This window comes from Streptacidiphilus albus JL83, from assembly GCF_000744705.1.
Taxonomy (GTDB): domain Bacteria; phylum Actinomycetota; class Actinomycetes; order Streptomycetales; family Streptomycetaceae; genus Streptacidiphilus; species Streptacidiphilus albus.
In genome coordinates, this window is sequence record NZ_JQML01000001.1 from 2004589 (window position 1) to 2060796 (window position 56208).

The following is a 56208-nucleotide window of genomic DNA, read 5'->3' on the forward strand; positions in this document are numbered from 1 at the left end:
TAGCCCTGGAGCCGTGGCAGCAGACCATCGCCGACGAGCATCCGTGGCCACTGGTGCGTGGCCTCATCCACTCCGACGGCTCCAGGGTCATCAACTGGACCACTCGTCAACTGACCACCGGCCCCAGACGCTACGAGTACGCGCGCTACTTCTTCACCAACAAGTCGGCGGACATCAGGAACATCTTCACGGACGCCCTGGACCAGGTCACCGTCGAATGGAAGCAGGCGAACGCCTGGAACATCTCCGTCGCCCGCAAGGCGTCGGTCGCGCTCATGGACGAGCACGTCGGGCCGAAGTACTGACGTCGGGTCGGCCGTTTCGTGCAGTGATGGTCATTCAATAGTCCAGCCCGTTGCCGGGATCGGCCCCAGCGTGCGGGCCCAGCGGTCGGAGCTGGGGCGATGCGTACGGCCGTGCGGGCGCGCCCGTGCTGGTGAATCTGCGGGTGCGGCCGCATGAAGCGGCTGCCGGGGGCGCATGGATTCGGCGTCGGCAGCTTTTGGCGAGGGTTATCCGCTCCGTTTCCCGGGCGGCTCTCGGTTCTGCCCTGAGATTCTCGAGAGGCGCTTCCCATGGCACCAACTGGTCAGTTGTCCCCACCGAGCTCGTCCGGTCGGAGCCTGCGGCGGGAGATCGGCCTCATCGGGTTGATGTGGGCGTCGGTCGGTTCGATCATCGGCTCGGGGTGGTTGTTCGGGGCGCAGAAGGCCGTGGTGGTGGCCGGGCCGGCCGCCCTGATCTCCTGGGGGATCGGGGCGGTGGCGATCATCCTGCTGGCCCTGGTCCATGCGGAGCTGGGCGGGATGTTCCCGGTGGCGGGTGGGACGGCGCGGTATCCGCACTACACCTTCGGCGGTCTGGCGGGGATGTCGTTCGGCTGGTTCTCCTGGCTGCAGGCGGCGACGGTGGCGCCGATCGAGGTGCAGGCGATGATCGGGTACGCGCGGCACTGGTCGTGGGCGGACGGGTTCCAGAGTGCGGACGGGACGCTGACCGGCTCGGGCCTCGTGGTCGCGGTGATCCTGATGGTGGTGTTCGTGGCGGTGAACTTCCTGGGGGTGCGGCTGCTGGCGCGGACCAACAGCGCGGCGACCTGGTGGAAGATCGCGATCCCGCTGTTGACGATCTTCGTCCTGGCGCTCACCCACTTCCACGGCAGCAACTTCTCGTCGAAGGGGTTCGCGCCGTTCGGGGCGAAGGGCATCCTGGCGGCGATCAGCACCAGCGGCATCATCTTCGCGCTGCTGGGCTTCGAGCAGGCGATCCAGCTGTCGGGCGAGAGCCGGAACCCGAAGCGGGACATCCCGTTGGCGGTGCTGGGCTCGGTCGGCATCGGTTCGACGATCTACATCGCGCTGCAGGTGGTCTACATCGCGGCGATGCCCCAGGCAGCGTTCGCGCACGGCTGGGGGAATCTGACGTACAAGGGGATCAGCGGGCCGTTCGCGGGGCTGGCGACCGTCATCGGTCTGGGCTGGCTGGCGTGGATCCTGTACCTGGACGCGATCATCTCGCCGGCCGGGACCGGGCTGATCTACACGACCTCGACCTCGCGCATCTCGTACGGGCTGAGCCGGAACGGCTACGCGCCGCAGCTGTTCGAGCAGACGGACCGGCGCGGGGTGCCGTGGTTCGGTCTGATCATCTCGTTCGTGACCGGGGTGCTGTGCTTCCTGCCGTTCCCGAGCTGGCAGCAGCTGGTCAGCTTCATCACCTCGGCGAGCGTGCTGATGTACGCGGGTGCGCCGCTGGCGTACGGGGTGCTGCGGCTCCGGCTGCCGGAGCGTGAGCGGCCGTACCGGCTGCCGGCCGGGGGGGTCATCTCCCCGCTGTCGTTCGTGGTGGCGAGCCTGATCATCTACTGGGCCGGCTGGGACACGCTGTGGCGGCTGGGGGTCGCGATCGTCATCGGCTACGTCCTGCTGGGGTCGTACGCCTGGTACGCCAAGGCGAAGGGGCAGTCGAACGCCCCGGACCTGAACTGGCGGGCGGCGCAGTGGCTGCCGGTGTACCTGGTCGGCATGGGGGTCATCTCCTGGCAGGGCGACTTCTGTGCGACGGCGGGCTGCGGGGCGACCGGGCGGCTGCCGTTGTGGTGGGACATCGGGGTGATCTCGGTGTTCGCGCTGGCGGTCTACTACTGGGCGCTGGCGGTGGGTCTGCGGGCGGAGGAGATCGAGCGGAACATCGAGGACGTCGAGGTCGTCGACGAGGGCGGCCACTGACCCCGCCGGTGCGGCGGCGCAGCGGTTGACCGCAGGTCAGTTGGGTTGGGGTGGACCGTCGGTGACGGTCGGGTCCGGCCGGTGGCGGGTGCACCGGCCGGACTTCCGTGTGCAACGGGGCCGGGGAATGGGTACGGCGCGTGCCACCCCGCGCCTGCGGACAGGTGGGTGCAGGTCGGTCCAGGTGGCGGGGAAACGCCTGATAGGGAGCATTCCCGCGCGCTATACCCGGTCGTGCGGCGGCGTCAATACTCGTGCGCCCGGAATAAAAGCTCAAATTATCCTCAAGTAACGAATTGAGTACGACCAGGACACTGAACGTGCAGCCAGCGGCCTTGTGCGGTCCGGGGTATGGCGTCAAGGCGGCGTCAGGAGGTGTGCGGGAGATTTCGCTGTGTTACGGGAGTGAAAAGCCTGCGCTGATACGAACCTATTCAGCTTCAGCATCTATGCATGAGGCTTATCTGCCCCTAACCTGGGGCAACTCTCAACCTCCTGTCCCCACATTTCGAGAGGTACTACCTCCATGGCTTCCACAGGACAGCTGTCTCCACCCGGAACTCCGAGCCGGAGCCTCAAGCGTCAGATCGGCATCATCGGTCTCACCTGGGCCTCAGTCGGTTCCATCATCGGCTCCGGCTGGCTGTACGGCGCGAAGAACGCCCTGGTGGCGGCAGGCCCCGCCGCGATCATCTCCTGGGGCATCGGCGCGGTCGCGATCATCCTGCTCGCGCTGGTCCACGCCGAGCTCGGCGGCATGTTCCCGGTCTCCGGCGGCACCGCCCGCTACCCGCACTACGCCTTCGGCGGCATAGCCGGCATGTCCTTCGGCTGGTTCTCCTGGCTGCAGGCAGCTTCGGTCGCGCCGATCGAGGTCGAGGCGATGATCGGCTACGCGGGCCACTGGTCCTTCGCCACCAGTTGGGAGAAGGCCAACGGCACCCTGACGACGACCGGCATCATCGTCGCGGTCCTGCTGATGGCGGTCTTCGTGGCGGTGAACTTCCTCGGCGTGCGGATGCTGGCCCATACGAACAGCGCCGCTACCTGGTGGAAGATCGGCGTTCCGCTCTTCGCGATCTTCGTCCTGGCCGTGACCCACTTCCACGGCGGCAACTTCACGGCCGGTGGCGGCTTCGCGCCGTTCGGCGCCAAGGGCATCCTGGCGGCGGTCAGCACCAGCGGCATCATCTTCGCGCTGCTGGGCTTCGAGCAGGCCATCCAGCTGTCCGGTGAGAGCTCGAACCCGAAGAAGGACATCCCCCGCGCGGTCATCGGCTCGGTGCTCATCGGTGCCGTCATCTACATGCTGCTGCAGGTCGTCTACATCGGCGCGCTGCCGACCGCCTCCTTCGCGCACGGCTGGGCGAACCTGGCGTACAAGGGCATCAACGGTCCGTTCGCCGGCCTCGCCACCGTGATCGGCCTCGGCTGGCTGGCGGCCATCCTGTACATCGACGCGGTGATCTCCCCCGGTGGCACCGGCCTGATCTACGTCACCTCCACCTCCCGCATCTCCTACGGGCTGAGCCGCAACGGCTACACCCCGCAGGCGCTGGAGCGCACCAATGACCGCGGCGTGCCGTGGGTCGGCCTGATCGTCGCCTTCGTGACCGGCATCCTCTGCTTCCTGCCGTTCCCGAGCTGGCAGCAGCTGGTGGGCTTCATCACCTCCGCCAGTGTGCTGATGTACGCGGGCGCTCCGCTCGCCTACGGGGTGCTGAGCAAGCAGCTTCCGGACCGCGAGCGTCCGTACCGCCTGCCCTTCGGCCAGGTCCTCTCCCCGCTGTCCTTCGTCGTCGCCGGTCTGATCATCTACTGGTCCGGCTGGGAGACCGTGTGGCGCCTCGGCGCGGCGATCGTCCTCGGCTACGTGCTGCTCGGCTCCTACGCCTGGTACGCGACCGCGAAGAACCTGCCGAACGCGCCTCGCCTGGAATGGAAGGCCGCGCAGTGGCTGCCGGTCTACCTCATCGGCATGGGCGTCATCTCCTGGCAGGGCGGTTTCGGCCACGGCGAGGGCAACATCGGCCTGTGGTACGACATCGGCCTCATCGCCGTCTTCTCGCTGGTCATCTACTACTGGGCCGTCGCGGTCGGCCTGCCGGCCGAGGCGATCGAGGCGAGCATCGCGGACGTCGAGGTCGTGGACGAGGCCGCGCACTGACGCCGGCCACCCCTGCCTGACCCGTTGAGCCCGACCGGTTCCCTCACCGGTCGGGCTCAGCTGTCTGCTGCGGCTCGGGCGCTGGGGTCAGCGGTCGGGGGTGGGGTCGGGGGTGGAGTCGGGAGCGGGGGGCGTGGTCGGGGAGTCGTCCTGGCCCACGTGGTGGACCCGGACCAGGTTGGTGGAGCCCTCGCGTCCGGGCGGGGAGCCGGCCGTGATCACCACCCGGTCCCCCGGCTCGCAGCGGCCGATGTCCAGCAGGGCGGCGTCGACCTGGGCGATCATCTCGTCGGTGGTGTCGACCAGCGGGCCGAGGAAGGTCTCCACCCCCCAGCTGAGCGACAACTGGCTGCGGACGGCCGGTTCGTAGGTGAAGGCCAGCACCGGGATCGGCGAGCGGTAGCGGGACAGCCGCCGCGCGGTGTCGCCGGACTGGGTGAAGGCGACCAGGTACTTGGCGTCCAGGAAGTCGCCGATCTCGGCGGCCGCCCTGGCGACCGCGCCGCCCTGGGTCCGGGGCTTGCTGCTCTCGGTGAGCGGCGGCAGGCCCCCCTCGATGATGCCCTCCTCGGCGGCGCAGACGATGCGGGCCATGGTGCGGACGGTCTCGACGGGGTACTTGCCGACGCTGGTCTCGCCGGAGAGCATGACCGCGTCCGCGCCGTCGAGGACGGCGTTGGCGACGTCGGAGGCCTCGGCCCGGGTGGGGCGCGAGGCGTTGATCATGGATTCCAGCATCTGGGTCGCCACGATCACCGGCTTGGCGTTGCGGCGGCAGAGCTTGATGGCCCGCTTCTGCACCAACGGGACCTGCTCCAGCGGCATTTCGACGCCGAGGTCGCCGCGGGCGACCATGACGCCGTCGAAGGCGTCGACGATGCTCTCCAGGGCGTCGACCGCCTGCGGCTTCTCGACCTTGGCGAGGACCGGGACGAAACGTCCCTCCTCCTCCATGATCCGGTGGACGTCCTTGATGTCCGCACCGCTGCGGACGAAGGAGAGCGCGACCATGTCGGCTCCGATGCGGAGTCCCCAGCGCAGGTCGGCGACGTCCTTGTCGCTGAGCGCGGGGACACTGACGGCCACTCCGGGAAGGTTGAGGCCCTTGTGGTCGGAGACCATGCCGCCTTCGATGACGGTGCAGGTGACGCGGTGGCCCTCGACGGCGGTGACCTCCAGGGTGACCTTGCCGTCGTCGACCAGGATGCGTTCTCCGGGGGCGACGTCCCCGCACAGTCCCTTGTAGGTGGTGCCGCAGCAGTGGCGGTCGCCGGGGACGTCCTCGGTGGAGATGGTGAACTCGTCACCGCGCTCCAGCAGGACGGGTCCCTCGGCGAAGGTCTCCAGACGGATCTTGGGGCCCTGCAGGTCGACGAGGACGCCGACACTGCGGCCTGTCTCGTCGGCGGCCTTGCGGACCCGGCGGTAGCGTTCCTCGTGCTCGGCGTAGGAGCCGTGGCTGAGGTTGAAGCGGGCCACGTCCATACCGGCGTCGACCAGGTTCTTGATCTGGTCGTACGAGTCGGTGGCGGGGCCTAGCGTACAGACGATTTTTGCTCGGCGCATGTGTCCGAGCGTAGGTCTTACCGATGAGTAGTGACGAGGCCCCCATGGGAGCCCCGATGTACAGCGGAAGAAGGGTTGTTGAACATATCGGCACAGTTCACCGGAGACCGTACAGATGAACTCCCGGCGAACTCAAGGGAATCGTGGGGCTCCTGGGTTCCTGGGCTGGTGAGGGCTGCCTAACATCAGTGGCTGACACGCTCGACGGAACAGCAGCAGGGGTGCGGAGTGACGGCAGAATCCGAGGAAGCCGAGCAGCACGAGGCGCCGGGGACGGCGGCGGTGGCGGCGGCGGAAGCGGAGCCGCAGGAGGTTCGTGACCTGCCGGATCCGCCGCTGCGCCCCGGTCGGCGGCGTCGGCCCTGGCTGCTGGCCGGCGCGGCGGTGGCCCTGGTCGCGCTCGGCGCGGGCGGACTGGCCCTTGCGCAGACGCGGCACTCCGGCGCCGCCGCCGCGCCGGTCGACGACTACACCGGCCTTCCGCACACCACGGTCCACATCTCGGCCGACGACTGCGGCGCCGGCTGGACCTCCCCGCACACCGGTCTCCAGGTCTTCGACTTCAGCAACGACGGCGCCCTGCCCGTCGACGCGTACATCGAGACCCGGCCGGCCGGCGCGGTGCTGGGCGAGGTCGAGAGCCTGGGCGTCGCCACGACCCGGCCGGTCGTGGTGCGGCTCGCGGCGGGCAGCTACGCCTTCCAGTGCCTGCCGGAGGACGGTGACGCGGTGCTCGGCCCGACGGTCAGGGTCGTCGGCAGCGGCGGCGGCAGTCCGGCGGTCGTGCCGGTGACCCAGCAGGACCTGATCCCGCCGACGATCGCCTACCAGAAGTGGGTGGCGGCGCAGCTGCCCACGCTGGTGGCGGATGTGGGGACGTTGCAGGCCGCGGTGGACCGGGGCGACCTGGGCGGTGCGCGGGCGGCCTGGCTGCCGGCGCACCTCGACTACGAGCGGCTGGGCGCGGCGTACGGGACGTTCGGGGATCTGGACGGCAGCATCAACGGCACCACCCAGGGGCTGGTGGACGGGCTGACCGATCCGGGCTTCACCGGGTTCCACCGGCTGGAGTACGGGTTGTGGAACGGCCAGTCGGCGGCCGTGCTCAAGCCGGTCGCGGCGAGGCTGGCGGCGGATGTCGCGTCGCTGCAGTCGCAGTGGCGGACCGCGCAGATGGATCCGCTGATGCTGGGGCTGCGGGCGCACGAGATCGTGGAGAACGCGATCCAGTTCGAGCTGACGGGTCGTACCGACTACGGGAGCCATTCGAACCTGGCGACGGTGCGGGCGAATCTGCAGGGGACGGCGGAGGCGTTGTCGCTGCTGCGCCCGGTCCTGGTGGGCCGGATGCCCTCGCTGCCGCAGATCGATGCGGAGATGACGGCGGCCGGCACTGAGTTGGCCTCGCTGGGTGAGGTGCCGCTGGCGTCGTTGACGATCACGCAGCGGGAGCAGTTGAACGCGGTGTTCGGTGAGCTGGTCGAGGACTTGGCGCCGGTCGCGGCGGTGTGTGATGTGCGGAGGACGTCGTGAGCGGAGTGGTCGGGGTGAACGGCGTGGAGGGCATGGCGGGCGTGGAGGGCGTGGGCCGGCGGTCGGTGCTGCGCGGGGCGTTGGCGGCGGGTGCGGTCGGGGCGGGGGCGCTGGCGTCGATGGGCGCCGCCGAGACCTCGGGTTCCCCGTCGCCCGGGGACGGCTCGGGTTCGGCGCCGTCGTACCCGTTCCACGGGGTGCACCAGTCCGGGGTGGTGACGCCCAAGCAGCGGTGTGCGGCGTTCGTGGCCTTCGATGTGACGGCCGCCGACCGGGCCGGTCTGACCGGGCTGTTCCGGACGCTGACCGAGCGGTTGCGGTTCCTGACGACGGGCGGGGTGCCGGAGCCGCTGGGGATCAGCGCGCCGCCGTCGGACTCGGGGGTGCTGGGTCCGGTGGTGGTGCCGGACGGGCTGACCGCGACGCTGGGGGTGGGCTCGTCGCTGTTCGACGGCCGGTTCGGGCTGGCGGCGCGGAAGCCGCTGCGGCTGCGGGAGATGACCTCGTTCCCGGACGACGACCTGGACCCGGACTGGTGCCAGGGCGACCTGGTGCTGCAGCTGGGGGCGGAGAACGCGGACACGGTGGCGCATGCGCTGCGTGACCTCGCCCAGCACACCCGGGGGGCGATGCAGGTGCGGTGGCGGATGGACGGCTTCTCCTCGCCGCCGCGGCCGGTGGGAACGCCGCGGAACCTGCTGGGCTTCCGGGACGGCACGGCCAACCCGGATGTGACGGACGCCCGGACCATGGACCAGGTGGTGTGGGTGGGCGCCGGTCAGGGCGAGCCGGCCTGGACGGTCGACGGTTCGTACCTGGCGCTGCGGTTGATCCGGATGCGGGTGGAGTTCTGGGACCGGGTGTCGCTGAACGAGCAGCAGCGGATGATCGGCCGTCAGCGGGACTCGGGTGCGCCGCTGGACGGCCAGGCGGAGACGGACCCGCCGAAGTACGCCCAGGATCCGTCGGGTGATGTGATTCCGCTGGACAGCCACATGCGGTTGGCGAATCCGCGGACGGCGTCGTCGGACGGGCTGCGGATGCTGCGGCGCGGGTTCAACTACGACCAGGGGACGGACAGCAACGGGAACCTGAACATGGGCCTGGTGTTCTGTGCGTTCCAGCAGGACCTGGACCGGCAGTTCGTGGCGGTCCAGAACCGGTTGGCGGGTGAGCCGCTGGTGGACTACGTCTCGCCGTACGGCGGCGGCTACTTCTTCGTGCTGCCGGGGGTGCGGGACTCGGCGGACTGGCTGGGGAGCTCGCTGCTGGCCTGAGCCGCCGACCTCGGCGGCTCCGACCTCGGCGGCTCCGGCGTGCGCGGCTCCGGCGTGCGCGGCTCCGGCGTGCCGCAGGGTGCGTTGTGCGGTGGTTTGTGAGCGGGAGTATGAGAATGTCGGCCCGGTGTTCTCATTCTCCGTTCATGCTTCCTTCATCACCCTGCGGTGCCCCGGTTGCGGCAGTGCCGGAGGATTCGGCCGTGACCCACGGGGCTGTCAGGTCCGGTGGGAGGTACGAATTCTGATCGGTCCTGCGGAGGGCTCGAATGGCTATGTTTACTGGCGTGACGCGTCGGGGGCAGCGCGTTGCCGCGCTCGTGGGGGCGGCTGCGATGATCGCGGTGGCGAGCACCTCGCCGGCCTGGGCGGGCGACCGTCCCGGACACGGCGGACACGGGCACGCAGGGCGCACCAGCACCGCGACCCCGATCAAGCACCTTGTGGTGATCTACGACGAGAACGCGTCGTTCGACCACTACTTCGGGACCTACCCGAAGGCGGCCAACACCGACGGAACGCCGTTCACGGCCGCGAAGAACACGCCGAAGAAGATCAACACCGAGGCCAACGCGGGTCTGCTGACGTCGAACCCGAACGAGTACGCGCCGAAGCGGCTGTCGGGCGCGCAGGCGATGACCTGCAGCCAGAACCACAACTACGGCCCCGAGCAGCAGGCGTACGACGGCGGCAAGGCCGACCTGTTCGTGCAGGACACCTCGCGCGACACCTGTTCGGGCGGCCTGTACGAGCAGCCGGGTCTGGCTATGGACTACTACGACGGCAACACGGTCACCGCGCTGTGGAACTACGCGCAGAACTACACGCTGGAGGACAACTCCTTCAGCGCGAACTACGGTCCGTCGACGCCGGGTGCGCTGAACCTGATCTCGGCCGACACCCACGGTGTGATCTCGGTGTCGGGCACGGGCAGCACGACCGACCCGGTGCAGACCACGACGCCGGTCAGCTCGGTCGTGAAGTCCCCGAACGCGGCCGGTGTCGGCACGATCAACGGCGACACCGACCCGGCCTTCGACGACTGCTCCAACAGCGACCACACCAGCAACGGCGCGCTGGCCGAGATGACCGGCCTGAACATCGGCGACCTGCTGAACCAGAAGAACGTCTCCTGGGGCTGGTTCCAGGGCGGCTTCACCCCGAGCACCGCCTACGCGGGTGCGGGCACGTACGCGAAGTGCGGCGGTGACACCCACGCGAACGTCGGCGGCACCCAGGAGGAGGACTACGTCCCCCACCACGACCCGTTCGAGTACTACAAGTCGACGGCCAACCCGCACCACACGCTGCCGGCCAGCCTGGCCGAGGTCGGCTACAACGGGCAGGCGAACCACCAGTACGACCTGTCGTACTTCGACCAGGCGGTCGCCGCGAACGACCTGCCGGCCGTGAGCTTCCTGAAGGCCGCCTCGTACGAGGACGGCCACCCGGGCAGCTCGGACCCGATCGACGAGCAGAACTTCCTGGTCCACGAGATCAACCAGCTGCAGAAGTCGGCGGAGTGGTCCTCGACCGCGGTCATCATCGCGTACGACGACTCGGACGGCTGGTACGACCACGTCTACCACACGCCGACCAACGGCTCGACGGACACCACCCAGGACTACGCGGCCTGCCTCGCGGCGGGTGCGTCGACCAAGACCGCCGCGGTCGACGGCTACCAGGACCGCTGCGGCCCGGGCACCCGCCAGCCGCTGCTGGTGATCTCGCCCTACTCGAAGAGCAACTACATCGACGACAAGTTCACCACCCAGGCGTCGATCACCCAGTTCATCGAGAGCAACTGGCGTACCCGCAGCATCGGTGACGGTTCGTTCGACCGCAGTGCCGGCTCGCTGTTCTCGGCCTTCGACTTCCAGCGCCCGAACGACAAGCAGGTGCTGCTGAACTCGAACGGCTCGGTGGCCTCGGTCAGCCCGATCACCCGGTTCGACAACCAGGACACGGTGCAGAGCCTGCCGGTCCAGCAGACCGCGGCGTCCTCGTCGACCTCGGACTCGCTGGCGCTCTCGGGCGCGCTGGGCGCGGGTGTGCTGGCCACGCTGGGCACCGGCTACGCGATGGCGCGCCGCAACCGCCGCCGCTTCGCGCAGGTCTGACCGCCCGGCTGCTGACGACGGCGCCGCCCGGACCCCCCTTCGCGGGGGTCCGGGCGGCGCCGTCGGCGGTTCCGGAGCCGTCGGCCGTGCGATCGGGATGCCGATGGGCTGCGGAGTTGCACCTGCGGCCGGCAGCCGCTGGAATCGGCGGATGACCGGCGACGAGACCAACCGCGTTCTGTACATCATCACCTGTGCCGCAGGGCCGGCCCCGGGGGTGGGCACGCTGATCGACCTGGCCCGGGCCGAGGGCTGGCGGGTCCACCTGATCGCGACGCCCTCGGCGGTGGCGTTCCTCGACCTCGACGCGATCGAGGCCCGGCTCGGCGGCCCGGTGTTCAGCGAGTACCGGCGGCCGGACGAAGTCAAGCGGCAGCCTCCGGCGGACGCGGCCGTCGTCGCGCCCGGCACCTACAACACCATCAACAAGTGGGCGGCGGGCATCGCCGACAACTACGCGCTGGGCACCCTCGCCGAGCTCACCGGCCAGGGCGTGCCGATCGCGCTGCTCCCCTGCGTCAACGACAACCTCGCCGCCAACCGCGTCTACGCCCGCAGCCTCGACGAACTCCGCGAGGCCGGGGTCCGCGTGCTCCGCAGCCCGCGCCAGGCCGGGGAGGGCGGCCCGCTGCTCGACGGCTTCCCCTGGCAGTCGGCACTGGACGCGGTGCGCTGAGGCCGGGCCCGGAAACGAAGCAGCACCTGCCTCTCACCTTGGTCGGGGACGAGAGGCAGGTGCCATTGTTCTCCGCGTGCGATCCGGCGGCGCTGGCGGGGACGCGGTTGTGCAGCCTTTCGGACTGCTCGCTCTACTGTGTCACACGTTCGTCACACGGTGAGCGGGCGGTCCGTCGGGCGGATCGGGGCGGGCAGCGTGGAGGCGCGCCCGGAGAGGAAGCTGTCGACCGCCTTGGCCGCGGAGCGGCCCTCGGCGATGGCCCAGACGATGAGCGACTGGCCGCGGCCGGCGTCGCCGGCCACGAAGATGCCGTCGACGTTGGTGGTGAACCGGTTGTCGCGGGCGACGTTGCCGCGCGGGTCGAGGTCCACGCCGAGCTGCTCGACCAGGCCGTTGCGGGTGTCGGTGCCGGTGAAGCCCATGGCGAGGGTGACCAGCTGGGCCGGGATGGCCCGCTCGGTGCCCGCCACCGGCTCGAACCGGCCGTCCTTGAACTCGACCTCGACCAGGTGGAGTTCCTGGACGTTGCCGTCCTCGTCGCCGGTGAAGCGGGTGGTGTTGACCGCGTAGACGCGTCCCTCCTTGCCCGCCTTCGGCGAGGAGGTTCCCTCTGCCACCTGGGCGCCGTTGCCGGCCTGCTGGAGGTAGATGGCCTCCTCGTGCGCGGAGGTGACCTTGTAGGTCATCGGCATGGTCGGCCAGGGCTGGTGGCCGGGGCGCTCGTCGCTCGGCCGGGGCATGATCTCCAGCTGGGTGACCGAGGCCGCGCCCTGGCGCAGCGCGGTGCCGAGGCAGTCGGCGCCGGTGTCGCCGCCGCCGATGACGATGACGTGCTTGCCGGCGGCGCTGATCGGCGACTCGACGTAGTCGCCCTCCTGCACCTTGTTGGACAGCGGCAGGTACTCCATCGCCTGGTGGATGCCCTTGAGCTCGCGCCCGGGGACGGGCAGGTCGCGGGCGGTGGTGGCGCCGGCGGCGATGACGACGGCGTCGAAGCGCTCGCGCAGCTGGCGGCCGGAGATGTCGACGCCGACCTCGACCCCGGTGCGGAACCGGGTGCCCTCGGCGCGCATCTGCTCGACGCGCCGGTTGACGTGGCGCTTCTCCATCTTGAACTCGGGGATCCCGTAGCGCAGCAGGCCGCCGATGCGGTCGGCGCGCTCGTAGACGACCACGGTGTGGCCGGCCCGGGTGAGCTGCTGGGCGGCGGCGAGCCCGGCCGGTCCCGAGCCGACGACGGCGACGGTCTTGCCGGAGAGGCGGTCCGGGGGCTGGGGGGCGACGCCGCCGTTGTCCCAGGCCTTGTCGATGATGGTGACCTCGACGTTCTTGATGGTCACCGGGTCCTGGTTGATGCCGAGGACGCAGGCCGACTCGCAGGGCGCGGGGCACAGCCGCCCGGTGAACTCCGGGAAGTTGTTGGTGGCGTGGAGGCGCTCGATGGCGCCTCGCCAGTCGTCCCGGTAGGCGAGGTCGTTCCACTCGGGGATGAGGTTCCCGAGCGGGCAGCCGTTGTGGCAGAACGGGATGCCGCAGTCCATGCAGCGGCCGGCCTGCTTGGTGATGATCGGCAGGAGGCTGCGTTCGACGTAGACCTCGTTCCAGTCCTTGATCCGGACCTCGACGGGGCGGCGTTCGGCGAGCTGCTTGGGCGTGCTGAGGAAGCCCTTGGGGTCAGCCATGGTTGGCAGCCTCCATCATCTTCGCGGTGGTCTCGGACTCGGAGAGCCCGTCTCGCTCGGCGGCGTCCTTGGCGGCGAGCACGGCCTTGTAGTCACGGGGCATGATCTTGGAGAAGCGGGAGAGCCCGGTTCCCCAGTCGGCGAGGAGTTCGGCGGCCACGGTGGACCCGGTCTCCTCGTAGTGCTGCTGGACGGTGTCCCGCAGCCAGCCGCGGTCGCCCGCGTCGGGGGCTTCGATGCCCACCATGCCGGTGTTGACGTTGTTGGGTCGCAGGTCGAGCACGTAGGCGATGCCGCCCGACATGCCGGCCGCGAGGTTGCGGCCGGTGGCGCCGAGGATGACGACCCGTCCGCCGGTCATGTACTCCAGGCCGTGGTCGCCCACGCCCTCGACCACCAGGGTGGCGCCGGAGTTGCGGACGGCGAAGCGCTCGCCGGCCTTGCCGCGCAGGTGGATCCGGCCCGCGGTGGCGCCGTAGCCGATGGTGTTGCCGGCGATGACGTGGTTCTGGGCGTCGGCGCCGATCGCGGCGGCCTCCCGGGAGGGACGGACCACCAGCACGCCGCCGGAGAGGCCCTTGCCGACGTAGTCGTTGGCGTCGCCCTCAAGTCGGAGGGTGATGCCGCTGGGCAGGAAGGCGCCGAAGGACTGGCCGGCGGAGCCGGTGAGGGTCACGTCGATGGTGCCCTCGGGCAGACCCGCGCCCTTGTAGCGCTTGGTGACCTCGTGGCCGAGCATGGTGCCGACGGTGCGGTTGACGTTGCGCACCGGCAGCTGGATCCGGACCGCCTCGCCGTGTTCGAGGGCCTCGGCGCTCAGCTCGATCAGCTGGTTGTCGAGGGCCTTGTCGAGCCCGTGGTCCTGCTCGGTGGTGCGGTGCAGCGACGCGCCCTCGGGCAGTTCGGGCACGTAGAGCAGCGGGGCGATGTCGAGCCCGTCGGCCTTCCAGTGCTCGACGGCCTTGGTGGCGTCGATCAGCTCGGCGTGGCCGACGGCCTCCTCGATGGTGCGGAAGCCGAGCTCGGCGAGGATCTCGCGGACCTCCTCGGCGATGAACTCGAAGAAGTTGACCACGAATTCGGGCTTGCCGCTGAAGCGCTCGCGCAGCACCGGGTTCTGGGTGGCGACGCCGACCGGGCAGGTGTCGAGGTGGCAGACCCGCATCATGATGCAGCCGGAGACGACCAGCGGCGCGGTGGCGAAGCCGAACTCCTCGGCGCCGAGCAGCGCGGCGATGACGACGTCGCGGCCGGTCTTGAGCTGGCCGTCGGTCTGCACCACGATCCGGTCGCGCAGCCCGTTGAGCAGCAGGGTCTGCTGGGTCTCGGCGAGGCCGAGCTCCCAGGGTCCGCCGGCGTGCTTGAGGCTGGTGAGCGGCGAGGCGCCGGTGCCGCCGTCGTGGCCGGAGACCAGGACCACGTCGGCGTGGGCCTTGCTGACGCCGGCCGCGACCGTGCCGACGCCGACCTCGGAGACCAGCTTCACGTGGATGCGGGCGGCCGGGTTGGCGTTCTTGAGGTCGTGGATCAGCTGGGCGAGGTCTTCGATGGAGTAGATGTCGTGGTGCGGCGGGGGCGAGATGAGGCCGACGCCGGGGGTGGAGTGGCGGGTCCTGGCGACCCAGGGGTAGACCTTGTGGCCGGGCAGCTGGCCGCCCTCGCCGGGCTTGGCGCCCTGGGCCATCTTGATCTGGATGTCGTCGGCGTTGACCAGGTACTCGCTGGTGACGCCGAAGCGGCCGGAGGCGACCTGCTTGATCGCGGAGCGGCGCTCGGGGTCGTGCAGCCGCTCGGGGTCCTCACCGCCCTCGCCGGTGTTGGACTTGCCGCCGATGCGGTTCATCGCGATGGCGAGGGTCTCGTGGGCCTCCATGGAGATGGAGCCGTAGGACATCGCGCCGGTGGAGAAGCGCTTGATGATGTCACCGACCGACTCGACCTCGTCGATGGAGATCGGGCTGCGCGCCTCGGTGTTGAACTGGAACAACCCGCGCAGCGTCATCAGCCGCTCGGACTGCTCGTTCACCCGGGCGGTGTACTGCTTGAAGATGTCGTACCGGCGGGTGCGGGTGGAGTGCTGCAGCCGGAAGACGGTGTCCGGATCGAAGAGGTGCGGCTCGCCCTCGCGGCGCCACTGGTACTCGCCGCCGATCTCCAGCCGGCGGTGGGCCGGGGAGATGCCGGAGACCGGGTAGGCCTGGGCGTGGCGGGCGGCGGTCTCCTGGGCGATCTGGTCCAGGCTGATGCCGCCGAGCTTGGTGGTGGTGCCGGTGAAGTAGCTGTCGACCAGCTCCTGCGAGAGGCCGATCGCCTCGAACACCTGCGCGCCCCGGTAGGAGGCGACGGTGGAGATGCCCATCTTCGACATGACCTTGAGCACGCCCTTGCCCAGGGCGTAGATCAGGTTGCGGATGGCCTTCTCCGGCTCGATGCCGGAGATGAAGGTGTTCTGGGTGGCCAGGTCCTCGACCGACTCCATGGCGAGGTAGGGGTTGACCGCGCCGGCGCCGTAGCCGACCAGCAGCGCGACGTGGTGGACCTCGCGGACGTCCCCGGCCTCGACGATCAGGCCGACGTGGGTGCGCTGCTTGGTGCGGATCAGGTGGTGGTGCACGGCGGCGGTGAGCAGCAGCGACGGCACCGGCGCGTGCTCGGCGTCGGAGTGCCGGTCGGAGAGGACGATGATCCGGGCGCCGTCGGCGATCGCGGCGTCGGCCTCGGCGGCGATCTCGCGCAGTCGGGCGGCGAGGGCCGCGCCGCCGCCGGAGACCTTGTAGAGGCCGGAGAGGGTGACCGCCTTGAGGCCGGGCAGGTCGCCGTCCTCGTTGATGTGGACCAGCTTGGCGAGCTCGTCGTTGTCTATCACCGGGAACGGGATGGTGACGGAGCGGCAGGACGCCGCCTCGGCCTGGAGCAGGTTGCCCTCGGGGCCGAGGTTGCTGGAGAGCGAGGTGATCAGTTCCTCGCGGATGGCGTCCAGCGGCGGGTTGGTGACCTGCGCGAAGAGCTGGGTGAAGTAGTCGAACAGCAGCCGGGGCTTCTCGGAGAGCGCGGCGATGGGCGAGTCGGTGCCCATCGAGCCGAGCGGCTCGCCGCCGCTGCGGGCCATCGGCGCGAGGATGACCCGGAGCTCCTCCTCGGTGTAGCCGAAGGTCTGCTGACGGCGGGTGACCGAGGCGTGGGTGTGGGCGATGTGCTCACGCTCGGGCAGGGCGTCGAGGGTGATCGAGCCGGCGTGCAGCCACTCCTGGTAGGGGTGTTCGGCGGCGAGCGCGGACTTGATCTCGTCGTCCTCGACGATCCGGCCCTCGGCGGTGTCGACCAGGAACATCCGGCCGGGCTGGAGCCGGCCCTTGCGGATCACCTGGTCCTGCGGGATGTCGAGGACGCCGACCTCGGAGGCGAGCACGACCAGGCCGTCCTGGGTGATCCAGTAGCGGGCCGGGCGCAGGCCGTTGCGGTCGAGGACCGCGCCGATCTGGGTGCCGTCGGAGAAGGTGACGCAGGCCGGGCCGTCCCAGGGCTCCATCAGGTTGGAGTGGAACTGGTAGAAGGCGCGGCGGGCCGGGTCCATGGTGGTGTGGTTCTCCCACGCCTCCGGGATCATCATCAGCACCGCGTGCGGCAGGCTGCGTCCGCCCAGGTGGAGCAGTTCCAGGACCTCGTCGAAGGACGCGGTGTCGGAGTGGTCCGGCGTACAGATCGGGAAGATCCGGTCCAGCCCCTCCCCCTTGCTGTTGACCGGGATCGCCTCGGTGGCCAGCCGCGACTCGCGGGCGGTCATCCAGTTGCGGTTGCCCTTGACGGTGTTGATCTCGCCGTTGTGGGCGATGAACCGGTAGGGGTGCGCCAGCGGCCAGCTGGGGAAGGTGTTGGTGGAGAAGCGGGAGTGGACCAGGCCGATCGCGGAGGTGTAGCTGCGGTCGGAGAGGTCGGGGAAGAACGGCTCCAGCTGCCCGGTGGTCAGCATCCCCTTGTAGACCAGGGTGCGTGCGGACAGCGAGGGGAAGTAGACGCCGCTCTCGCGCTCGGCGCGCTTGCGCAGCACGAACGCGACCCGGTCGAGTTCCAGGCCGGTGCGGCGGCCGGCGGCGTCGCTGACGAAGAGCTGGCGGAACCGGGGCATGACCGAGCGGGCGGTGTCGCCGAGCAGGTCGGGCGAGACCGGGACGTCGCGCCAGCCGTGGACGGTGAGGCCCTCCTCGGCGGCGATGGCCTCGATGGTGGCGACGGCGGTCGCGTCGGCGGCGTCCTCGTCCGGGAGGAAGGCGATGCCGACCGCGTAGGAGCCGACGGCGGGGAGCTCGAAGCCGACCTTGGCGCGGAGGAAGGCGTCGGGGATCTGGGTGAGGATGCCGGCGCCGTCACCGGAGTCGGGCTCGGCTCCGGTCGCGCCCCGGTGCTCCAGGTTGCGCAGGACCGTCAGCGCCTGCTCGACGATGCGGTGCTCGGCGTTGCCGGTGAGGGTGGCGACGAACCCGACACCGCAGGCGTCGTGCTCCTCGGCGGGGTTGTAGAGGCCCTGAGCAGCGGGGCGTCCGTCGGCCAGGGCCTGGTAGGGCCGGGGGGCCCGGTGAGGCTGAGCAGCAGAGTGCGGGGACGCAGGCAGCATCGGCTCTCCCGTCGTGTCGTCGTGTTCGGCATGGTCACAATTCACATGCGCATCCGGGACGACGTTGGCCCTCTGCGGTGTCGTGCAGGTTACATGATGCCCGAGATTCCACAAAGTGGATTCCTGAGTCCACCATATGGACTTAGCCCGCAGGTCAGGCCGTGTTCAGGGCCATGCTCGGCAATCCAGAAGTGCACTGCCCCGAGGTGGTCGGGCGCCGGTGCGTTGTCGCAAGTGTGCCCGAACGCACGTACTGCGAAACAGTGGCTTTACGTGACCGCACCGGCCCGAAACACAACACATACCGCCGAATAGGGGTACGAACCGGACTGTGACCCCAGGCACAGCACGGTCCCTGACACGAACCAGGACGCGAAACAGACCGACGGCGGCTGCTAGCCGAGGTGGGCGCCGATCAGGTGGCCGAGCAGGAAGGTGACGCCGGCGGCGGCGGAGCCCAGGACCAGCTGGCGCAGTCCGCTGAACCACCAGCTGCGGGCGGTGACCCGGCTGACGACCGCGCCGCAGCCGAACAGCCCGACCAGGGCCAGCAGCAGGGCGGGCAGCAGGTCGGTCGCGCCCAGCAGGTAGGGCGCAAGCGGCAGCAGCGCGCCCAGCGCGAAGGCCACGAACGAGGACCCGGCGGCGACCAGCGGCGAGGGCAGGTCGTCCGGGTCGATGCCCAGTTCCTCGCGGGCGTGGACCTCCAGCGCGCGGTCGGGGTCGGCGGTGAGCTGCTGCGCGACCTCGAAGGCGAGCTTCGGCTCGACACCGCGCTCGACGTACAGCTGCGCCAGCTCGGCGAGCTCCTCGTGCGGGTGGCGGCGCAGCTCCAGCCGCTCGGTCTCCAGCTCGGCCTGGACCACCTCGCGCTGCGAGGCGACCGAGGTGTACTCGCCCGCCGCCATCGAGCAGGCGCCGGCCACCAGCCCGGCCAGCCCGGTCAGCACGATGGTGCCGTGGCTCGCGTCGCCGCCCGCGACCCCGGCCATCAGCGCGAAGTTCGAGACCAGGCCGTCCATCGCGCCGAACACCGCCGGACGCAGCCAGCCGCCGTTGACGTCCCGGTGGGTGTGCGCGTACGCCTCGGCGGCAGCGGCTATCGAGTCGGCGGTCACGGTGTCGGAGGAGAGCGAGGCAGCGGTTGCGGCGGGCGTGGCGGAAGGCGAAGTCAGGGTCACCCGGGTGACGCTAACGGGTTCGAACGGCGCCCGCCAGCAAGCCAGTACTGCCTTACCCACCCCATCTGACCTGCAAGGTTAGCCTTGCCTTCACGCAACGTCACGCGATTCGGAGGCTCAGCCGTTCAGGTCCAGGACAGGGACGCCTGCGTCCTTGTACGCCTCCGGGGTCATGGTGGCGATCACCGCGCCGTCAGGTCGCTCCAGACTCGGTCGGGCCGCGTGCACAGCTGCGCACATCGCGGCGGAGAGCTTCCCACCGCGTAGCTCGCAGATCGCCAGCGCGGCTTCGAAGTCCAGGGGAACCGGGTGCAGCATCTCCAAAGCGCCTACGTAGGCCGCGAGAGTGGGACCGCGCTCGTCGGCGTCCAGGATGCACAGGGTCGGCATCCACAACCGGAGATCACCGCGCCGCTCAGCCTCGACCAACAGCGTGGATGCCTTCCAGTTACCTGCGGCCAGGACGAGGAGCGCCGTACCGTCGAGGACCACATGCGCATCACTCACGCGGCAGCCTCCCTGCCCTCCCTCGCAGGAAAGAGCGCGTCGAGCTCGGCACTCAGTCTGACCTGATCGGCTTCCGTGACCAGGTACCCGAACTGCTCCGCCAATTGGATTCGGGTCCGCTCGGCCCGCTCGGCCCGCTCGGCCTCGGTGAGCGTGGTGCGCGCCAGCTCGGTGACGAGTTCGCCGATGGTGGTGCCCCGGGACTCAGCGAGCACCGCGAGGCGGTCACGCACTGTCATCGGCACTTTGATCGTGGTAACAGGCTGCTTCTCCATGATGCCGAGTATACCATCGGTATACCCGCCTTCAGATGTAGAAAGCTCGGCGGACGCGGCGCAGCCAGGCGTCGGCGGCGGCGGTGTCGGGGGCCGACGGGAGCACCCCCGGGCGTTCGAACAGGGCCTGGGCGCGGGTGAGCAGGGACTCGCCGTGGGCCGGGTCGGCCGCGATCCGCTCGCCCAGGCTGCGGACCTGGTCCGGGTCGGGCAGCCGGATCGTCAGCCGGCCGGTGGTGTGCAGCTCCTCGGCCTGCCGCAGCAGCCGGACCAGGTGCCGGGCGTGCTTCGCGGCGCGGCCGGGCATCGTGGCCGGGTCGCGGGTCTGCAGCTTCCGGAGCTGCTGGACCGCGTAGCCGAGGTAGGCGTCGCGGACGCCGCGCTCGGACAGCAGCGAGCCGCGCAGGGCTATCAGCTCGTCCGCGAGCGGGGTCCGGACGTCGTAGGACTCCAGCCAGAGCAGCTCGCTCGCGGTCGGGTTGCTGCTCAGCATCAGCCGCACCGCCTTGCCCGCCTCGTGGAAGGTGCGGTCCGGGGCGGTGCTGACCTGCGACTCCTTGGGCGGGTGCAGGCCGTGCAGCTCCTCCGTCGGCACGGCGAACATGCCGAGCACGTCGATGTCGGAGCCCTCGTGGGCGAGGCCGTAGGCGGTCGAGCCGACGACGCCGGCCAGGAGCACGTTCATGGTCGGACGGTAGCCAGGCCGGGCGCTCGGCGGCCACGGGTTTTCGGTCCGGCGACACGCCCGGGTGCGTTGTTGTCCCGCTCAGCGGGACAAGTGCCGATTGCGCTCGGCCTCGCCGAGCCGGCCGTCAACCATCTCCAGGACCGCGTCGGCGTGGTGCAGCAGCTCCCGGTCATGGGTGACCAGCAGCGTCGCCGTGGCGTGGGCCCGGGTGGCGTCCGCCAGCAGCGACATGATCTGTGCGCCGCGCTCGTGGTCGAGGGCGGAGGTGGGCTCGTCGACCAGCAGCACCGACGGCCTCGGGAACAGCGCCCGGGCGATGTTGACGCGCTGGCGCTCGCCGCCGGAGAGCTGGTGCGGACGGCGCTGCTGCTTGCTGCCGCTCAGCCCGACCGAGTCCAGCAGCGCCGCCGCGCGGGGCCGCTCGGCCCGGACGCTGCCGCCGGACAGGTGGGTGACCACCAGCAGCTGTTCCAGCGCGGTGAGCGAGGCGGGGAGGTTGGACTGCTGGAAGACGATGCCGATCCGCTCCCGGCGCAGCGCGGTGGCCCGGCGTCCGCCGAGCCCGGAGGCGTCCTGGCCGTCGACGACGACCCGGCCGGAGTCGGGGCGCAGCAGCGTCGCGGCCACGGCGAGGAGGCTGGACTTGCCGGATCCCGAGGGCCCGACGACCGCGGTGAGCTCGCCGGGGGCGACGGTCAGGCTGACCGAGTCGAGCGCGGTGAGCCGGCGGTCGCCGTCGGGGTAGGTGAGGACGATGTCGCGCAGGTCGAGACCGGCGGCAGGGGTGGCGGTGCTCATCGGTTGGCTCCCAGGGCGGTCAGCGGGTCGACGGAGGTGATGCGGCGGACCGCGAGGGCCGCGCCGGCCAGCCCGAGCACGACGATGGCGAGGACCGGGACGGCGACGGTGCCGGCCCCGAGCGCGAAGGGCACGCCCGATCCGGCCGCGCCACCGCCCCCTCCGCCGCCGCCGGCGATCGCGCCGCCGGCCAGGCCGAGGGCCGCGCCGGTGAGGGTGCCGAGCAGCAGCAGGATCAGCGCCTGGCCGAGGGCGTCCCGCACCAGGTAGCCGCTGGACGCGCCGACGGCTTTGAGCAGCGCGATGTCGGGGCGGCGCTGCACCGTCCAGACGGTGAAGAAGGCGCCGATGACCAGCGCGCTGACCGCGAACAGGAAGCCCTGGATGAGTTGGAGGCTGCCCTGCTCGGCGGAGTAGCCGTCGATGCCGGCCAGGGCGGCGGAACGGGACACCGCGTCGGTGTTCTGGGCCCGGTCGAGCGCCGCGACACCGCTCGGGCTGCCGCTGACGGCGAGGACGTTGGGCCGGCTCGCGCCGCTGACCTGCTGCCAGGTGGCGAGGCCGGTCCAGACGGCGGGCGCGTGGCCGTAGGAGCGGTCGGCGGTGAGGCCGGAGACGGTGAGGGTGACCGTGCCGAGGGTGACCGTGCTGCCGAGGGTCAGCCCGTCGGCGGCGGCGGTGCCGCGGCCGACGGCGACCTGGCCCGCCCCGGGCGCGCTGCCGGAGGCCAGCGGCGGCAGCAGCGCGGCCGGGCCGCCGAGGACGCTGACCGAGGTCGCGCCGCCGCCGGAGGTGAGCCTGGACATGGCGACGCCCAGCGGCGAGACCGTGCCCGCGCCCGGCGCCGCCGCCCAGGCGGCCTGCTGCTGCGGGTCGATCCCGCTGTTGCCGAAGGAGACCTCCGGGGTCGCGCCCCGGGGCGCGCCGAAGACGATCGTCTGCGCCGGCAGGCCGGTCACCGCCGAGGAGGCGTCGGCGGCGAGGCCGCCGGTGAGGCCGTAGAGGAACACGACGAGAGTGGTGATGAGCGTGACGACCGCCCCCATCAGGGCGAAGCGCCCACGGGCGAAGCGGATGTCACGCAGGGCGACGAACAAGGGGTTCCTCCGACGGGACTGCAGCGGACCGGACTGTCCTCCACCCTCCGCGTTGCGCGGCCCGCCGCCATCAGGGAGATGAGTGGTCCCGAATCCATCGAAAGGTTGATGCCGCTCGGCATCCGGTTCCGGCCCCCACGCCCGTAGGCTCGACGGTTGTGACCAGCACCGACGTCCCGCCCGACCCCGCCGCCCCCGACCCGGCGCCCGGCCACCGCCCCGCGCTGCGGCTGATGCGCTGGGCCCTGCACGCCATGTTCTACGCGCTGCTCGGCGCCGCGCTGCTCGGCGGCGTCGGCGCGGCCGCCGTCGGGCTCGGGGTGCTGCTCGGGCTCGGGTACGCGGCGGGCGGGCTGCCGCTGCTCCGCTCGCACCGGGGCTGGACGTACGGGTGGCTGGCCCTGGTGACCGTGCTGTGGGTGGCGCTGACGGCGCTCGACCCGGCGGCCGGATATGTGGCCTTCCCGCTGTTCCTGCTGGTGCTGCACCTGCTGCCGCCGCGCTGGTCGCTGCCGGTGGTGGTGCTGCTGACCGCCGTGGTGGTGGCCGCGCAGGCGACCACTCCGGGCGGTCTCGACTCGGCCAAGGTGATCGGGCCGAGCGTCGGCGCGGTGGTCGCGGTGCTCACCGCCTACGGCTACGCGGCGCTGTACCGGGAGAGCGCGACCCGGCAGCGGCTGATAGACGACCTGGTGCGCACCCGGGACGAACTGGCCGCGACCCAGCGCGAGGCCGGCCGGCTGGCCGAGCGGCAGCGGCTGGCCCGGGAGATCCACGACACCCTCGCCCAGGGGCTGTCCAGCATCGTGCTGCTGGCCCGTGCGGCGGAGTCGGCGCTGCCCGCCGCCGCGCTGCCGGAGGCGTCGGCGGCCCGGGAGCGCATCCGCGAGATCGGCGCGACCGCCTCGGACAACCTGGCCGAGGCCCGGCGCTTCGTCGTCGACCTCACTCCCCCGTCGCTGCAGGACTCGACGCTGCCCGAGGCGCTGCGCCGGGCGGCCGGCGGCGGAGCCGCGAACGGCGGGAGGGCGAACGGCCGGACCGGACCGGAGGTCGCCTTCCAGGTCGACGGCGACCCGGTGCCGCTGCCGGTGGAGGCGGAGGTGGCGCTGCTCCGGCTGACCCAGGAGGCGCTGGCCAACGTCCGCCGCCACGCCGGGGCCGAGCGGGTCGCGGTCACCCTCTCCTACCTGGACGACCAGGTGACACTGGACGTCTACGACGACGGCCGGGGCTTCGACCCGGACGGCCCGGAGCGGTCGGAGCGCGGCCCGGGCTCCGGTTTCGGACTGCACGGGATGCGGGAGCGGATAGCGGACCTCGGCGGCGACTTCGCCATCGAGTCCGCGCCCGGCGAGGGCACCGCCGTCGCCGCCTCGCTGCCGCTGCCGGCGGCACCGCTCAGGGAGGACCGACGATGATCCGGGTGCTGCTGGTGGACGACCACCCGGTGGTGCGGCGCGGGCTGCGCGCGCTGCTGGAGGAACTGCCCGGGCTGGAGCCGGTCGGCGAGGCCGCCGACGGCGCGGAGGCCCTCGCGCTGCTCGACCGGTTCGCCCGGGACGGGCAGCCGGGCCCGGACGTGGTGCTGATGGACCTGCAGATGGGCGCCGGGATGAACGGCGTGGAGGCGACCCGGCGGATCACCGCCCTGCCCGACCCGCCGCGGGTGCTGATCCTCACCACCTACAGCACCGACGCGGACATCCTCGCCGCGGTCGAGGCCGGGGCCACCGGCTACCTGCTGAAGGACGCCCCGTCGGAGGACCTGGCGGGCGCGGTGCGGGCGGCGGCACGCGGCGAGACGGTGCTGGCGCCGCCGGTCGCGGCCCGGCTGATGGGCAGGGTCCGGGCCGGCCGGCCGACGCTGTCGCCGCGCGAGAGCGAGATCCTGGGCCTGCTGGCCGAGGGGCTGGCGAACCGCCAGATCTCCAAGCGGCTGTTCATCAGCGAGGCCACGGTCAAGACCCACCTGGTGCACGTCTACGACAAGCTCGGAGTGGACAGCAGGACCGCGGCCATCGCCGCGGCCCTGCAGAACGGCCTGCTGCGCCCGCCCTGAGGGGTGGGGCCGAGCGGGCGCAGCGTGCCGGTCAGCTGTTGGGCGAGGCCAGCGCCGAGGCGGAGGCGGGCGTCAGCGTCCCCAGCGGCTTGCCCTTGTTGGCCGCGTCCACGGCCGCGATCAGGCTCTGCGGCGAGATGCTGACGCCGTTGTAGGTCGGGTACGCGCTGGTGCCGTTGAGCAGGATGGTCGGTGTGGAGTTGTAGCCGGACTTGTCGAAGTCGGTCTCCACCGCCGTCACCCACGCGCCGAAGGTGTTGTTGTTGACGCAGGACTCGAACGTGGGGGTGTCGAGTCCCTTCACCTGCTTGGCCAGGGTGATCAGCTTGCCCTTGTCGGCCCAGGCGTCGTCGGTCTCGTCCGGCTGGTTGGCGTACAGGACGTCGTGGTACGGGTGGAACAGCCCGACGTTCTGGGCGCAGCCGAGGGCGTTGGCGGCGTTCTTGGAGCCGGTGTCGCCGGGGTTGTGCCGGTCGATGAAGGACACGACGTGGTACCGGATCTGGATCTTGCCCTGACCCAGCAGCTGGTTGACGGTGGCGTGGAAGGACTTCTCGAACTCGCCGCAGGCCGGGCAGCGCGGGTCCTCGTAGATCGTGAGCGTGGACGGCGCATTGGCGGCACCGACCGGAACCTGCAGGTTGTTGCTGCCGGTGGTGCCGGCCGGCGCCTGGGCGGCGCTGTAGGAGGTGGTCTTGCTGTTCATCACCAGGATGCCGACGACCACGGCCACGACCAGCACCGCCAGCACGGTGCCCGCCACGGCGAGTTTGCGCAGCCGGCGGGCCTTGGCCTGCTCGGCCGCCCGCTCCTCCTGCATCCGTTCCCGGGCACTGCGCTTGCCGTCGTTCTTCTGACTCATTGTGCTCATATCAACCAACTGCGAGGGGACAGGGTCTGCCGGCGGGACCGCCGGCGACGCTCACTCGGCGGCTAGCCACCGGTCGAGCGACAACTTGGCGGCCGGCCGCCAGAGCAGCCAGGCCGTGAGGATCAGGAACCCGGTGTCCCGGAGGATCTCCTGGAGGTACTCGGTCTTGGACGCGGCCACGGCCCCGCCGCCGCCGAAGCAGCCGCAGTCGATGGCGATGCCCCGGGCCCACACCGAGGCGATGCTCGCGATGTAGACCAGCAGCAGCACCCCGGAGACGAAGGCCGCGATCCGGGTGCCGAGGCCGATCAGCAGCAGCAGCGCCACGGCGAGCTCCAGGAACGGCAGTCCGTAGCCGAACGGCCGGACCAGCGACTCGGGCAGGATCCGGTAGGCGCGGACGGCCTGGGCGGCGGTCTCCGGGTCGGAGACCTTGGCCAGTCCGGCCCAGGCCCAGACCACGGCCAGGGCCAGCCGCGCGGCTGTGCCGATCCAGTCCAGGACGTCGGCCGGCACCCGGCGCAGCGGTCCGCGCGCCACCGCCCCTCGGGCCACCGGTGCCTCCGCCTCCCCCTGCTGACTCGTGATCATGTGAGGTCCCCTCCCTGCGTGGTGTCAGCTCCGCCGGGCCGCGGAACTGCGGACGAACGACTCTAGCGCCGCCGGGTCGCTGAGCAGGTCGTGATGGACCCCGAGGTCGACCTCCTGCCCGTCGAGCGCCATCGACGGCGTACCGAAGTGCACCTGGGCGGCGGTGTAGGCCTGTTGGGCCCGGTCGACGAAGTCGCGGTGGGCGACCTCGCGGACCTCGCGGTCGAAGTCGGGGCCGCGCAGCCCGGGGACGGCGGAGGCGATGTCGAGCAGCCGGTCGGCGGTGAAGCCGTCGACGCCCTCGGCGGGCTGGTTGGCGAAGAGCAGGGCGTGGTAGAGCGGGAAGCCGCCGTGGTCCAGGGCGGCGCGGGCGGCGTTGGTCGCCAGCACCGCGCCCGGTCCTGGCAGCCGCTCGTCCAGCGAGGACTCCAGCACGTAGCGGATCAGCACCTCGTGGGCGGCGGCCATCCGGGCCAGCGTCGCGCCCTGGGCCCGCTCGAAGTCACGGGTGGTGCTGCAGCGGAAGTCCTCGAACAGCGTGAGCGTGGAGGGCGAGTCCCGGTAGCCGACCTCGATCGCGGCGCCGTCGGCGCTGAGCGCGGCCGGCAGCCCGAGCAGCACCGCCTGCTGGGCGACGCCCTCGACGGTGTCGGCACCGGCCAGGTCGGAGCTCTGGGCGGGCCGGACCGGGCGCGGGGCGGGGCGAGCGGGACGCGGGGCGGGGCGGAGCGGACGCGGGGCAGGGTGCAGGTGGGGGCGCGGCGCGGCCGGACGCTCCGGGGCGAAGCGCTCCGCGGTGTCCGCGAGCGGGATCGTCGCCGGCGCGCTCGCCGCCGCCCGCTCGATGCCGCTCCGGTTCAGCGCCTGGCCGACGCTGGACTCACCGCCGACGGCGACGGCGAGCGCGGCCACGGCGACGGCGATACGGGCCACCTGGGCGCGGTGAGACACGGCCACGGGGGGACCTCCTCAGATCGCGTTGGTGCGCACGGGCTGCGTGGGCGCACAAGCGGCGTCGTACTGACGCCACCTGCCGGATCATCAACGAGGAGGGAACGGACCGGGACACGCGCCACGCGGCAACTCACCCGAAGGAGTTACCGCGTGGCGGATTCGGAGCAGTCGACCGGAGCACGCTCCGGCGCGGGCGGGGGCCGGCGGCTGCGTCAGCGGCTGCGTCAGCGGCGGCGGACGCCCCCGGCCAGCTCGGCGGCCAGCTCGCGCACGGCCGCGTAGCCGGCCTCCGGGTCCGGCGCGTCCAGCAGCCGCTGGACGAAGGCCGAGCCCACGATGACGCCGTCGGCGAAGGCCGCGACCTCGGCCGCCTGAGCGGCGGTGGAGACGCCGAGGCCGACGCAGACCGGGGTGTCGGTGGTCGCCCGGGTCCGCTTGACCAGGTTCTCGGCCAGCTCGCCGACCTGGGTGCGGGTGCCGGTGACGCCCATGACGGCGGCGGCGTAGACGAAGCCGGTGCCCTTGGCGGTGATGGTGGCGAGCCGCTCGTCACGGCTGGACGGGGCGACCACGAAGACCGTGGCGAGCCCGTGCAGCTCGGCGGCGGCGAGCCAGTCCTCCGCCTCCTCGACCGGGAGGTCCGGCAGGATGCAGCCGGCTCCCCCGGCGGCGGCCAGGTCGGCGGCGAAGCGGGCGACGCCGTAGTGGTCGACCGGGTTCCAGTAGGTCATCACCAGCACCGGCACCGCCGGGTTGGCCGAGGTGACCTCGCCGACGGTGGCCAGCACGTCGCTGATCCGGACGCCGTTGCGCAGCGCGATGTCGTCGGCGGTCTGGATGGTCGGGCCGTCCAGGACCGGGTCGCTGTGCGGCAGGCCGATCTCGACCACGTCGCAGCCGCCGTCGATCAGCGCCTGGACGGCCTTGCCCGCGCCGGGGATGGTCGGGAAGCCGGCCGGGAGGTAGCCGACCAGGGCGGCCCGCTGCTCCGCCTTGGCGGCGGCCAGAGTGGTGTTCAGCTGCTCGTTCATCAGTGCTGCCCCGCCTCGTCGAGCAGGCCGAAGTACTCGGCGGCCGTGTGCATGTCCTTGTCGCCGCGTCCGGAGAGGTTGACCAGGATGGTCGCCTCCGGGCCGAGCTCGCGGCCGAGCTCCAGCGCCCCGGCGAGGGCGTGGGAGCTCTCGATGGCCGGGATGATCCCCTCGGTGCGGGACAGCAGCCGCAGCGCCTGCATGGCGGCGTCGTCGGTGCAGGGCCGGTACTCGGCCCGGCCGGTGTCCTTGAGGTAGGAGTGCTCGGGGCCGACGCCGGGGTAGTCGAGCCCGGCCGAGATCGAGTGGCTCTCGATGGTCTGGCCGTCCTCGTCCTGGAGGACGTAGGTGCGCGAGCCGTGCAGCACGCCCGGGTCGCCCTTGGTCAGGGTCGCGGCGTGGCGGGGGGTCTCCACGCCCTCGCCGGCAGCCTCGATGCCGACCAGCCGGACGCCGGCGTCCGGGATGAAGTCGTAGAAGATCCCCATGGCGTTGGAGCCGCCGCCGACGCAGGCGACGACCGCGTCCGGCAGCCGGCCGGTCCGGTCCAGCACCTGGGCGCGGGCCTCGATGCCGATCACCCGGTGGAAGTCGCGGACCATCATCGGGAACGGGTGCGGCCCGGCGACCGTGCCGAAGAGGTAGTGGGTGGAGTCGACGTTGGCGACCCAGTCGCGGAACGCCTCGTTGATGGCGTCCTTCAGGGTGCGGCTGCCGGAGGTCACCGGGACGACCTCGGCGCCGAGCATCCGCATCCGGGCGACGTTCAGCGCCTGCCGGACGGTGTCGACCTCGCCCATGTAGATGGTGCAGTCGAAGCCGAACAGCGCCGCGGCGGTGGCCGTGGCCACGCCGTGCTGGCCGGCGCCGGTCTCCGCGATCAGCCGGGTCTTGCCCATCCGCCGGGCCAGCAGGGCCTGGCCGAGGACGTTGTTGATCTTGTGCGAGCCGGTGTGGTTCAGGTCCTCGCGCTTCAGTAGGATCCGGGCGCCGCCGGCCTCCTCGGAGAAGCGGCGGACATCGGTCAGCGGGCTGGGGCGCCCGGTGTAGTCCTTCAGCAGGGCGGCGAGCTCCGCGCCGAAGGCCGGGTCGGCCTTGGCCTTCTCGTACTCGTCGGCGACCTGCTCGACGGCGGCGACCAGCGCCTCCGGAATGAAACGGCCGCCGTAGGCGCCGAAGTATCCGCGCGCGTCAGGAGTGCTCCCGAACACGGCCGGGGTGATGTCGTCGGACGACATGTGATGGTCCCTCAGGTAATGGGTTCCGATGGGGTGGTGGGTCCGCGCGGCAGCGACCGGCGTCCGGAATCCCCACGCAGTGGTTCCACCGCGTGTGGGTTCCCGGAGACTGGGTCAGCTGCCGTCGGCGCCACGCCATCGACGTCCCGGCACCTGACCGGGCTCGGCACCGATCACGTACCGTACCCGGCGGCCCAGCACTCGGCGTGCGGGCGCGCGGCAGCCGCGTTGGAGGACGTAGCCGATGCGTACCGGAGGGTGCGGGGTGGGCGCGAGGTACGAGTGCCCACCCCGCGCCCGGAGGGGAGCAGCGGCTGCGTCCGACCGTCGGAACAGCTTGCAACCGGGCTGGAGGCGGGCGGAGAGGGCCATCGGGGCGGGGTCAGCCCCGTCCGTGCCGGATCGCGGGGTGCGCGCCGGCGGCGACCAGGTCGGCAACGGCGGCCCGCGGGTCGCGGCCGGTCACCAGCGACTCGCCGACCAGCACGGCGTCCGCGCCCTCGTTGGCGTAGGCGATCAGGTCGTGCGGCCCGCGCACGCCGGACTCGGCGACCTTGACGATGTGGTCCGGGATCGACGGCGCGACATTGGCGAAGGTGTCCCGGTCGACCTTGAGGTCCTTCAGGTTCCGCGCGTTGACGCCGATGATCCGGGCGCCGGCGTCGACCGCCCGCGCCACCTCCTCCTCGTCGTGCACCTCGACCAGCGGGGTCAGCCCGATCGACTGGGCCCGCTCGATCAGCGACTCCAGCGCGGGCTGCTCCAGCGCGGCGACGATCAGCAGCGCGAGGTCCGCGCCGGCCGCGCGGGCCTCCCACAGCTGGTAGGCGGTGACGATGAAGTCCTTGCGCAGCACCGGCGTGTCGACGGCGGCGCGGACCGCGCGCAGGTCGTCGAGGGAGCCGCCGAAGCGGCGCTGCTCGGTGAGCACGGAGATCGCGGCGGCGCCGCCCGCGGCGTAGTCCGCCGCCAGCGCGGCGGGGTCGGCGATCGCGGCCAGCGCGCCCTTGGACGGGCTGGAGCGCTTCACCTCGCAGATCACCCGGACGCCGTCGCCGCGCAGCGCCGCGACTCCGTCCTTGGCCAGCGGGGCCTTGGCCGCCTGCTGCTTGAGCTCGTCCAGCGACACCCGGCTCTGGCGCTCCGCCAGGTCCTCCAGGACCCCGGCGATGATCTCGTCGAGCACGCTCACGGGGCGCCCCCTTCTCGGGTGTACGGAGCGGCCGTCCGTTGACGGCCCGCAGTCGATGCTATCCGCCGTGCGGACCACCGCCCGCATCGAGCATCGCGGAGTCTCGCCAACCGGACAGCGGCGGGGCCCGCCCACTGGCCGCTCGGAGGTCACCCAGAAGCCACTCCCGGGCCGCTCAGGAGCCGCTCAGGACCCACTCGGCAGCCGCTCAGGGGTGCCCGGAGGCCGCTCAGGGGGCCAGGAAGGCGCCGAACGGCAGGTTCCGCAGGACGCTGAAGGCGAGCACCGCGATGATCAGCGCGGCCACCGCCGTCGGCCCCGGCGACCGGGGCACGGTGCGCAGTCCGCGCGCCGAGCGGTGGGCCCAGCGGGCCCAGTACAGCACCGCCGCGGTGCAGCCGACGACGACCAGGGCGTTGTCGTGCAGCGCGGTCGGCAGGTCGCCCCGGGTCAGGGCGTGGACGCAGCGGAGGCCGCCGCAGCCGGGGCACCACCACCCGGTGAGCCGCAGGAACGGGCAGACCGGGTAGTGGCCGGGGTGGTTGGGATCGACCACCCCGACATAGGCCGTGGCCGAGGCCACCGCCGTGAAGGCCGCCGCGGGCCCGACCAGGGCCCGCCGCGCGGTCGTCGGCGCCGTCGTCAACGCGACGTCAGATACCGGTGCCGACCGGGGACTTCTTGCTGGGGGTGTAGTGGGCCTTGTCACCGGGCTTCTTGCCGAAGCCGGCGGCGGACATCAGCTTGCCGACGACGGCGCCGAGGGCGGCGATGACCAGGCCGACAGCGACCAGCACGGGGCTGGGTCCCCAAACCATGGCCACAGCGGCCAGGATGAAGCCGATGAACGAGACCCCGACACCGGTCCAGGCTGCGGTGGTGTGTCCGTGGGCACTACCCGACATTACTGCTCCTTGGTTCTCTGGATGGCTCTCGAAGTCATTGTTCCGTACGCCGGTCCGTGCCGCCGTCCGGGGTCGCCGCTGGGGCTTCCGGGGGTCGGCCGGCCGGGGTCAGGCGGTCGGGTCCTCGCCCCGGTCCAGCGCCTTCCACAGGTCGTTCGGCGACGACGGCTCGGTTCCGGCGGTCCGCTTCGCCGCTGCTCCCGGCGCGACGACCCTACGGCCGGTGGGGGCCTCGTAGCGCGAGGACATGCCGGGCCAGTCACGCCCACGGGTGATCACCAGCACTCCGGCGAGCAGCAGCAGCACCCCGCCGAGGGCGGCCAGCCACGGCCACGCGGCGTGCGAGACCTGGCCGACCGTGGCCTGGGAGAGGCCGACGGCGGCGGCGGCCCGGTGGTCCAGGGCGGCGCTGCCGGTGGCCGCGCCGATGCTGACGGCGGCCGCGCCGGCACCGGCCAGCGCGAGCAGCGCGCCGACCAGGCGGCGGCCGAACCCGCGCACGGCGAAGACCGCGACCGCGGCGGCCAGCCCGACCAGGGCCAGCGCACTGGGCACGCCGGTGGTCTGCGAGCCGCTGGCGCTGATGTGGAGGGTGCTGTCCTGGAAGGCCACACTGCCCCGGGCCCAGGTCTGCCCGACCGAGAGCAGCACGACGGCCGCGCCGACCACGGCGAACAGCAGCATCAGGCCGAGGCTGCGCCGGTCCGGGCTCGGCTGCGCGGGCGCAGCGGCGTCGGCGGCGGGCTCGCTGGGGGCGTCGCCGGGGGCGTCGGCGGCGGGCTCGGCGGCAGCGGGAGCGTCGGCGGCGGCAGCAGCCTCGGCGGTTTCGGCGGCGGGGTCTTCGGTGCGGGGCGGGGGCAGAGCGGTCACCGCTCCAGTCTGCCCTGTCCTCCCGCCGCCACCGGACGCAGGGTGCTCGCCGTGGCGACGGCGCGCAGCACGGCCGCCGCCTTGTTCCGGCACTCGGCGTCCTCGTTCTCCGGGACGGAGTCGGCGACGACCCCGGCCCCGGCCTGGACGTAGGCGCGGCCGTCGCGGATCAGCGCGGTGCGGATGGCGATGGCGGTGTCGGAGTCGCCGGCGAAGTCGAGGTAGCCGACGCAGCCGCCGTAGAGGCCGCGGCGGGTGGGCTCCAGCTCCTCGATGATCTGCATGGCCCGGGGCTTGGGCGCGCCGGAGAGCGTCCCGGCCGGGAAACAGGCGGTGAGCACGTCGAAGGCGGTGCGGTCGTCGGCGACCCGTCCGGTGACGGTGGAGACGATGTGCATGACGTGGCTGTAGCGCTCGACCGTCATGAACTCGACCACCTCGACGCTGCCGGGCGCGCAGACCCGGCCGAGGTCGTTGCGGCCGAGGTCGACCAGCATCAGGTGCTCGGCCCGCTCCTTGGGGTCGGCCAGCAGGTCGGCCGCGAGGTCGGCGTCCTGCTCGGGGGTGGCCCCGCGGTGCCGGGTGCCGGCGATCGGATGGACCATGGCCCGGCCGTCCTCGACCTTGACCAGGGCCTCCGGGCTGGAGCCGACGATGTCGAAGGCCGCGAAGTCGGCGGTGCCCGCGAACCGCAGCAGGTACATGTACGGGCTGGGGTTGGTGGCGCGCAGCACCCGGTAGACGTCCAGCGCGCTGGCCGGGCAGGGCACCTCGAACCGCTGCGAGGGCACCACCTGGAACGCCTCGCCGGCCCGGATCCGCTCCTTGACCGTCTCGACGGCGGCCCGGTAGGGCGCACCGCCGAAGGGCGAGACGGCGTCGACGGCGGCGACCGGAGTGATTGCGGCGGCGCCGGTGTCGACCGGGCGGGCGAGGTCGGCGGTCATCGCGTCGAGCCGGGCGACGGCGTCCGCGTGCGCGGCGTCCAGGCCGGTCGGGCGGTCGTCGTGGTTGACCGCGTTGGCGATCAGCAGCACCGAGCCGTCGTTGTGGTCGAGCACGGCGAGGTCGGTGGCGAGCAGCATGGTGAGCTCGGGCAGCCCGAGGTCGTCGGGCGCCAGCACCGGCAGCTTCTCCAGCCGACGGACGACGTCGTAGCCGAGGTAGCCGACCATGCCGCCGGTGAACGGCGGGAGCTCGGCGTCGTGGTGCAGGTCGCGCGGGGTGTGGAGGGCCTCGACGGTGGCCCGGAGCACGTCCAGCGGGTCCCCGGTGGTGGGCACCCCGACGGGGGGCGAGCCGAGCCAGCGCGCGCCGCCCTCGGCGTCGACGGTGAGCGCGGCGGCGCTGTGCACCCCGATGAAGGAGTAGCGCGACCAGCGCCCCTGCTCGGCGGACTCCAGCAGGAAGGTGTTGGGCCGCTCGGCGGCGAGCTTGCGGTAGAGCCCGACGGCGGTGTCGCCGTCGGCCAGCAGCCGCCGGGTGACCGGGATGACCCGGCGGTCCACGGCGAGCTTGCGGAAGGTCTCAAGGTCGGGGGTGACAGTGCCGGTGGTCATGGACGCGCAGCGTAGCCGAACTGCACGGCCCGGGGCGTGGTCCCGGACGCGGTCGCGCTCGACACGGTGCTGCAAGTCCCAAGCTTTCCGGGGGCGGTTGGCCTAGGATCGGCCGGGATATGGACGACTATCGATTCGCCGGTCGCGACGGCGTGGAACTCGCGTGTCGCGAGACCGGGTCCGGCCGGCCGCTGATCCTGCTGCACGGTTTCATGGGCGCGGGTTCGCAGATCCTGGACGGCTGGGCCGCCGGATTCGTCGAACAGGGGCGCCGCGTCGTTATCCCGGACTTCCGTGGCCACGGGGAGAGCTCGAAGCCGCACGATCCCGCCGCCTATCCGTCGGACGTACTGGCCGATGACGGGCTCGCCCTCGTCGACCATCTCGGTCTCGGCGAGGGCGAATACGACCTGGGCGGCTACTCACTCGGCGCCCGGACCGTGCTGCGCATGCTGGTACGGGGTGCCAGACCGGGCCGCGCGATCGTGGCCGGGCAGGGACTGGCGAAGGTGACCGGTCCCCAGGGCGAGGCGAGCCAGCGGGTGCTCACCGCGCTCGTCGACGGCGTCGCGATCGAGCCCGGCTCGCGCGACGCCCTGATCGCGCAGTGGATCTCCAAGCTCGGCGCCGACCGCCAGGCCCTGCTGCACGTGCTGGACTCGCTCGTCCCGACTCCCGAGGACGCCCTGCGTCGGATCACCACCCCGACGCTCGTCGCGATCGGCGACCGGGACGAGCGCTCCGACGCCGACGAGCTGGCCGCGCTCCTGGGCGACGCCCGGTTCGTGCGCGTGCCGGGAGGCCATGAAACCGCGTTCGCCGCGCCCGAGTTGGCCGCGGCCATGGCCACGTTCCTCGCCGAACGCTGACGCCGACGGACCGAGGGCGGCCCGGACGGGGATCACCCCCTGGCGCACCCCGGGCCCCGGTCGGGTGCGCAGTGACCAGGACTTCGTGGAACGTTGGTGTGCGGAGGCCGCAGCGCGGGCCACACCGGGCAGCCCTCTGCTCGGGTAACGCCGTTGCGGCAACATCGACCAGGTCGCCGAGGACACGGGGCACGCGAACGCTTTCGGGCTCCGACGACCTCCGGGGCTGGGACGAGCGGACACCGCAACACGCTTGGAAAGCGTCTTGCGGGCAACCCCTCACGAGTTCGAATCTCGTCTCCTCCGCACCCGCCCAGCAGGGCAGATGCAGGGCCCGACCGCACTGCGGTCGGGCCCTGCATCGTTCTCTCGGGTCGCTGTTCGACAGCGGCCTGCTTCAGTTGTGTACGGCTACCCGGGGCGCTGTTGCGGTCAGGAGCTCGGCGTGTCGACAGGGACGGCGCAATCCTGGATTCGGCCGTCCCATGTGCCGAGGAGAATACGGACCAGGTCGAGATCACCAGGCCTCACCTGGTCCGACAACCGGCGGTTGTGGAAGTGGCGGATCGGCTGTTGGCCGGTTGCGGTGGCTCCGGGGTCTAGTGGTGCACGCACCCGCAGCACCACCGGCCTCGGTCCGGGGAACGGCAGTCGGCGCGAGCCGCTCCGACGAGGTGCTGGGCCCCGCCGTCCATGGAGTTGGAGCACCTACGACCGTGACCGCGTTCTTCGACATACCCGACCTGCTGCCCGCCTTCATCGCCGGCAACTTCTCCCGAGTGGTCGGTGCCGGAGCGGACCCTTTCGAGTACGACCGGGTGACCGCCGCTCTCAAGTCACTGTACGACTGGACCGCCGCCCTGGAGCACACCGGGCGTGTCCATCTCGCCGCCGGAGAGCTTGCCGAGGCGGCCGGCCACAGCGTGTCGGCGGCAGCCTCCTACCGGACTGCTGCGGCCTGGATGCACTGCGCGACGGTGCTTCCGCACCCCGATCGGGCGGCGCTTGCCCGCGCCGAGAGCGGCGCCGACCGGGCAATGCGCCGCTCGCTCGCGCTACTGGAACCGAACGCGGTAAGGATCGAGGGTCCGGGATTCGTCGGCTGGCTCCGCAGCCCTGCCGGTGTCGCGCGGCCGCCGATCGTAGTGATCGTCCCCGGCCTGGACTCGAGCAAGGAGGAGTTCCACGACGTGGCCGACGCCCTGCTCGGCCGGGGCCTGGCCGTCGCCGTCGCCGTCGTCGACGGTCCGGGACAGGGACTGCTCGCGGCGAGTTCCGCCCCCGATCCGGACTACGACCGAGTCGTGGGCGCAGTCCTGGACAGGCTTGCCACCCGTCCCGAGTCGGAGCCCGAGCTGGACCACGACCGGGTCGGCGTGATCGGGTTGAGCATGGGCGGCTTCTACGCCGCCGTGGCCGCCGCGCGCGACCCACGGGTGCGTGCGACGGCCACGGTGAGTGGACCCACCGTGCTGGACTGGGAGCAGTTGCCCCTGTTCGTCACCGAGACCCTCACCCAACGATGCGGATCGGCAGACGCAGCAACGGAGTTCGCGCTCTGCTTGGACCTGACGCCGATCATGCGCACGATTCCAGGACCACTGCTGGTGATCGACGGGGGCAGGGACCTGATCCCGGGGGTGACCAACGGCGCGCCCTTGGCCGAAGCCGCCCCGCAGGGTGAGTACCTGCTCGTCCCGCATGGCGACCATCTGTTGGGCAATGCCAGAGCGGAGTGGCTGCCGGCCACGGCCGACTGGCTCGCCGCTCGCCTGCAGGAAACGACCCGATTCACGGGCGGCGGTCCCTGACCGATGATCAGCCCGGTCGCGTGCCTGGTCGGGGTGTGGCTGGCCATACCCATGGTGGATGGCGGGCCGCAGTGACCGGGTGAGCGTGCTGCGCGAGGGTGATCGGCATGACTACGGCACCGGTTTGACCCCGTAGTTCGGGTGCCGTCCGCTTGCTCGATCGAGTCGAAGGAATCTCCATGTCCACGCACGCATCACCGCCGCCGGCCGCAGCTGTCTCCGGGCGGGTGCTCGCCCTGCTCACCGCCCTTGCTGTGACGCTCGGCGCCGCTTTCGTCCTCGCGCCGGGCAGGCTGGCGGCGGGGCCCTCCGACGGGGGCTTCGGTGAGCGGCGCAACCTCATCGCGACGCTCCGTCAGGGATTCGTCGAGTACTGGAAGTCGGGCGACCGGAGCTTCTCGCCCGAGCTGGAGCGGGTGGTCGACTACTGGTACCGCTACCACGTGGTCAAGGCGGTGTGCGCGGCGCTGCTGCTGGTTGTGCTCGTGGTGCTGGGCGTGCTGCTCTGGAAGGCGTTCCTGCGGGGCACGACAGCCCTGAGGACCGGAGCGCTCGCCTCGGCCGGGGTCGTGGTCACGGTGCTCGCGCTCGGCTCACTGGCGGCGTTGATGGCCAATGTGCAGGGGGCGACAGCGCCGTTCTCCTCGGTGGTCTCGATGCTGCCGCTCGGCGCGCCGGACGGACAACTCGCCGGTGTGGTCGGCCAGGTCCGGCAGGATCTGGCCCACTACTCCGGCGCGGACGGGCAGCACACGCCCGCCGTCGAGGTGATGGTCAACGACTTCGGGCGGTACCACGCCGTGTTGGCCGTGGCTGCCTCGATCGTGGCGGTCGTGCTGATCGGCCTGAGCGTGCTGGCGTGGAAGCGGTTTGCCGGGGCACGGGCTCGGGGGGCTGGGCGGCAGGAGCGCCGGGTGCGCCGGCTGTTGGGGGCGCTCGGGGTTGTCTCGGTGCTGTTGTCGTGCGCCACGATCATCATTGTGGTGGCGAACGTCGGCACCGCGGCGGACCCGGCGCCGGCGCTGCTGGGGTTCTTCGAGGGCGGTTGGTGAGGCGCCCCAGGTCCTCAGGCCTCACCAACCGCGCTCAGGCGCTGAGGTGACTGAGATAGGCGAGCACGGCGCGTACCCGGCGGTGCTGGGCCTCGTCGGGCGGTAGGCCGAGCTTGGCAAAGATGTTGCCGATGTGCTTCTCCACCGCGCTGCCGGAGAGCACCAGTTGGCGGGCGATGGCGGTGTTGGAATGGCCGGCCGCCATCAGCGAGAGGAGTTGGCGTTCGCGCGCGGTCAGCGCTGCCAAGGGGTCGTCCCGGCGCCGGCCCGCCAGCAGTTGGGAGACCACCTGGGGGTCGAGCACCGTGGCGCCGCGAGCGACGCGGTCCAGGGCGTCCAGGAACTCCTCGACCCTGGCGACCCGGTCCTTCAGCAGGTAGCCGACCGCGCCGGCGCCGTCCGCGAGCAGCTCGGCGGCGTAGGACACCTCCACGTACTGGCTGAGCACCAACGTTGGGGCCCCGGGCAGTTGGGCCCGGGCGCTGATCGCCGCGCGCAGCCCCTCGTCGGTGTGGGTCGGCGGCATCCGCACGTCGACCACCGAGACGTCCGGGCGATGGTCGAGCACCGCCTCGACCAGGGCCGGGCCGTCACCGACCGCCGCCACCACCTGGTGGCCGTCCTCGGTGAGCAGCCGGACCAGCCCCTCGCGCAGCAGTACCGCGTCGTCGGCGACGACGATCCGCAGCGGGCTGCGGGCGGAAGCGGGGGCAGGGGCGGAAGCGGGAGCGGGGGCCGGTTCGTCCGGGGTCAGGGGCATGGGAGCTCCGCGGTGATGGTGGTCGGGCCGCCGTCGGGGCTGGCGAGGTGCAGTCGGCCACCGACGGACCGCAGTCGGTCCTCCAGGCCGCGCAGGCCGTGTCCCTTGGCCAGGGCCGCGCCGCCGACACCGTCGTCGGTCACCCGGACCCGCAGGACTCCCCCGCCGTGGCGCAGGTCCACGGCGCAGCGGCGGGCGTGGCTGTGCTTGGCCACGTTGGTCAGGGCCTCGGCGACGACGAAGTAGGCGGCCGTCTCGACGGCGGGATCGGGACGGTGGTCCAGCGGGTCGACGCCGAGGTCGAGGTCGAGGTCGCAGTCGGCCGGGACGGTGCTGCGCGCGGCCAGCGCGGCGAGCGCCGCGGACAGGCCTCGGTCGACCAGGATCGGCGGGGCGATGCCGCGTGACAGGGCCCGGAGCTCGTCCAGGGCCTCCTGGGCCTGGACGACGGCGTCGGCGATTGCCTCCCGGGCCGCCTCCGGCCTGCGGTCGAAGTGGTGCTGGGCGCGGCCCAGTTCCATCGCCAGCCGGACCAGCCGCTGCTGCGGGCCGTCGTGGATGTCGCGTTCGAGTCGGCGGAGCGCGGCCGCCTCGGCGGTGACCGCGGCGACGGTCTGCGCGCGGGCGGTGTCCCGCTCCTGCTCCAGCCCGGTGATCCGGCGGTGCGGGGCGGAGACGTCGGACAGCAGCGCCTTGCCGAGCCCGGCCTGGGCGGCGACGCAGACGCGGGTCACCAGCGGCAGGGTGGCCAGGACGACGAGGCCGACCGTGACCGCGAAGGCGATCCGCGCGTCCGGCGTCGTCAGCCCCAGGCTCAGGGCGAGGTGGGACTGGGAGCTGCCCAGGTAGAGGTTCATCGGCCGCAGCGGGCCGGGCGACGCGTAGGGGCTGCGCAGCGGCGAGCTGACGGCGGCCACGCCGACGAACCACCACAGCGCCGTCAGCAGCCAGGTGGCCGCGACGACGGGGAGCACCGCCACCGCGTGCGCCACGTCGAGCCACAGCCCCGGGTCGGCGGCAGCGGCGGCGGTCTCCGGCCGACGCACGCCCTGGGCCTCGCCCGCCTGCGGGCGTACCTTGGCGATCCGCCACCGTTCGAGGTCGGCGGACCGCCGCGAGAGTTCCAGTGCCCCGCCCATGACCGGGGACCCGCCCGGCAGCAGCAGGCCGACCGCTCCGGCGCCCAGGCCGCCGAGCACCAGCAGCAGACCGACCGCGGCGCTCAGCGGCGCGGTCAGCAGGTACAGCGACTCCAGCAGCGTGCGACTCGCCACGCGCCCGGCGACCCCGGCTGCGGAGCGCCACCGGCCCCGCCGCCGGCCCGGGAACGCGGCGGCAGCCGTGGAGGGCGTCGACTCGGCCATGCGCCCAGCATAGGAGAGGCCGCGTCCCGGGCCCGGCCGCCGTCGGGGTGGTCGGGGTAACCCCTGGTCGGGGGCAACCCCTGGTCGGGGGCAACCCCTGGTCGGCGGTAACCCCTGGTGGGGGTAACCCCCGAACGGGGACGCCTGGAAGCACCACAGCCTCGGGGGGTGCCGATTGCCTACGGTCGACAGTGAGGCTGGATCGACCGAAAGCAGGATGATGATGACGCGACGGCAGCAGGCCGGGAACGACTCCCAGCGAGGGGCGGACGAGGCGTACGCCGTTGAACTGCTGGGGGTGCGCCGGAGTTACGGCAGCGGGTCGAGCACCGTGCACGGACTGCGCGGGGTGGACCTGTCGTTGCGGCGGGGCAGCTTCACGGCGGTGATGGGTCCGTCCGGCTCGGGCAAGAGCACTCTGCTGCAGTGCGCCGCCGGGCTCGACCGGCCCACAGAGGGGCGGGTGCTGCTGGGCGGCGAGGACATCACCGGGCTGAGCGAGAACCGGCTCACCGAACTGCGGCGCAGCCGGGTCGGGTTCGTCTTCCAGTCCTTCAATCTGCTGCCCTCGCTGTCGGTCGAGCAGAACGTGCTGCTCCCGCAGCGGCTGGCCGGGCGCCGGCTGGACGTCCGGCAGGCGCGTCACCTGCTGGATCAGGTCGGGCTGGCGGGACTGGGTCGGCGCCGGCCCGCCGAGCTTTCGGGCGGTCAGCAGCAGCGGGTGGCGATCGCCCGGGCGCTGATCACCCGCCCCGAGGTGGTGTTCGGCGACGAGCCGACCGGGGCGCTGGACACGGTGACCGCCCGCGAGGTGCTGGGGCTGCTGCGACAGGCCGTGGACAGCATGGGCGCGACCGTGGTGATGGTGACCCACGACCCGGCCGCCGCCGCCCACGCGGACCGGGTGCTCTTCCTCGCGGACGGGATGTTCGCGGGCGAGCTGTACCGTCCGGACCCGGCGTCGGTCGAGGCCCGGATGTCCGCGCTGGTCGCCGCCGGCCGTGACCGCGCCTGCGCGGGGGCCGCAGCATGAGCAACGGACTCGCCCGCGCCTCGGTCCGCTTCCGGCCCTCGGCCTTCGTCGGCAGCTTCGTCGCCCTGCTGTTCGCGGTGGTGGTGATGACGGCCTGCGGCACCCTGCTGCAGACCGGGCTGACCGCGCACCTCGCGCCGGTGCGCTACGCCCACACCCCGGTGGTGGTGGCGGCCGACCAGTCCGTCCGGATCGAGGTGCAGCACGGCAAGGAGCCCGAGCAGGTCGCCGAGGCGCTGCCGGACCGGGCCCGGCTGGACACGGCCCTGGCCACGCGGATCGCCGCCGAGCCGGGCGTCGCGGCGGCCCTGCCGGACCTGGCCTTCCCGGTCGAGCCGGCGCAGGGCTCGAACCTGCCGCCGCTGACCGGCCGGGACTTCTCCGCCGCCGCGATCACGGTCCCGGGCGCACCGGGCGGACCGGCCGGCGACGTCCTCGCCCAGGGCAGCGCGCCGCAGGCCGGACAGGTGGTGCTGGACGCCGCGACCGCCCGGGCGGCACACCTGGCGCCCGGTGACACGGTGGAGCTGACCGGCCCGGCCGGGGCCGGCGCGTTCCGGGTGTCCGGGATCGCCCAGCAGCAGGCCGCCGATGGAACCGCCGCCGGAACCGGGAGCGGAACCGGGACCGCGTGGTTCGCGGACGCCGAGGCCGGTCGGCTCTCCGGCCACCCCGGGCAGGCGGACGCCATCGCGGTGCTGCCGCGCGCCGGGGTGTCGACCGAGGCCCTCGCGGCGCAGGTGCGGCAGGCCGTCGGCAGCAGCGCCGAGGTCAGCACCGGTGACGCGCGCGGTGCGGTGGAACAGCCGCAGCTCGCCGGCGGCAAGGAGGCGCTGACCGGACTGGGCGGCTCCTTCGGCGGGATCGCGGCGATGACGGCGGTCTTCGTGGTGATGGGGACACTGTCGCTGGCGGTCGGCCAGCGGGCCCGGGAGTTCGCGATGCTGCGGGCGATCGGGGCGACACCCCGTCAGATCCGGCGCACCATCGCCACCGAGGCGATGCTGGTCGCCCCGCTGGCCGGGGCGCTGGGGGTGCTGCCGGGCCTGGGTCTTGCGCATTGGTGGCTCGGACAGCTGGTGCAGCGCGGCGCGGTGCCCGCGGGGGTGTCGCTGGACGTCGGCTGGCTGCCGATCGTCGGCTCGATCGCGGTCGGCCTGCTGTCGGCGCTCGGCGCGGGCTATGTCGCGGCCCGGCGGCCGGCGAAGGCCCGGCCCAGCCAGGCGCTGGGCGACGCGGCCACCGCGCGGGTGCGGACCGGACCGGTCCGCACCGTGCTGGGCGTGCTCGCGCTGGCCGGGACCGTCGTCCTCGGCGTGCTGTCCTCGACGATGTCGGGGACCAGCGCCGCCAACACCGCGTTGGGCGTGGTGATGGCCGGCATGACCGGTGTCGCGCTACTGGGTCCGCTGGTGGCCCGGGCGTCCGCGAGCGTCCTCGGACTGCCGCTGCGCGGACGCGCGGCCGGCGCGCCGGGTGCCCTGGCCGCCGCCAACTCCCGGGCCAACGCCCGCAGGCTGGCGTCCGCCCTGGTCCCGATCGTGATGGTGACGGCCTTCTGCAGCATCCTGCTGTTCCTGCAGAGCACCATCACCCACGTCAGCTCCCAGCAGGTGCGCACCGGGGTGGTCGCCGACCAGGTGATCGGCTCGACCGGCGCCGGGCTGCCGGCCGACACGGCGGCGCGGGCGGCGAGCACGCCCGGGGTGGCGGCGGCCGTGGGCGTGCTGCGCTCCGGCGCCCTCTACGAGTCTGCCGGGGCACTGGGCTCGGCCACGGTGCTCGGCGTCTCCGGCGATCCCGCCCAACTGCCGCACGTGCTCGACCTGGACGTCAGGACCGGGTCGCTGGACCGGGTCGGCAGCGGCACCGTCGCGCTGGACGCGACGCTCGCCGACACCCTGGGCCTGAAGGTCGGCGACCGGGCCCCGCTCTGGCTGGGCGACGGCACCAAGGTCGACCCGCTGGTCGTCGCGACCTACGGCAACGGGCTCGGCCTGGGACAGGTACTGATGGGGCGGGCCGAGCTGGTCGGACACGTCTCCTCGGGCTTCGACAGCCAGGTGCTGGTCGCCGACGCCCCCGGCGGTGACAGCGCCGCCGTCGGGCATGCGCTGGCGGGCCTGGGGATCCCCGGGGCCACGGTCACCGACCGGGCCGGCTACGCCGGGCAGGCCGACAAGGACCTGGCGCTCAGCTCCTGGGCGAACACGGTGATGGCCGCCGTCCTCGGCGGCTTCGCGGCCGTCGCCACCGCCAACACCCTGGTGATGACGGTGCTGGACCGCCGCCGCGAGGTGGCCATGCTGAGGCTGGCCGGGACCACCCGCCGCCAGGTGCGGCGGATGATCCGCTGGGAGGCCCTGCTGGTCTCCTCGGCCGGGCTGCTGATCGGCGGCGTCCTCGCCGCCATCGGCCTGATCCCGATCGCGCAGGGCGTCACCGGCTCCGCCCCGTACGTGCCCCCGGCCACGGCCGCCGCCCTGGTCGGCGGGACGCTGGCGCTGGGCCTGGCCGCGACGGCGCTCCCGGCCCGGTCGCTGCTGCGCTCCCGGCCGGTGGAGGCCGGCAGCGGACGGGGCTGAGGCTCAGCCCGCCTCGGGCGCGCTGACGAGCAGCTCGTCCGCGTCGAAGCAGGTCCGGTCACCCGTGTGACAGGCGGCACCGATCTGGTCGACCTTGACCAGGACGGTGTCGCCGTCGCAGTCCAGCGCGACGGACTTCACCAGCTGGAGGTGGCCGGAGGTGTCGCCCTTCACCCAGTACTCGCTGCGGCTGCGGGACCAGTAGGTGCAGCGGCCGGTGGTCAGGGTGCGGTGCAGGGCCTCGTCGTCCATCCAGCCGAGCATCAGCACCTCCCCCGTGTCGTACTGCTGGGCGACGGCGGGCACGAGGCCCTGCGCGTCGCGCTTCAGGCGGGCCGCGACGGCGGGGTCGAGGGCGGTGCTGCCGGGGGCAGCGGGCAGGGCGGAGGCAGCGGACATGCCCCCATTCTGCCAAGCCCGCGCCGCTGACCGGGCCACACCCGCCGCGCGGCGGCCGGCAGCGGGGCCGGTACGGGGCCGGCAGCGGGGCCGGCAGCGAGGCCGGCAGCGAGGCCGGTACGGGGCCGGTACGGGGCCGGTACGGGGCCGGTACGGGGCCGGTACGGGGCCGCTGCCGACCGGTACCGGGCGGTGGGCCATCCGGACATTTGCGCTGATGCCCGATCAACTCGGCCTCCCAGCACCGTCGTATTCCGGCCCCACAGGGCTACTGCCCGGCCGCGCACGGCATCCTGGTGCGCATGAGTGCTCCACCCCCGCCACCACCGCCACCATCGACACCGCCCGCCGTGCCGCCGGTACCGCCGGCACCGCCGGCACCACCGGCACCGTCGGGCCAGCAGCCGCCGTACCCGCCGCAGCAGGGGTTCCCGCAGCCGCCGTACCCGCCGCAGGGCTACCCGCAGCAGGGGTTCCCGCAGCAGGACTACCAGCTCCAGGCACCGCAGGCCCCCCAGGCGGACTACCCGCTCCAGGCGCCGCAGCCGCAGCCGCCCTACCCGCCGCAGTGGCAGCAGCCGCAGTGGCAGGGACAGCCACAGCCGCAGCCACAGTGGCAGCAGCCGCAGTGGCAGGTTCCGCCGCAGTCGCAGGTGCCGCCCCAGTGGCAGGCGCCGCCGCAGTCGCTGGTGCCGCCGAAGGAGTTGACCCGCTCCGAGCAGGTCGCCCGCAACCGGAAGGTCGTCGCGGTGGTGTCGGGCTCGGTCCTCGCCCTGGCGCTGGTGGTCGGCGGCTCGTGGTGGGCCCTGGGCAGCATCTCCGGCGGTAGCCCGGCCGTGGGGTTCAACGGGGACCACGTCGGCGACTGCGGCCTGCTCACGCCGGACCTGACCAGGATGACGCCCTCCTCCTGCTACGCGGCCCACACGGCCGAGGTGACCGGCCTGGTCACGCTGCCCAGCGGCCTCGCCAGTGCCAGTGCGGTCCTCTCCGAGACGACCGCGATGTGCTTGCCGATCGACACGGAGAAGCAGGTCGCCCAGTCAGTGAGCGAGGTTCAGGCGGCGGACATGGCTCCCGACTGGGCCCAGTACGAGAGCGGACAGCGCGTCGCCGAGTGCGCGCTCGGCAACCCCCAGGGCACGCTCGACGCACCGCTGTCCTGATCGGCGCGATCGACCGCCCCGCGTCGTACGCTGGCTCCATGTCGAACTACGCGCGACGCGAACGTCTGCTGCTCGTCGATCTCCTGGAGGCCGTCGGCCCCGACGCCCCCACCCTGTGCCAGGGCTGGACCACCCAGGACCTCGCCGGACACCTGGTGGTGCGCGAGCGGCGGCCCGACGCCGCGGGGGGCATGTTCATCAAGCCCCTCGCGGCGCGGCTGGCCAAGGTCCACGGCGAGTACAGCGCCAGGCCCTACGCCGAACTGCTGGAGCTGATCCGCACCGGCCCGCCGCCGCTGTCGCTGTTCGGCATCCCGGGCGCGGACGAGGCCGCCAACACCGTCGAGTACTTCGTCCACGGCGAGGACGTCCGCCGCGCCCAGCGCGACTGGGTGCCCCGGGTCCTGGACGCCGAGTTCGCCGACGCCCTCTGGGGCAAGCTGGCCCGGACCGCCTCGCTGGCGGGTCGGCGCTCCCCGGTCGGCCTGGTGCTGCGCCGCCCGGACGGGCAGACCACCGTCGCCCGCAAGGGCTCACCGGTGGTGACGGTGACCGGCGAGCCGGGCGAGCTGCTGATGTTCGTGATGGGCCGTCAGGCCCACGCCCAGGTGGACCTGGAGGGCGACCACGAGGCCGTGGCCAAGGTGACCACGGCGCAGCTCGGCGTCTGACACCGGCCTCCCGCAGCCTGGACCGGCCTCAGCGGACGGGGTGTCCGGCGGCCCGCAGGGCCTGCTTGACCTCGCCGATGCGCAGGTCGCCGAAGTGGAAGACGCTGGCGGCCAGCACGGCGTCCGCGCCCGCCTCCACGGCGGGCGCGAAGTCGCCGAGCTTGCCGGCGCCGCCGCTGGCGATGACCGGGACGCCGACCTCGCGCCGGACGGCGCGCAGCAACTCCAGGTCGTAGCCGTCCTTGGTGCCGTCCGAGTCCATGGAGTTGAGCAGGATCTCGCCGGCGCCCAGCGCGGCCGCGCGGGCGGCCCACTCGACGGCGTCCAGGCCGGTGCCGCGCCGCCCGCCGTGGGTGGTGACCTCGAAGCCGGAGGCGGTGGTGGTGCCCCCGGGGGTGCGCCGGGCGTCGACCGACAGCACCAGCACCTGACGGCCGAAGCGCTCCGCGATCTCGCGCAGCAGCTCCGGCCGGGCGATCGCGGCGGTGTTGACGCCGACCTTGTCCGCGCCGGCCCGCAGCAGCCGGTTGACGTCCTCGACCTCGCGGACGCCGCCGCCGACGGTGAGCGGGATGAACACCTGCTCGGCGGTCCGGCGGACCACGTCGTAGGTGGTCTCCCGGTCGCCCGAGGAGGCGGTGATGTCGAGGAAGGTGAGCTCGTCGGCGCCCTCGGCGTCGTAGAGCCGGGCCATCTCGACCGGGTCGCCGGCGTCGCGGAGGTTCTCGAAGTTGACGCCCTTGACGACCCGGCCCCCGTCGACGTCCAGGCAGGGGATCACGCGAACGGCGAGGGACATGCGGGGGGTCTCCATCCAAGTGCGGCAGGTGCGGTGGGTGCGGGCGGCGTCAGCGGGCGGCGGTCCGGCGGTAGGCCTCGACCTCGACCTCGACCGCCATCCGGGAGTCGAGCAGGGCGCTGACGACGACCATGGTCGCGGCCGGGCGGACCGCGTCGAACAGCTCCTTGTGGACCCGGCCGACGTCGTCGACGTCGCGGGCGTGGGTGACGTACATCCGGGTGCGGACCACGTCGGTCGCGCTCATCCCGAAGCCGGCGAGCGCGGTGAGCGCCACGCCGAATGCGGTGCGGGCCTGGTCGGAGGGCGAGCCCTCGAACAGGATCCGGCCGTCGTCCCAGGCGGTGCAGCCGGAGACGAAGACGAAGTCGCCGACGGCGACCGCCCGGGAGAAGCCGAACTGCTCCTCCCAGGGGCTCGCGCCGTTGACCCTCACTGCGGGCACTACCTGACTCGGTGTCACCGGGCGATCAGTCATGCCGTGGTCATCTCCTTGGGCCCGCCTGCGGCGCCTGCTTCGGTGACAGGCGTGCTTCTAGGACACGCTAGACGGCCGCGACCGTGGCCAGCGCCTCTTCGAGGGTGAATGCCTGAGCGTAGAGGGCCTTGCCCACGATTGCGCCCTCCACGCCCGCGCCGACGAGCGAGGCGATGTCGCGCAGGTCCTGGAGCGAGGAGACGCCGCCGCTGGCGACCACGGCCCGGTCGGTCGCGGCGCAGACGTTGCGCAGCAGCTCCAGGTTGGGGCCGGTGAGGGTGCCGTCCTTGTCGACGTCGGTGACGACGTAGCGGGCGCAGCCCTCGGCGTCCAGGCGGGCCAGGGCCTCGTAGAGGTCGCCGCCCTCGCTGGTCCAGCCCCGGCCGCGGAGGGTGGTGCCGACGACGTCGAGGCCGACCGCGATCCGGTCGCCGTACTCGGCGATGGCCTTGGCCACCCACTCCGGGGACTCCAGCGCGGCGGTGCCGAGGTTGACCCGGGCGCAGCCGGTGGCCAGCGCGGCGCGCAGCGAGGCGTCGTCGCGGATGCCGCCGGAGAGCTCGACCTTGACGTCGAGGCGGCCGGTGACCTCGGCCAGCAGGGCGCGGTTGTCGCCGGTGCCGAAGGCCGCGTCGAGGTCGACCAGGTGGATCCACTCGGCGCCGGCCTGCTGCCAGGCGAGGGCGGCGGCCAGCGGCTCGCCGTAGGAGGTCTCGGAGCCGGAGGCGCCCTTGACCAGGCGTACGGCCTGTCCGTCGCGGACGTCGACGGCGGGCAGGAGGACGAGGCGGTCGGTCGCCGGAGTGCTCACAGGGACGAGATCCAGTTCTTCAGCAGGGTCGCTCCGGCGTCGCCGGACTTCTCGGGGTGGAACTGCGTCGCGGCGAGGGGTCCGTTCTCGACCGCGGCGACGAAGGGCTCGCCGTGCTCCGCCCAGGTGACCAGCGGCGGGCGCAGCTGCTCGATGGGCGGCAGCTCCCAGTGCCGGACGGCGTAGGAGTGGACGAAGTAGTAGCGGGCGTCGTCGTCCAGACCGTGGAAGAGGGTGCTTCCGGCCGGGGCCTTGACCGTGTTCCAGCCCATGTGCGGCACGATCGGCGCCTGCAGCGGCTCGACGGCGCCGGGCCACTCGTCGCAGCCCTCGGTCTCGACGCCGTGCTCGACCCCGCGGGCGAAGAGGATCTGCATGCCGACGCAGATGCCGAGCACCGGCCGGCCGCCGGACAGCCGACGGCCGATCACCCGCTCGCCGCGCACCGCGCGCAGGCCCTCCATGCAGGCGGCGAAGGCGCCGACGCCGGGGACGAGCAGCCCGTCGGCGTCGAGGGCGGTCTGGAAGTCGGAGGTGACCTCGACCTCGGCGCCGACCCGCTCCAGCGCGCGCTGCGCGGAGCGGAGGTTGCCGGAACCGTAGTCGAGGACGACCACGCGCTTCGTCATACCAGTCCTTACCTAGCTTGTGGGTGGCCCAGCTTGTGGGTGACCTGAACTTGTGGGTGGGGTCACATGAGTTGCATGACGCCGGTGGCGAAGCACATCAGGCCGGCGAGCGCGAGCAGCACCACCACGCCCTTGGAGATCTTCTGCTTCAGGAAGGACCAGGCCCCGCCTATCAGGAAGAGGCCGACGAAGATCAGGATGTAGACGGTGCCGTTCATATGGCTCATGGCTTACAGCGCGCCCTTGGTCGACGGGAGGATCCCGGCCGCGCGCGGGTCCAGCTCGCTGGCGTACCGCAGCGCCCGGGCGAGCGCCTTGAACTGGCACTCGACAATGTGATGGGCATTGCGTCCATACGGTACGTGGACGTGGAGAGCGATCTGCGCCTGGGCCACGAATGACTCCAGGATGTGCCGGGTCATGGTGGTGTCGTAGGTCCCGATCATCGGGGCCATGCCCTCGGGCTCGGTGTGCACCAGGTAGGGCCGGCCGGAGAGGTCGACCGTGACCTGGGCCAGCGACTCGTCCAGCGGGACGGTGCAGTTGCCGAAGCGGTAGATGCCGACCTTGTCGCCGAGCGCCTGCTTGAAGGCGGCGCCTATCGCGAGGGCGGTGTCCTCGATCGTGTGGTGGGTGTCGATGTGCAGGTCGCCGTCGGTCTTCACGGTCAGGTCGAACAGCCCGTGCCGGCCGAGCTGGTCGAGCATGTGGTCGTAGAAGCCGACGCCGGTGCTGATGTCGGTGTTGCCGCGCCCGTCGAGGTTGAGCTCGACCTTGACGGAGGTCTCCTTGGTGGTGCGCTCGACGCGACCGATCCTCGGGGTCGTCATGCTGGGAGTGGTCATGACTGCGGGAGCTCCTTGAGCGAGGTGCGGACGGCGTCGAGGAAGGCGCTGTTCTCTTCGGGGGTGCCGGCGGTGACCCGGAGCCAGCCGGGCACGCCGTTGTCGCGGACCAGCACGCCCTGGTCGAGCACGGACTGCCACATCGCGTGGGTGTCCGCGAACTCGCCGAACTGGACGAAGTTGGCGTCCGAGTCGGTGACCTGGAGCCCCATCGCCCGCAGCTCGGTGACCAGCCGGTCGCGCTCGGCCTTGAGCCGGTCGACGTAGCCGAGCAGGGTGTCGGTGAACTCCAGCGCGGCCAGCGCGGTCGCCTGGGTGACCGAGGAGAGGTGGTACGGCAGCCGGACCAGCTGCACCGCGTCGACCACGGCCGGGTCGGCGGCCAGGTAGCCGAGGCGCAGCCCGGCCGCGCCGAAGGCCTTGGACATGGTGCGGGTGACCACCAGCAGCGGCCGGCCCTCGGTCAGCTCCAGCAGCGAGGGCCGGTGTGAGAACTCGGTGTACGCCTCGTCGACGATCACCAGTGTCGGCTTGACCGCCTGCGCCGCCTCGTAGAGGGCGATCACGGTGGCCCGGTCGACGGCGGTGCCGGTCGGGTTGTTCGGCGAGCAGACGAAGAGGACGTCGGGCCGCTGCTCGCCGATGGCGGCGACGGCGGCGTCGAGGTCGATGGTGAAGTCCGCGTTGCGCGGTCCCTGGCTCCAGCCGGTGCCGGTGCCCCGGGCGATCAGGTCGTGCATCTGGTACGTCGGCGAGAAGCCGAGGGCGCGGCGGCCGGGACCGCCGAAGGTCTGCAGCAGCTGCTGCAGGATCTCGTTGGAGCCGTTGGCGGCCCAGACGTTCTCGCGGGCCACCGGGTGGCCGGTGGAGCGGGTCAGGTAGGCGGCCAGCCCCTCGCGCAGCTCGACCGCGTCGCGGTCCGGGTAGCGGTTGAGGTGGCGGGCGGCCTCGGCGACCCGCTCGGCGATCCGGGCCACCAGCGGCTCGGGCAGCGGGTACGGGTTCTCATTGGTGTTGAGCCGGACCGGGACGTCCAACTGCGGTGCCCCGTAAGGGGACTGTCCCTTGAGCTCGTCGCGGACGGGCAGGTCGTCGATGCTCAGCCGGTCGCTCGTCGTACCGCTGCTCGTCGTACCGCTGCTCGTCGTACCGTCGTTCGTCATGCCGTCGTTCGTCATGCCTCGGGGGTCGTCCAATCGAATCGGGCGCGCACGGCGTCGCCGTGTCCTGGCAGGTCCTCGGCGTCGGCCAGGGTCACCACGTGCGCTGCGACGTCCGCCAGCGCCTCACGGGTGTAGTCGACGACATGGATCCCGCGCAGGAAGGACTGCACGCTCAGGCCCGAGGAGTGGCAGGCGCACCCGCCGGTCGGCAGCACGTGGTTGGAGCCGGCCGCGTAGTCGCCCAGCGAGACCGGGGCGAACGCGCCGACGAAGACCGCGCCCGCATTGCGGACCCGGGCGGCGACGGCGGCGGCGTCGGCGGTCTGGATCTCCAGGTGCTCGGCGGCGTAGGCGTTGACCACGTCCAGGCCCTGGTCGACCGAGTCGACCAGGATGATCCCGGACTGCGGGCCGGTCAGCGCCTCGCGGACCCGGGCCTGGTGCCGGGTCGCGGCGACCTGGGTCTCCAGCTCGGCCTCGACCGCCTCGGCCAGTGCGGGCGAGTCGGTGACCAGGACCGAGGCCGCGTGCGGGTCGTGCTCGGCCTGGCTGATCAGGTCGGCGGCGACATGGCGCGGGTCGGCGGTCGCGTCCGCGAGGATCGCGATCTCGGTCGTCCCGGCCTCGGCGTCGATCCCGACCCGGCCCTTGAGCAGCCGCTTGGCGGCGGCGACGTAGATGTTGCCGGGGCCGGTGACCAGGTTGACCGGCTCGCAGCGGCCCTCGCCCTCACCGGCGCCGTAGGCGAACATGGCGATCGCCTGGGCGCCGCCGACCGCGTAGACCTCGTCGACGCCGAGCAGCGCGCAGGCCGCGAGGATGGTGGGGTGCGGCAGGCCGCCGAACTCCTTCTGCGGCGGTGAGGCCAGAGCCATGGCGGGTACCCCGGCCTCCTGCGCCGGGACCGCGTTCATCACCACGGAGGAGGCCAGCGGGGCCAGCCCGCCCGGGACGTAGAGGCCGACCCGGTCGACCGGCACCCAGCGCTCGGTGACCGTGCCGCCGGGCACCACCTGGGTGGTGTGGTCGGTGCGGCGCTGCGCGCGGTGGACCAGCCGGGCCCGGCGGATCGACTCCTCCAGGGCGGCGCGGACCTTCGGGTCGAGCTCGGCGAGGGCGTCGTCGATCGCCTGCTTCGGCACCCGGATGCTGTCCAGCCTTACCCCGTCGAAGCGCTCCGTGATCTCGATCAGCGCCTCGACGCCGCGATGGCGGACGTCCTCGCAGATCGGTCGCACCCTCTCCAGTGCGGCCTCGACGTCGAGCTCGGCACGCGGCAGCACGCCGCGCAGGTCGTCGGTGGAACCACGGAGGTCGATTCGCGAAATCACACGCCCAGTGTACGGAGGTCGCGGAACGTGACGTCCGGGAGTTCCACTCCCTGGGACGACTCCCGAGACGGATTCCATCCCTTCGGCCCCGCCCGGCGGCCGCCTGCGGGCGAGCGGCCGATCTGCCCGTACTCTTACGCCCGTGACGGAACGGCTCCCCCTCTTCCCCCTCGGCACCGTGCTCTACCCGGGCCTGGTGCTGCCCCTGTCCGTCTTCGAGGAGCGGTACCGGCAGCTGATGGCGGACCTGCTGGCCGGCGCCGAGCCCTACCGCTTCGGCGTGGTCGCGATCCGCGACGGACAGGAGACCGCGCCCACCGGAGTCCCGGGCGGGTCCTCGGCGCTGGCCGGCCTCGGCCCGGACCCGGCGCGCTCGCTGTTCGAGGTGGGCTGCACCGCCGAGGTCGCCTCGGTCGAGACCCGGGCCGACGGCGGCTACGACCTGCTGGTGACCGGCACCACCCGGTTCCGGATGCTGTCCATCGACGTCTCCGGCCCCTACCTGACCGCGGAGACCGAGCGGCTGGTCGAGGACCCGGGGCCGGAGGCGACGGTGCTCGCCCAGGGCGTGGAGCGGACCTTCCGGGCCTACCAGCGACGGCTGGCGGGCGCCCGCGAGGCCACCATCGCCGGGGTCCAGGAGCTGCCGGACGACCCGATGGTGCTGTCCTACCTGGTCGCTGCGGCCTCGGTGCTGAGCACCGGCGACAAGCAGCGGCTGCTGGCCGCCGAGACCGCGAGCACCCGGCTCAGCGCCGAGCTGCAGCTGCTGCGCCGGGAGACCGCGGTGCTGGCGAAGCTGCCCTCGCTGCCCGCCGTGGAGCTGGGGCGGCAGAGCTTCAACCCCAACTGAGCCCCGCCCGGGACCGGGTCACTTGGGCCCCTGCGGCAGGGCCCCGGTCACCGTCACCTGCTCCGGGAAGGAGGAGGCCGGTGCCGCCCAGTAGGCGCCCGGGTAGGCCCAGAGGTAGGTCCCGGTGGTCTCCGCGTGGACGGTCGCGGCCAGTTCGCCCTCGGGGTCGGACTTGACCACGGCGACGGTCACCGGCTTCTTGCAGCCGGTGGCGCAGAACTGCAGGTCGACCTTCTGCCCGGGGTTCGGCACCAGCTGCCCGGACTGCCAGTCGGCCTTCTGCAGCTGCCCGCCGACGGTGAACGCCTCCCCCTTGGCGGCGGTCGGCAGCACGCCGTAGAGCGAGGCGTAGCCGAACTTGATGATCGAGAAGCGGCCGGCCTTGTCCTCCTCCCGGGCGTCTCCGTCGTTGGCGTGGACGGTCGCCTGGAGGAACCAGTGGCCGGCCATGTCGTCGAAGATCTGCCGCTCGGCGGCGTTCACCGACGAGGTCCCGGTGCACACCGACTCGGTCTTCGAGGTGGCCGTGCAGACGGCCTTCGAGGGGGTGAGGATCCCGTAGTTCGAGCCCCAGAGCCCGATCTGGTCGACGGACTTGATGCCCGAGGGGTCCTCGGCGGTGATGCTGAAGGTGAAGGCGGCGCTCTCGGTGGCGCCGCCGAGCACGATCGGGTGCCCGCCGTTGACCACCACCTTGAGGATCTTGGTGGCGCCGTGCGAGGAGGTCTTCTGGATCGACGGCAGCAGGATCCCGCACACGGCGAGGACACCCGACACCAGCAGGACCGCGGAACGTCTGCGCATGCTCTCCAACTCCGGCTCGGACTCCAGGTCAAAAGGCGCCGGCCGGGAAACTCCAGCTCGGGACGGCCGCCCGGTACCCCGGTCGGCCGCCATTGTCCCCCGAACGGGTCGGGTACACCGCCATCGGTCTGGGTATGGGCAACGGAACAGTCCGGCGGCCCCCCTCCTCAGGCGGTCCGACCGGGCCGAACGGAAGAGGTGTTGGACGTGGACCGCTGCGTCGTCCTGGTGGATGCCGGCTACCTGCTGGGCGCCGCGGCCAGTCTGGTGGCCGGGGAGAGCTCCCGCTCGCGGATCGCCGTGGACCACGCCGGGCTGATCGGCCAGCTGCGGGAGCGGGCCGAGGCCGAGACCGGGCTGCCGCTGCTGCGGATCTACTGGTTCGACGCCGCGCCGGACCGCCGTCCGCTGCCGGAGCACCGCAGGCTGCGGGTGATGCCCCGGGTCACCGTCCGGCTGGGCGCGCTGACCCGCGCCGACGGCCGCTGGGTGCAGAAGGGCGTGGACGCCGCGATGCACGCCGAGCTGTCCGAGCTGGCCCGCAACCGGGCCTGCGCCGACGTGGTGCTGGTCACCGGCGACGGGGACCTGCTGCCGGGGATGACCGCGGCCAAGGACTACGGGGTCGCGGTCCACCTGTGGGCGGTGCAGGCCGCCGACGGCGACTTCAACCAGTCCGAGGACCTGGTGGCCGAGGCCGACGAGCGCCGGGTGCTGGACCGGGAGTGGATCACCCGCTCGATCCGGGCCAGGGAGGCGGTCGCGCCCTGCCCGCCGACCGATCCGCGCCCGGACATCGCCAAGATCCTCGCCGCGCCGCGCCCGGACGAGTCCGCACCCGACTCCCCCGCCGACCTGCCGGGCCTGGTCGGCCTCCGGGCCCTGAACGGCGGCGGGCTGAGCGGTGGGCTGGGCAGCGGCGGGCCCAACGGCATCGGGCCCAACGGCATCGGACCCAACGGCATCGGGCTCGGCGGCGGCGCCCAGGGCGGCGAGCCCGCCCCGCCCGGCGGCGGCGACCCGGACACCGGCGTGCACGAGCCGTCCAGGCTGCCCGCCGACGCCAGGCCGCCGGCCCACCGGTTCCCCACGCCCAAGGAGATCGCCGCCGGGATCACCGCCGCCAGGACCGTCCCCCCGACGCCGCCGCCCGCGCCGTCCACCCTGCGCTGGTCCTCCGACCGGGGCTGGGTGGACCGCCCCGGCGAGGGCGGCAGCACCTGCGACTCCCTGCCGACGCTGACCCAGCTCACCACCGCCGAGCAGAAGTGGGCCGACCGCGAGGAGGACATCACCACCGTCGCCGGGGACCCCAACGAGGTCGGCCAGGTCTTCGCCCGCCGCTGGACCGAACGGCTCGGTGACCAGGGCCGGCTCACCGGGCTGTGGACCGACTACCCCCGGATCCCGCACCGGGTCGACGGCGAGCTGCTGCGCTACGCGGCCCGGTTCGGCCTGCTCGCACACAAGGACGACCAGATCGACGAACACGACCGGTACGCCATCCGGGCCGGGTTCTGGCGCGAGATCGCCACCCGCGTCCCGGGGGGCGAGGCCCTGCAAACGGAGTCCTGACCTCCGCTGTACCGTTGTCGCCTGTGACGGGCAGGGAGAACACGGGCGCCGAGGACAGCTGCTGCAGCGTCCTGGACCTGACCAAGCAGTACCGGACTGGGCGCGGCGCCAAGGCGCAGGTCGTCCGGGCGAACGCCGGGATCTCGTTGGAGGTCCGCCGGGGCGAGGTCTTCGGGCTGCTCGGACCCAACGGCGCGGGCAAGTCGACGCTGGTGCGCCAGCTCACCGGCCTGCTCCGGCCCGACAGCGGCTCGATCCGGATCCTCGGCCACGACATCGTCCGCCACCCCGAGCACGCCTCCCGGCTGCTGGCCTACCTCGGCCAGGAGTCCACCGCCCTGGACGAGCTCACCGTCGCGCTGGCGGTGGAGACCACCGCCCGGCTGCGCGGCCTCGGCCGGCCCCAGGCGCGGGCCGCCCGCGACGCCGCGCTGGCCGAGCTGGCGCTGGAACCGCTGGCGGACCGGGTGCTCGGCAAGCTCTCCGGCGGCCAGCGCCGACTGGCCTGCTTCGCCACCGCGCTGGTCGGCGAGCGCCCGCTGCTGGTCCTGGACGAGCCGACGACCGGGATGGACCCGGTGGCCCGGCGCGCCGTCTGGGCCGCCGTCGAGCGCCGCCGGGCCGAACGCGGCACCACCGTGCTGCTGGTCACCCACAACGTCATCGAGGCCGAGACGGTGCTCGACCGGGTCGCCGTGGTCGACGAGGGCCGGGTCATCGCCTGCGACACGCCCGGCGGACTGAAGGCCCTGGTCGACGGCGACGTCCGGCTGGACCTGGTCTGGCGCGAGGACGCCCCGCTGGGGCTGCCGGCCATCGCCGCGCTGGCCGCGCGGGCGGTCCGCTCCGGCCGCCGCTGGACCGTGCGCACCGACCCGGACCGGGCCCGGGAGCTGGTCGCCCAGGTCACCTCGGGCCCGGCCTTCGCCGCCCTGGACGACTTCTCACTCAGCACGCCCAGCCTTGAGGACGTGTACCTGCTGCTCGGCGGACGCCATGAAGGACTCGCGAAATGACCGGACCTCGGGAAATGACCGCGGCCGTCGCTGTCTCCCGCCCCGCCGTGCTGGCGCCCGGAGCCGCGCTGCTGCCCTCGCTGGGCGCGGTCTACCGGGCGCAGCTGTCCCGGGCCCGGGTCTCCCGGATCCCGCTGCTGTTCGTGGCGACCTTCCAGTCCCTCGGGATCATGGCGATGATGCGCGGCGTCGTCAGCGGCGGCGACAGCGAGGCCGCCCGGGACGTGGTCGCCGGGTCGAGCGTGCTGGTGGTCGCCTTCGTCGCGCTGAACCTGCTGGCCCAGTACTTCGGCCGGCTGCGGGCCACCGGCGGGCTGGACCACTACGCGACGCTGCCGGTCCCGCCGGCCTCGGTGGTGCTGGGCACGGCGGCGGCCTACGCCTCGTTCACCGTGCCCGGGGCGCTGGTGACCGCCGGGGTGGGCTGCGGGCTGTTCCGGCTGGGCTGGGTGCACCTGTGGGTGCTGCTGCTGGTGGTGCCGCTGTCCGGGGCGGCGCTGTCCGGCCTGGG

General features: G+C 72.6%; 53 protein-coding genes (2 of these 53 cut by a window edge). 20 read left to right on the forward strand and 33 right to left on the reverse strand.

Going from position 1 to position 56208, the window contains the following annotated elements; translation table 11 throughout:
• Window positions 1-305: the final stretch of a helix-turn-helix domain-containing protein gene (locus BS75_RS08685; RefSeq protein WP_034087799.1), read on the forward strand. 463 nt of this gene lie to the left of the window's left edge; 305 of the gene's 768 nt are visible here — the last part of the coding sequence; its start codon lies beyond the left edge, outside the window; its stop codon occupies window positions 303-305.
• 284 nt (window positions 306-589) lie between these two features.
• Here the strand turns inward: BS75_RS08685 and BS75_RS50110 are convergent, their stop codons facing one another.
• Window positions 590-772: a hypothetical protein gene (locus BS75_RS50110; RefSeq protein ID WP_231608249.1), complete on the reverse strand. Its 183-nt coding sequence runs from the start codon at window positions 770-772 to the stop codon at window positions 590-592.
• Between BS75_RS50110 and BS75_RS08690 the strand changes: the two genes are divergently transcribed.
• Window positions 693-2228, forward strand: coding sequence for an APC family permease (locus tag BS75_RS08690; protein ID WP_231608112.1), 1536 nt, complete (start codon window positions 693-695; stop codon window positions 2226-2228). The two genes, BS75_RS50110 and BS75_RS08690, sit on opposite strands and share 80 nt — an antisense overlap.
• 526 nt (window positions 2229-2754) lie before the next feature.
• Window positions 2755-4395 carry an APC family permease gene (locus tag BS75_RS08695; RefSeq protein ID WP_034087801.1) on the forward strand — a complete coding sequence of 547 codons (1641 nt, stop codon included), beginning with the start codon at window positions 2755-2757 and terminating at the stop codon, window positions 4393-4395.
• An 87-nt stretch (window positions 4396-4482) separates the two neighbouring features.
• On the opposite strand, the gene pyk is transcribed toward BS75_RS08695, so the two are convergent.
• Window positions 4483-5961: a pyruvate kinase gene (pyk, locus tag BS75_RS08700; protein WP_042437667.1), complete on the reverse strand. Its 1479-nt coding sequence runs from the start codon at window positions 5959-5961 to the stop codon at window positions 4483-4485.
• Between the two features lie 228 nt (window positions 5962-6189).
• Here pyk and BS75_RS08705 point away from each other — a divergent pair, with 228 nt between their 5' ends.
• From BS75_RS08705 to BS75_RS08720, 4 genes are all read left to right on the forward strand, one after another.
• On the forward strand, window positions 6190-7494 hold the full coding sequence (locus BS75_RS08705; RefSeq protein ID WP_231607719.1) for an EfeM/EfeO family lipoprotein: 1305 nt from the start codon (window positions 6190-6192) through the stop codon (window positions 7492-7494).
• A 32-nt stretch (window positions 7495-7526) separates the two neighbouring features.
• Window positions 7527-8771 (forward strand): iron uptake transporter deferrochelatase/peroxidase subunit, encoded by a 1245-nt coding sequence (efeB, locus tag BS75_RS08710; RefSeq protein ID WP_034092663.1) that lies wholly within the window; start codon window positions 7527-7529, stop codon window positions 8769-8771.
• Between the two features lie 275 nt (window positions 8772-9046).
• Window positions 9047-10891 (forward strand): phospholipase C, encoded by a 1845-nt coding sequence (locus BS75_RS08715; protein WP_034087802.1) that lies wholly within the window; start codon window positions 9047-9049, stop codon window positions 10889-10891.
• Between the two features lie 151 nt (window positions 10892-11042).
• Window positions 11043-11567: a flavoprotein gene (locus BS75_RS08720; protein ID WP_034087803.1), complete on the forward strand. Its 525-nt coding sequence runs from the start codon at window positions 11043-11045 to the stop codon at window positions 11565-11567.
• A gap of 152 nt (window positions 11568-11719) precedes the next feature.
• On the opposite strand, the gene BS75_RS08725 is transcribed toward BS75_RS08720, so the two are convergent.
• From BS75_RS08725 to BS75_RS08760, 8 genes are all read right to left on the reverse strand, one after another.
• Window positions 11720-13252 carry a glutamate synthase subunit beta gene (locus BS75_RS08725; protein WP_034087804.1) on the reverse strand — a complete coding sequence of 511 codons (1533 nt, stop codon included), beginning with the start codon at window positions 13250-13252 and terminating at the stop codon, window positions 11720-11722.
• Window positions 13245-17864, reverse strand: coding sequence for a glutamate synthase large subunit (gltB, locus tag BS75_RS08730; protein WP_081982192.1), 4620 nt, complete (start codon window positions 17862-17864; stop codon window positions 13245-13247). Before gltB ends, BS75_RS08725 begins: the two co-directional genes overlap by 8 nt.
• 395 nt (window positions 17865-18259) lie before the next feature.
• The gene (locus BS75_RS08735) at window positions 18260-18982 is read right to left on the reverse strand and encodes a VIT1/CCC1 transporter family protein (protein ID WP_042437708.1); all 723 of its coding nucleotides are present in this window, start codon (window positions 18980-18982) and stop codon (window positions 18260-18262) included.
• 180 nt (window positions 18983-19162) lie between these two features.
• Window positions 19163-19552, reverse strand: coding sequence for a PIN domain-containing protein (locus BS75_RS08740; RefSeq protein ID WP_034087805.1), 390 nt, complete (start codon window positions 19550-19552; stop codon window positions 19163-19165).
• Window positions 19549-19827 (reverse strand): hypothetical protein, encoded by a 279-nt coding sequence (locus BS75_RS08745; protein WP_034087806.1) that lies wholly within the window; start codon window positions 19825-19827, stop codon window positions 19549-19551. Before BS75_RS08745 ends, BS75_RS08740 begins: the two co-directional genes overlap by 4 nt.
• 31 nt (window positions 19828-19858) lie before the next feature.
• Complete coding sequence (locus BS75_RS08750; RefSeq protein ID WP_034087807.1) at window positions 19859-20512, reverse strand: nucleotidyltransferase domain-containing protein; 654 nt, start codon at window positions 20510-20512, stop codon at window positions 19859-19861.
• Between the two features lie 81 nt (window positions 20513-20593).
• Entirely contained in the window at window positions 20594-21313 is a 720-nt protein-coding gene (locus BS75_RS08755; protein ID WP_034087808.1) for an ABC transporter ATP-binding protein, read from the reverse strand.
• The gene (locus tag BS75_RS08760; RefSeq protein WP_034087809.1) at window positions 21310-22410 is read right to left on the reverse strand and encodes an FtsX-like permease family protein; all 1101 of its coding nucleotides are present in this window, start codon (window positions 22408-22410) and stop codon (window positions 21310-21312) included. Before BS75_RS08760 ends, BS75_RS08755 begins: the two co-directional genes overlap by 4 nt.
• 158 nt (window positions 22411-22568) lie before the next feature.
• Here BS75_RS08760 and BS75_RS08765 point away from each other — a divergent pair, with 158 nt between their 5' ends.
• The gene (locus BS75_RS08765) at window positions 22569-23831 is read left to right on the forward strand and encodes a sensor histidine kinase (RefSeq protein ID WP_231607720.1); all 1263 of its coding nucleotides are present in this window, start codon (window positions 22569-22571) and stop codon (window positions 23829-23831) included.
• Entirely contained in the window at window positions 23828-24472 is a 645-nt protein-coding gene (locus BS75_RS08770; RefSeq protein ID WP_034087810.1) for a response regulator, read from the forward strand. The genes BS75_RS08765 and BS75_RS08770 overlap by 4 nt, the downstream gene beginning before the upstream one ends.
• A gap of 31 nt (window positions 24473-24503) precedes the next feature.
• On the opposite strand, the gene BS75_RS08775 is transcribed toward BS75_RS08770, so the two are convergent.
• From BS75_RS08775 to BS75_RS08820, 11 genes are all read right to left on the reverse strand, one after another.
• Window positions 24504-25343, reverse strand: coding sequence for a DsbA family protein (locus tag BS75_RS08775; protein WP_231607721.1), 840 nt, complete (start codon window positions 25341-25343; stop codon window positions 24504-24506).
• A 51-nt stretch (window positions 25344-25394) separates the two neighbouring features.
• A complete protein-coding gene (locus BS75_RS08780) occupies window positions 25395-25934 on the reverse strand; it encodes a MauE/DoxX family redox-associated membrane protein (RefSeq protein WP_081982193.1) in 540 nt (179 codons plus the stop codon).
• A 24-nt stretch (window positions 25935-25958) separates the two neighbouring features.
• On the reverse strand, window positions 25959-26891 hold the full coding sequence (locus BS75_RS51395; RefSeq protein ID WP_052069288.1) for a DsbA family protein: 933 nt from the start codon (window positions 26889-26891) through the stop codon (window positions 25959-25961).
• A 221-nt stretch (window positions 26892-27112) separates the two neighbouring features.
• Window positions 27113-27919, reverse strand: a complete 807-nt coding sequence (trpA, locus tag BS75_RS08790; protein WP_034087812.1) for a tryptophan synthase subunit alpha — start codon at window positions 27917-27919, stop codon at window positions 27113-27115.
• On the reverse strand, window positions 27919-29157 hold the full coding sequence (gene trpB / locus BS75_RS08795) for a tryptophan synthase subunit beta (RefSeq protein ID WP_034087813.1): 1239 nt from the start codon (window positions 29155-29157) through the stop codon (window positions 27919-27921). The genes trpA and trpB overlap by 1 nt, the downstream gene beginning before the upstream one ends.
• Before the next feature lie 114 nt (window positions 29158-29271).
• Window positions 29272-29403, reverse strand: coding sequence for a tryptophan biosynthesis modulator TrpM (trpM, locus tag BS75_RS52175; protein WP_369405858.1), 132 nt, complete (start codon window positions 29401-29403; stop codon window positions 29272-29274).
• A 136-nt stretch (window positions 29404-29539) separates the two neighbouring features.
• Complete coding sequence (gene trpC, locus BS75_RS08800) at window positions 29540-30349, reverse strand: indole-3-glycerol phosphate synthase TrpC (RefSeq protein WP_034087814.1); 810 nt, start codon at window positions 30347-30349, stop codon at window positions 29540-29542.
• Window positions 30350-30578: 229 nt separating this feature from the next.
• On the reverse strand, window positions 30579-30995 hold the full coding sequence (locus BS75_RS08805; RefSeq protein WP_034087815.1) for a DUF2752 domain-containing protein: 417 nt from the start codon (window positions 30993-30995) through the stop codon (window positions 30579-30581).
• 7 nt (window positions 30996-31002) lie between these two features.
• Entirely contained in the window at window positions 31003-31254 is a 252-nt protein-coding gene (locus BS75_RS08810) for an HGxxPAAW family protein (RefSeq protein ID WP_042437664.1), read from the reverse strand.
• 108 nt (window positions 31255-31362) lie between these two features.
• Window positions 31363-32124, reverse strand: a complete 762-nt coding sequence (locus tag BS75_RS08815; protein ID WP_034087816.1) for a TIGR02234 family membrane protein — start codon at window positions 32122-32124, stop codon at window positions 31363-31365.
• Window positions 32121-33683, reverse strand: coding sequence for an anthranilate synthase component I (locus tag BS75_RS08820; protein ID WP_034087817.1), 1563 nt, complete (start codon window positions 33681-33683; stop codon window positions 32121-32123). Before BS75_RS08820 ends, BS75_RS08815 begins: the two co-directional genes overlap by 4 nt.
• Window positions 33684-33802: 119 nt before the next feature.
• Here BS75_RS08820 and BS75_RS08825 point away from each other — a divergent pair, with 119 nt between their 5' ends.
• From BS75_RS08825 to BS75_RS08835, 3 genes are all read left to right on the forward strand, one after another.
• Window positions 33803-34552, forward strand: coding sequence for an alpha/beta fold hydrolase (locus BS75_RS08825; protein WP_034087818.1), 750 nt, complete (start codon window positions 33803-33805; stop codon window positions 34550-34552).
• 716 nt (window positions 34553-35268) lie between these two features.
• Window positions 35269-36363 (forward strand): alpha/beta hydrolase family protein, encoded by a 1095-nt coding sequence (locus BS75_RS08830; protein ID WP_231607722.1) that lies wholly within the window; start codon window positions 35269-35271, stop codon window positions 36361-36363.
• A gap of 179 nt (window positions 36364-36542) precedes the next feature.
• Window positions 36543-37415 carry a hypothetical protein gene (locus BS75_RS08835; protein WP_042437662.1) on the forward strand — a complete coding sequence of 291 codons (873 nt, stop codon included), beginning with the start codon at window positions 36543-36545 and terminating at the stop codon, window positions 37413-37415.
• Between the two features lie 34 nt (window positions 37416-37449).
• Here the strand turns inward: BS75_RS08835 and BS75_RS08840 are convergent, their stop codons facing one another.
• Window positions 37450-38103 carry a response regulator gene (locus BS75_RS08840; protein WP_034092672.1) on the reverse strand — a complete coding sequence of 218 codons (654 nt, stop codon included), beginning with the start codon at window positions 38101-38103 and terminating at the stop codon, window positions 37450-37452.
• Window positions 38104-38165: 62 nt separating this feature from the next.
• Window positions 38166-39539: a sensor histidine kinase gene (locus BS75_RS08845; RefSeq protein ID WP_081982195.1), complete on the reverse strand. Its 1374-nt coding sequence runs from the start codon at window positions 39537-39539 to the stop codon at window positions 38166-38168.
• Window positions 39540-39759: 220 nt separating this feature from the next.
• On the opposite strand from BS75_RS08845, the gene BS75_RS08850 reads away from it, so the two are divergent.
• Both BS75_RS08850 and BS75_RS08855 read left to right on the forward strand, forming a co-directional pair.
• Complete coding sequence (locus BS75_RS08850; RefSeq protein ID WP_152645811.1) at window positions 39760-40572, forward strand: ABC transporter ATP-binding protein; 813 nt, start codon at window positions 39760-39762, stop codon at window positions 40570-40572.
• On the forward strand, window positions 40569-43157 hold the full coding sequence (locus BS75_RS08855; RefSeq protein WP_034087819.1) for an FtsX-like permease family protein: 2589 nt from the start codon (window positions 40569-40571) through the stop codon (window positions 43155-43157). The genes BS75_RS08850 and BS75_RS08855 overlap by 4 nt, the downstream gene beginning before the upstream one ends.
• A 3-nt stretch (window positions 43158-43160) precedes the next feature.
• Here the strand turns inward: BS75_RS08855 and hisI are convergent, their stop codons facing one another.
• Window positions 43161-43556 carry a phosphoribosyl-AMP cyclohydrolase gene (gene hisI / locus BS75_RS08860; protein WP_042437661.1) on the reverse strand — a complete coding sequence of 132 codons (396 nt, stop codon included), beginning with the start codon at window positions 43554-43556 and terminating at the stop codon, window positions 43161-43163.
• A 302-nt stretch (window positions 43557-43858) separates the two neighbouring features.
• Between hisI and BS75_RS44060 the strand changes: the two genes are divergently transcribed.
• Both BS75_RS44060 and BS75_RS08870 read left to right on the forward strand, forming a co-directional pair.
• A complete protein-coding gene (locus tag BS75_RS44060; protein WP_152645804.1) occupies window positions 43859-44722 on the forward strand; it encodes a hypothetical protein in 864 nt (287 codons plus the stop codon).
• 38 nt (window positions 44723-44760) lie between these two features.
• Entirely contained in the window at window positions 44761-45393 is a 633-nt protein-coding gene (locus tag BS75_RS08870) for a TIGR03085 family metal-binding protein (RefSeq protein ID WP_034087820.1), read from the forward strand.
• A 28-nt stretch (window positions 45394-45421) separates the two neighbouring features.
• Here BS75_RS08870 and hisF read toward each other — a convergent pair whose 3' ends face one another.
• The 8 genes from hisF to hisD all read right to left on the reverse strand — a co-directional run bounded on the left by hisF (window position 45422) and on the right by hisD (window position 51449).
• Entirely contained in the window at window positions 45422-46192 is a 771-nt protein-coding gene (gene hisF, locus BS75_RS08875; RefSeq protein ID WP_034087821.1) for an imidazole glycerol phosphate synthase subunit HisF, read from the reverse strand.
• Between the two features lie 49 nt (window positions 46193-46241).
• On the reverse strand, window positions 46242-46670 hold the full coding sequence (locus BS75_RS08880; protein ID WP_042437659.1) for a RidA family protein: 429 nt from the start codon (window positions 46668-46670) through the stop codon (window positions 46242-46244).
• A 67-nt stretch (window positions 46671-46737) separates the two neighbouring features.
• On the reverse strand, window positions 46738-47481 hold the full coding sequence (gene priA / locus BS75_RS08885) for a bifunctional 1-(5-phosphoribosyl)-5-((5-phosphoribosylamino)methylideneamino)imidazole-4-carboxamide isomerase/phosphoribosylanthranilate isomerase PriA (protein ID WP_034087823.1): 744 nt from the start codon (window positions 47479-47481) through the stop codon (window positions 46738-46740).
• Window positions 47478-48110, reverse strand: coding sequence for an imidazole glycerol phosphate synthase subunit HisH (hisH, locus tag BS75_RS08890; protein ID WP_034087824.1), 633 nt, complete (start codon window positions 48108-48110; stop codon window positions 47478-47480). Before hisH ends, priA begins: the two co-directional genes overlap by 4 nt.
• A gap of 62 nt (window positions 48111-48172) precedes the next feature.
• Entirely contained in the window at window positions 48173-48337 is a 165-nt protein-coding gene (locus BS75_RS47955) for a hypothetical protein (RefSeq protein WP_156164233.1), read from the reverse strand.
• 3 nt (window positions 48338-48340) lie between these two features.
• Window positions 48341-48940, reverse strand: coding sequence for an imidazoleglycerol-phosphate dehydratase HisB (gene hisB, locus BS75_RS08900; RefSeq protein WP_034092677.1), 600 nt, complete (start codon window positions 48938-48940; stop codon window positions 48341-48343).
• 11 nt (window positions 48941-48951) lie between these two features.
• Window positions 48952-50118 (reverse strand): histidinol-phosphate transaminase, encoded by a 1167-nt coding sequence (locus BS75_RS08905; protein ID WP_081983240.1) that lies wholly within the window; start codon window positions 50116-50118, stop codon window positions 48952-48954.
• A gap of 11 nt (window positions 50119-50129) precedes the next feature.
• Window positions 50130-51449 (reverse strand): histidinol dehydrogenase, encoded by a 1320-nt coding sequence (gene hisD / locus BS75_RS08910; RefSeq protein WP_034087826.1) that lies wholly within the window; start codon window positions 51447-51449, stop codon window positions 50130-50132.
• A gap of 142 nt (window positions 51450-51591) precedes the next feature.
• Between hisD and BS75_RS08915 the strand changes: the two genes are divergently transcribed.
• Entirely contained in the window at window positions 51592-52302 is a 711-nt protein-coding gene (locus BS75_RS08915) for an LON peptidase substrate-binding domain-containing protein (protein WP_034087827.1), read from the forward strand.
• A gap of 18 nt (window positions 52303-52320) precedes the next feature.
• On the opposite strand, the gene BS75_RS47960 is transcribed toward BS75_RS08915, so the two are convergent.
• Window positions 52321-53106 (reverse strand): hypothetical protein, encoded by a 786-nt coding sequence (locus BS75_RS47960; protein WP_034087828.1) that lies wholly within the window; start codon window positions 53104-53106, stop codon window positions 52321-52323.
• Window positions 53107-53313: 207 nt separating this feature from the next.
• Here BS75_RS47960 and BS75_RS08925 point away from each other — a divergent pair, with 207 nt between their 5' ends.
• The 3 genes in view from BS75_RS08925 to BS75_RS08935 are tightly spaced (at most 23 nt apart) and all read left to right on the forward strand, a layout consistent with a single transcriptional unit that may run on beyond the window.
• Window positions 53314-54681: an NYN domain-containing protein gene (locus tag BS75_RS08925; protein ID WP_034092679.1), complete on the forward strand. Its 1368-nt coding sequence runs from the start codon at window positions 53314-53316 to the stop codon at window positions 54679-54681.
• Between the two features lie 23 nt (window positions 54682-54704).
• Window positions 54705-55697 (forward strand): ABC transporter ATP-binding protein, encoded by a 993-nt coding sequence (locus tag BS75_RS08930; RefSeq protein ID WP_042437657.1) that lies wholly within the window; start codon window positions 54705-54707, stop codon window positions 55695-55697.
• On the forward strand, window positions 55694-56208 hold the 5' portion of the coding sequence (locus tag BS75_RS08935; protein WP_063771470.1) for an ABC transporter permease. It continues 295 nt past the right edge of the window; 515 of the gene's 810 nt are visible here — the first part of the coding sequence; the start codon lies at window positions 55694-55696; its stop codon lies off the right edge, out of view. Before BS75_RS08930 ends, BS75_RS08935 begins: the two co-directional genes overlap by 4 nt.

Excerpts from the sequence above, each read along its gene's own strand:
- BS75_RS50110 (WP_231608249.1), bottom strand. The coding sequence starts at position 772 with ATGATCGCCACCGCCCCGATCCCCCAGGAGATCAGGGCGGCCGGCCCG.
- efeB (WP_034092663.1), top strand. The coding sequence starts at position 7,527 with ATGGCGGGCGTGGAGGGCGTGGGCCGGCGGTCGGTGCTGCGCGGGGCG.
- BS75_RS08720 (WP_034087803.1), top strand. The coding sequence starts at position 11,043 with ATGACCGGCGACGAGACCAACCGCGTTCTGTACATCATCACCTGTGCC.
- BS75_RS08775 (WP_231607721.1), bottom strand. The coding sequence starts at position 25,343 with ATGAGCACAATGAGTCAGAAGAACGACGGCAAGCGCAGTGCCCGGGAA.
- BS75_RS08695 (WP_034087801.1), top strand. The coding sequence starts at position 2,755 with ATGGCTTCCACAGGACAGCTGTCTCCACCCGGAACTCCGAGCCGGAGC.
- BS75_RS08745 (WP_034087806.1), bottom strand. The coding sequence starts at position 19,827 with ATGGAGAAGCAGCCTGTTACCACGATCAAAGTGCCGATGACAGTGCGT.
- BS75_RS08880 (WP_042437659.1), bottom strand. The coding sequence starts at position 46,670 with ATGACTGATCGCCCGGTGACACCGAGTCAGGTAGTGCCCGCAGTGAGG.
- BS75_RS08850 (WP_152645811.1), top strand. The coding sequence starts at position 39,760 with ATGATGACGCGACGGCAGCAGGCCGGGAACGACTCCCAGCGAGGGGCG.
- BS75_RS08780 (WP_081982193.1), bottom strand. The coding sequence starts at position 25,934 with ATGATCACGAGTCAGCAGGGGGAGGCGGAGGCACCGGTGGCCCGAGGG.
- trpA (WP_034087812.1), bottom strand. The coding sequence starts at position 27,919 with ATGAACGAGCAGCTGAACACCACTCTGGCCGCCGCCAAGGCGGAGCAG.
- hisH (WP_034087824.1), bottom strand. The coding sequence starts at position 48,110 with ATGACGAAGCGCGTGGTCGTCCTCGACTACGGTTCCGGCAACCTCCGC.
- BS75_RS44060 (WP_152645804.1), top strand. The coding sequence starts at position 43,859 with ATGAGTGCTCCACCCCCGCCACCACCGCCACCATCGACACCGCCCGCC.
- BS75_RS08820 (WP_034087817.1), bottom strand. The coding sequence starts at position 33,683 with ATGACCACCGGCACTGTCACCCCCGACCTTGAGACCTTCCGCAAGCTC.
- BS75_RS08835 (WP_042437662.1), top strand. The coding sequence starts at position 36,543 with ATGTCCACGCACGCATCACCGCCGCCGGCCGCAGCTGTCTCCGGGCGG.
- BS75_RS08825 (WP_034087818.1), top strand. The coding sequence starts at position 33,803 with ATGGACGACTATCGATTCGCCGGTCGCGACGGCGTGGAACTCGCGTGT.
- hisI (WP_042437661.1), bottom strand. The coding sequence starts at position 43,556 with ATGTCCGCTGCCTCCGCCCTGCCCGCTGCCCCCGGCAGCACCGCCCTC.
- hisB (WP_034092677.1), bottom strand. The coding sequence starts at position 48,940 with ATGACGACCCCGAGGATCGGTCGCGTCGAGCGCACCACCAAGGAGACC.
- BS75_RS08725 (WP_034087804.1), bottom strand. The coding sequence starts at position 13,252 with ATGGCTGACCCCAAGGGCTTCCTCAGCACGCCCAAGCAGCTCGCCGAA.
- BS75_RS08715 (WP_034087802.1), top strand. The coding sequence starts at position 9,047 with ATGTTTACTGGCGTGACGCGTCGGGGGCAGCGCGTTGCCGCGCTCGTG.
- BS75_RS47955 (WP_156164233.1), bottom strand. The coding sequence starts at position 48,337 with ATGAGCCATATGAACGGCACCGTCTACATCCTGATCTTCGTCGGCCTC.
- gltB (WP_081982192.1), bottom strand. The coding sequence starts at position 17,864 with ATGCTGCCTGCGTCCCCGCACTCTGCTGCTCAGCCTCACCGGGCCCCC.
- BS75_RS08810 (WP_042437664.1), bottom strand. The coding sequence starts at position 31,254 with ATGTCGGGTAGTGCCCACGGACACACCACCGCAGCCTGGACCGGTGTC.
- BS75_RS08845 (WP_081982195.1), bottom strand. The coding sequence starts at position 39,539 with ATGGCCGAGTCGACGCCCTCCACGGCTGCCGCCGCGTTCCCGGGCCGG.
- BS75_RS47960 (WP_034087828.1), bottom strand. The coding sequence starts at position 53,106 with ATGCGCAGACGTTCCGCGGTCCTGCTGGTGTCGGGTGTCCTCGCCGTG.
- BS75_RS08750 (WP_034087807.1), bottom strand. The coding sequence starts at position 20,512 with ATGAACGTGCTCCTGGCCGGCGTCGTCGGCTCGACCGCCTACGGCCTC.
- BS75_RS08905 (WP_081983240.1), bottom strand. The coding sequence starts at position 50,118 with ATGACGAACGACGGTACGACGAGCAGCGGTACGACGAGCAGCGGTACG.
- trpB (WP_034087813.1), bottom strand. The coding sequence starts at position 29,157 with ATGTCGTCCGACGACATCACCCCGGCCGTGTTCGGGAGCACTCCTGAC.
- hisF (WP_034087821.1), bottom strand. The coding sequence starts at position 46,192 with ATGTCCCTCGCCGTTCGCGTGATCCCCTGCCTGGACGTCGACGGGGGC.
- BS75_RS08870 (WP_034087820.1), top strand. The coding sequence starts at position 44,761 with ATGTCGAACTACGCGCGACGCGAACGTCTGCTGCTCGTCGATCTCCTG.
- BS75_RS08770 (WP_034087810.1), top strand. The coding sequence starts at position 23,828 with ATGATCCGGGTGCTGCTGGTGGACGACCACCCGGTGGTGCGGCGCGGG.
- BS75_RS08855 (WP_034087819.1), top strand. The coding sequence starts at position 40,569 with ATGAGCAACGGACTCGCCCGCGCCTCGGTCCGCTTCCGGCCCTCGGCC.
- BS75_RS08755 (WP_034087808.1), bottom strand. The coding sequence starts at position 21,313 with ATGAGCACCGCCACCCCTGCCGCCGGTCTCGACCTGCGCGACATCGTC.
- pyk (WP_042437667.1), bottom strand. The coding sequence starts at position 5,961 with ATGCGCCGAGCAAAAATCGTCTGTACGCTAGGCCCCGCCACCGACTCG.